Annotated in this window: 51 protein-coding genes, 1 tRNA gene, 1 pseudogene and 1 riboswitch (1 of these 54 cut by a window edge); of the genes and pseudogenes, 30 read left to right on the top strand and 23 right to left on the bottom strand. The window is 66.8% G+C overall.

Annotated elements, in window-relative coordinates; translation table 11 throughout:
- The 6 genes from rho to argS form a co-directional block, all read right to left on the bottom strand.
- Positions 1–182, bottom strand: the beginning of a protein-coding gene (gene rho / locus BLQ10_RS05920; RefSeq protein WP_091559499.1) for a transcription termination factor Rho. The gene continues 1,972 nt to the left of window position 1, outside the view; only the first 182 of its 2,154 coding nucleotides appear in the window; it begins with the start codon at positions 180–182; its stop codon lies beyond the left edge, outside the window.
- Positions 183–501: 319 nt separating this feature from the next.
- Positions 502–1,488, bottom strand: coding sequence for a homoserine kinase (gene thrB / locus BLQ10_RS05915; RefSeq protein WP_091559496.1), 987 nt, complete (start codon positions 1,486–1,488; stop codon positions 502–504).
- Positions 1,489–1,490: 2 nt separating this feature from the next.
- A complete protein-coding gene (thrC, locus tag BLQ10_RS05910) occupies positions 1,491–2,597 on the bottom strand; it encodes a threonine synthase (protein WP_091559494.1) in 1,107 nt (368 codons plus the stop codon).
- Positions 2,598–3,914 (bottom strand): homoserine dehydrogenase, encoded by a 1,317-nt coding sequence (locus BLQ10_RS05905; RefSeq protein ID WP_091559492.1) that lies wholly within the window; start codon positions 3,912–3,914, stop codon positions 2,598–2,600. It abuts the gene before it with no gap.
- Positions 3,915–5,471 (bottom strand): diaminopimelate decarboxylase, encoded by a 1,557-nt coding sequence (lysA, locus tag BLQ10_RS05900; RefSeq protein ID WP_254785408.1) that lies wholly within the window; start codon positions 5,469–5,471, stop codon positions 3,915–3,917.
- Between the two features lie 5 nt (positions 5,472–5,476).
- The gene (argS, locus tag BLQ10_RS05895) at positions 5,477–7,141 is read right to left on the bottom strand and encodes an arginine--tRNA ligase (protein WP_091559487.1); all 1,665 of its coding nucleotides are present in this window, start codon (positions 7,139–7,141) and stop codon (positions 5,477–5,479) included.
- A gap of 233 nt (positions 7,142–7,374) precedes the next feature.
- On the opposite strand from argS, the gene BLQ10_RS05890 reads away from it, so the two are divergent.
- The 6 genes from BLQ10_RS05890 (at position 7,375) to BLQ10_RS05865 (ending at position 12,176) form a co-directional block, all read left to right on the top strand.
- Positions 7,375–7,809: an FMN-binding protein gene (locus BLQ10_RS05890; RefSeq protein WP_091559484.1), complete on the top strand. Its 435-nt coding sequence runs from the start codon at positions 7,375–7,377 to the stop codon at positions 7,807–7,809.
- A gap of 21 nt (positions 7,810–7,830) precedes the next feature.
- Positions 7,831–8,703, top strand: coding sequence for an FAD:protein FMN transferase (locus BLQ10_RS05885; RefSeq protein WP_091559481.1), 873 nt, complete (start codon positions 7,831–7,833; stop codon positions 8,701–8,703).
- Positions 8,700–10,307: an FAD-dependent oxidoreductase gene (locus BLQ10_RS05880; protein ID WP_091559480.1), complete on the top strand. Its 1,608-nt coding sequence runs from the start codon at positions 8,700–8,702 to the stop codon at positions 10,305–10,307. Before BLQ10_RS05885 ends, BLQ10_RS05880 begins: the two co-directional genes overlap by 4 nt.
- Before the next feature lie 161 nt (positions 10,308–10,468).
- Positions 10,469–10,541 (top strand) — tRNA-Arg (locus tag BLQ10_RS05875).
- Positions 10,542–10,763: 222 nt separating this feature from the next.
- Positions 10,764–11,837: a M4 family metallopeptidase gene (locus BLQ10_RS05870; protein ID WP_091559478.1), complete on the top strand. Its 1,074-nt coding sequence runs from the start codon at positions 10,764–10,766 to the stop codon at positions 11,835–11,837.
- A gap of 42 nt (positions 11,838–11,879) precedes the next feature.
- Positions 11,880–12,176 carry a protealysin inhibitor emfourin gene (locus BLQ10_RS05865; RefSeq protein ID WP_091559475.1) on the top strand — a complete coding sequence of 99 codons (297 nt, stop codon included), beginning with the start codon at positions 11,880–11,882 and terminating at the stop codon, positions 12,174–12,176.
- A gap of 91 nt (positions 12,177–12,267) precedes the next feature.
- On the opposite strand, the gene BLQ10_RS05860 is transcribed toward BLQ10_RS05865, so the two are convergent.
- Positions 12,268–13,233 carry a GlxA family transcriptional regulator gene (locus tag BLQ10_RS05860; RefSeq protein WP_091559474.1) on the bottom strand — a complete coding sequence of 322 codons (966 nt, stop codon included), beginning with the start codon at positions 13,231–13,233 and terminating at the stop codon, positions 12,268–12,270.
- Between the two features lie 81 nt (positions 13,234–13,314).
- Here BLQ10_RS05860 and BLQ10_RS22310 point away from each other — a divergent pair, with 81 nt between their 5' ends.
- Positions 13,315–13,482 (top strand): hypothetical protein, encoded by a 168-nt coding sequence (locus BLQ10_RS22310; RefSeq protein WP_175558492.1) that lies wholly within the window; start codon positions 13,315–13,317, stop codon positions 13,480–13,482.
- 143 nt (positions 13,483–13,625) lie between these two features.
- A complete protein-coding gene (hrpA, locus tag BLQ10_RS05855) occupies positions 13,626–17,723 on the top strand; it encodes an ATP-dependent RNA helicase HrpA (RefSeq protein WP_091559471.1) in 4,098 nt (1,365 codons plus the stop codon).
- A gap of 75 nt (positions 17,724–17,798) precedes the next feature.
- Here hrpA and BLQ10_RS05850 read toward each other — a convergent pair whose 3' ends face one another.
- Positions 17,799–18,227, bottom strand: coding sequence for an HIT family protein (locus BLQ10_RS05850; RefSeq protein ID WP_091559468.1), 429 nt, complete (start codon positions 18,225–18,227; stop codon positions 17,799–17,801).
- Positions 18,224–19,402: an NAD(P)-dependent alcohol dehydrogenase gene (locus tag BLQ10_RS05845; protein WP_091559466.1), complete on the bottom strand. Its 1,179-nt coding sequence runs from the start codon at positions 19,400–19,402 to the stop codon at positions 18,224–18,226. The genes BLQ10_RS05850 and BLQ10_RS05845 overlap by 4 nt, the downstream gene beginning before the upstream one ends.
- A gap of 505 nt (positions 19,403–19,907) precedes the next feature.
- Here BLQ10_RS05845 and BLQ10_RS05835 point away from each other — a divergent pair.
- Complete coding sequence (locus BLQ10_RS05835; protein ID WP_091559462.1) at positions 19,908–21,392, top strand: HNH endonuclease; 1,485 nt, start codon at positions 19,908–19,910, stop codon at positions 21,390–21,392.
- A 125-nt stretch (positions 21,393–21,517) separates the two neighbouring features.
- Positions 21,518–21,727, top strand: a pseudogene (locus tag BLQ10_RS05830) (transposase); the annotation flags it as partial.
- 33 nt (positions 21,728–21,760) lie between these two features.
- Here the strand turns inward: BLQ10_RS05830 and BLQ10_RS05825 are convergent.
- Complete coding sequence (locus tag BLQ10_RS05825; protein WP_091559459.1) at positions 21,761–22,633, bottom strand: sulfurtransferase; 873 nt, start codon at positions 22,631–22,633, stop codon at positions 21,761–21,763.
- Between the two features lie 48 nt (positions 22,634–22,681).
- On the opposite strand from BLQ10_RS05825, the gene BLQ10_RS05820 reads away from it, so the two are divergent.
- Complete coding sequence (locus BLQ10_RS05820; protein WP_091559456.1) at positions 22,682–23,839, top strand: PLP-dependent cysteine synthase family protein; 1,158 nt, start codon at positions 22,682–22,684, stop codon at positions 23,837–23,839.
- Position 23,840: 1 nt separating this feature from the next.
- Here the strand turns inward: BLQ10_RS05820 and BLQ10_RS05815 are convergent, their stop codons facing one another.
- Positions 23,841–24,497 carry an MBL fold metallo-hydrolase gene (locus BLQ10_RS05815; RefSeq protein ID WP_091559454.1) on the bottom strand — a complete coding sequence of 219 codons (657 nt, stop codon included), beginning with the start codon at positions 24,495–24,497 and terminating at the stop codon, positions 23,841–23,843.
- A 133-nt stretch (positions 24,498–24,630) separates the two neighbouring features.
- Here BLQ10_RS05815 and BLQ10_RS05810 point away from each other — a divergent pair, with 133 nt between their 5' ends.
- Entirely contained in the window at positions 24,631–25,092 is a 462-nt protein-coding gene (locus tag BLQ10_RS05810; RefSeq protein WP_091559451.1) for a Fur family transcriptional regulator, read from the top strand.
- Between the two features lie 6 nt (positions 25,093–25,098).
- Here the strand turns inward: BLQ10_RS05810 and BLQ10_RS05805 are convergent, their stop codons facing one another.
- The 6 genes from BLQ10_RS05805 to BLQ10_RS05780 form a co-directional block, all read right to left on the bottom strand.
- Positions 25,099–25,986 carry a metal ABC transporter permease gene (locus BLQ10_RS05805; protein WP_091559448.1) on the bottom strand — a complete coding sequence of 296 codons (888 nt, stop codon included), beginning with the start codon at positions 25,984–25,986 and terminating at the stop codon, positions 25,099–25,101.
- On the bottom strand, positions 25,987–26,802 hold the full coding sequence (locus BLQ10_RS05800; RefSeq protein ID WP_091559446.1) for a metal ABC transporter ATP-binding protein: 816 nt from the start codon (positions 26,800–26,802) through the stop codon (positions 25,987–25,989). It lies immediately after the preceding gene.
- Positions 26,803–26,851: 49 nt separating this feature from the next.
- Entirely contained in the window at positions 26,852–27,826 is a 975-nt protein-coding gene (locus BLQ10_RS05795; protein WP_217635786.1) for a metal ABC transporter solute-binding protein, Zn/Mn family, read from the bottom strand.
- Positions 27,827–27,957: 131 nt separating this feature from the next.
- Positions 27,958–29,022, bottom strand: a complete 1,065-nt coding sequence (locus BLQ10_RS05790) for a hemolysin family protein (protein ID WP_091559441.1) — start codon at positions 29,020–29,022, stop codon at positions 27,958–27,960.
- The gene (locus tag BLQ10_RS05785) at positions 29,019–30,356 is read right to left on the bottom strand and encodes a hemolysin family protein (protein ID WP_091559717.1); all 1,338 of its coding nucleotides are present in this window, start codon (positions 30,354–30,356) and stop codon (positions 29,019–29,021) included. The genes BLQ10_RS05790 and BLQ10_RS05785 overlap by 4 nt, the downstream gene beginning before the upstream one ends.
- A gap of 333 nt (positions 30,357–30,689) precedes the next feature.
- Positions 30,690–32,177 carry a GuaB1 family IMP dehydrogenase-related protein gene (locus BLQ10_RS05780; protein ID WP_091559439.1) on the bottom strand — a complete coding sequence of 496 codons (1,488 nt, stop codon included), beginning with the start codon at positions 32,175–32,177 and terminating at the stop codon, positions 30,690–30,692.
- Positions 32,178–32,542: 365 nt separating this feature from the next.
- Between BLQ10_RS05780 and BLQ10_RS05775 the strand changes: the two genes are divergently transcribed.
- The 4 genes from BLQ10_RS05775 (at position 32,543) to BLQ10_RS05760 (ending at position 38,668) form a co-directional block, all read left to right on the top strand.
- Positions 32,543–36,337 (top strand): multifunctional oxoglutarate decarboxylase/oxoglutarate dehydrogenase thiamine pyrophosphate-binding subunit/dihydrolipoyllysine-residue succinyltransferase subunit, encoded by a 3,795-nt coding sequence (locus BLQ10_RS05775; RefSeq protein WP_091559436.1) that lies wholly within the window; start codon positions 32,543–32,545, stop codon positions 36,335–36,337.
- Positions 36,338–36,448: 111 nt separating this feature from the next.
- A complete protein-coding gene (locus tag BLQ10_RS05770) occupies positions 36,449–37,048 on the top strand; it encodes a GDSL-type esterase/lipase family protein (RefSeq protein WP_091559433.1) in 600 nt (199 codons plus the stop codon).
- 151 nt (positions 37,049–37,199) lie between these two features.
- Complete coding sequence (locus BLQ10_RS05765; protein ID WP_091559431.1) at positions 37,200–38,027, top strand: DUF4097 family beta strand repeat-containing protein; 828 nt, start codon at positions 37,200–37,202, stop codon at positions 38,025–38,027.
- On the top strand, positions 38,027–38,668 hold the full coding sequence (locus tag BLQ10_RS05760) for a PadR family transcriptional regulator (RefSeq protein ID WP_091559428.1): 642 nt from the start codon (positions 38,027–38,029) through the stop codon (positions 38,666–38,668). Before BLQ10_RS05765 ends, BLQ10_RS05760 begins: the two co-directional genes overlap by 1 nt.
- A gap of 249 nt (positions 38,669–38,917) precedes the next feature.
- Here the strand turns inward: BLQ10_RS05760 and rsrA are convergent, their stop codons facing one another.
- Positions 38,918–39,178, bottom strand: a complete 261-nt coding sequence (gene rsrA, locus BLQ10_RS05755) for a mycothiol system anti-sigma-R factor (RefSeq protein ID WP_091559427.1) — start codon at positions 39,176–39,178, stop codon at positions 38,918–38,920.
- Positions 39,175–40,011: a sigma-70 family RNA polymerase sigma factor gene (locus BLQ10_RS05750; protein WP_302847295.1), complete on the bottom strand. Its 837-nt coding sequence runs from the start codon at positions 40,009–40,011 to the stop codon at positions 39,175–39,177. Before BLQ10_RS05750 ends, rsrA begins: the two co-directional genes overlap by 4 nt.
- 210 nt (positions 40,012–40,221) lie before the next feature.
- Here BLQ10_RS05750 and BLQ10_RS05745 point away from each other — a divergent pair, with 210 nt between their 5' ends.
- The 14 genes from BLQ10_RS05745 to BLQ10_RS05685 all read left to right on the top strand — a co-directional run bounded on the left by BLQ10_RS05745 (position 40,222) and on the right by BLQ10_RS05685 (position 51,544).
- Complete coding sequence (locus BLQ10_RS05745; protein ID WP_091559424.1) at positions 40,222–40,770, top strand: DoxX family protein; 549 nt, start codon at positions 40,222–40,224, stop codon at positions 40,768–40,770.
- A 7-nt stretch (positions 40,771–40,777) separates the two neighbouring features.
- Positions 40,778–42,181, top strand: a complete 1,404-nt coding sequence (gene aroA / locus BLQ10_RS05740; RefSeq protein ID WP_091559423.1) for a 3-phosphoshikimate 1-carboxyvinyltransferase — start codon at positions 40,778–40,780, stop codon at positions 42,179–42,181.
- Positions 42,165–43,280: a ribosome small subunit-dependent GTPase A gene (locus BLQ10_RS05735; protein WP_091559420.1), complete on the top strand. Its 1,116-nt coding sequence runs from the start codon at positions 42,165–42,167 to the stop codon at positions 43,278–43,280. The genes aroA and BLQ10_RS05735 overlap by 17 nt, the downstream gene beginning before the upstream one ends.
- Positions 43,281–43,357: 77 nt before the next feature.
- Positions 43,358–44,170, top strand: coding sequence for a histidinol-phosphatase (hisN, locus tag BLQ10_RS05730; protein ID WP_091559418.1), 813 nt, complete (start codon positions 43,358–43,360; stop codon positions 44,168–44,170).
- A gap of 85 nt (positions 44,171–44,255) precedes the next feature.
- Positions 44,256–44,369, top strand: a riboswitch (SAM riboswitch).
- 34 nt (positions 44,370–44,403) lie between these two features.
- Entirely contained in the window at positions 44,404–45,858 is a 1,455-nt protein-coding gene (locus BLQ10_RS05725; protein ID WP_175558491.1) for an aminotransferase class V-fold PLP-dependent enzyme, read from the top strand.
- A gap of 153 nt (positions 45,859–46,011) precedes the next feature.
- Positions 46,012–46,788 carry a class I SAM-dependent methyltransferase gene (locus tag BLQ10_RS05720; protein ID WP_254785426.1) on the top strand — a complete coding sequence of 259 codons (777 nt, stop codon included), beginning with the start codon at positions 46,012–46,014 and terminating at the stop codon, positions 46,786–46,788.
- A gap of 136 nt (positions 46,789–46,924) precedes the next feature.
- A complete protein-coding gene (locus tag BLQ10_RS05715; RefSeq protein ID WP_091559707.1) occupies positions 46,925–48,214 on the top strand; it encodes an Nramp family divalent metal transporter in 1,290 nt (429 codons plus the stop codon).
- Between the two features lie 10 nt (positions 48,215–48,224).
- Positions 48,225–48,938 (top strand): metal-dependent transcriptional regulator, encoded by a 714-nt coding sequence (locus tag BLQ10_RS05710; protein ID WP_091559416.1) that lies wholly within the window; start codon positions 48,225–48,227, stop codon positions 48,936–48,938.
- Positions 48,939–49,388 carry a fluoride efflux transporter FluC gene (locus tag BLQ10_RS05705; RefSeq protein WP_091559414.1) on the top strand — a complete coding sequence of 150 codons (450 nt, stop codon included), beginning with the start codon at positions 48,939–48,941 and terminating at the stop codon, positions 49,386–49,388.
- Positions 49,388–49,756: a fluoride efflux transporter CrcB gene (crcB, locus tag BLQ10_RS05700; protein WP_091559704.1), complete on the top strand. Its 369-nt coding sequence runs from the start codon at positions 49,388–49,390 to the stop codon at positions 49,754–49,756. The genes BLQ10_RS05705 and crcB overlap by 1 nt, the downstream gene beginning before the upstream one ends.
- A gap of 87 nt (positions 49,757–49,843) precedes the next feature.
- Positions 49,844–50,215, top strand: coding sequence for a hypothetical protein (locus tag BLQ10_RS05695; RefSeq protein WP_091559413.1), 372 nt, complete (start codon positions 49,844–49,846; stop codon positions 50,213–50,215).
- Between the two features lie 47 nt (positions 50,216–50,262).
- Positions 50,263–50,400, top strand: coding sequence for a hypothetical protein (locus BLQ10_RS22305; RefSeq protein WP_175558490.1), 138 nt, complete (start codon positions 50,263–50,265; stop codon positions 50,398–50,400).
- 295 nt (positions 50,401–50,695) lie between these two features.
- The gene (locus BLQ10_RS05690) at positions 50,696–51,166 is read left to right on the top strand and encodes a DUF6325 family protein (RefSeq protein ID WP_091559410.1); all 471 of its coding nucleotides are present in this window, start codon (positions 50,696–50,698) and stop codon (positions 51,164–51,166) included.
- Between the two features lie 36 nt (positions 51,167–51,202).
- Positions 51,203–51,544: an SHOCT domain-containing protein gene (locus BLQ10_RS05685; protein WP_217635785.1), complete on the top strand. Its 342-nt coding sequence runs from the start codon at positions 51,203–51,205 to the stop codon at positions 51,542–51,544.
- An 84-nt stretch (positions 51,545–51,628) separates the two neighbouring features.
- Here the strand turns inward: BLQ10_RS05685 and BLQ10_RS05680 are convergent, their stop codons facing one another.
- The 4 genes from BLQ10_RS05680 to BLQ10_RS05665 form a co-directional block, all read right to left on the bottom strand.
- The gene (locus tag BLQ10_RS05680) at positions 51,629–53,491 is read right to left on the bottom strand and encodes an alpha-amylase family glycosyl hydrolase (RefSeq protein WP_091559701.1); all 1,863 of its coding nucleotides are present in this window, start codon (positions 53,489–53,491) and stop codon (positions 51,629–51,631) included.
- Between the two features lie 111 nt (positions 53,492–53,602).
- A complete protein-coding gene (locus BLQ10_RS05675) occupies positions 53,603–54,982 on the bottom strand; it encodes a glutamate decarboxylase (protein WP_091559405.1) in 1,380 nt (459 codons plus the stop codon).
- Between the two features lie 32 nt (positions 54,983–55,014).
- Positions 55,015–55,716: a YrhK family protein gene (locus BLQ10_RS05670; RefSeq protein WP_091559403.1), complete on the bottom strand. Its 702-nt coding sequence runs from the start codon at positions 55,714–55,716 to the stop codon at positions 55,015–55,017.
- A complete protein-coding gene (locus BLQ10_RS05665) occupies positions 55,709–57,085 on the bottom strand; it encodes a chloride channel protein (protein WP_091559401.1) in 1,377 nt (458 codons plus the stop codon). The genes BLQ10_RS05670 and BLQ10_RS05665 overlap by 8 nt, the downstream gene beginning before the upstream one ends.
- Positions 57,086–57,671 lie beyond the last annotated feature (586 nt).

Raw genomic sequence — 57,671 nt, 5'->3', positions numbered from 1 at the left:
ATGGCTGTGACCAGATCGCCCTTGCGCATGCGGGAACCGCCGGAGATGCCCAGCTGACTGGCGAGGGCCTGGAGCTGGGCGAGCTTGAGGCCTGCAAGGCCGCTGCTCTTGGCGGGTGCTGCCGTTGATTCGGCAGCAGAAGATGTATCCACAGCCGGAGACAGCTCAGTGGTTTCGGTCACGAAGGATCCTTCCCCCTCGACGGCGTCCAGGCTAAGAGCTGGACGCGGTGATTTGATCTGGGCTGCAGTTCAGATCTGCAGCCGGGATTTCGGCCTTGCCGGTTGGATTTCGGCCAGCAGGGCCGGATACTGCTTCACCATGCACGATCCGAGAATTGAGGAACGGCGGGCTGAGTTTCAGGGGGCAGAACAATTCTGCTGATTCCTGCGTCAGACCGAAAGCAGGTGGCACCGGAAAATATTGCGCAGGGAAAGATGAGAGAGGCTACGTGGCCAACATCGCGGTCCTAGAACGGTTACTGACTGACCGCCTGCGTATTTACCGCCGGTGCACTTCCACTTTAGCACCTTCAACGTCCACGGCCAGCTTCATCACACGCCAGCCTACTTCCGGCGTGTTGCCCGCGGTGTGGGCGCCGATGAAGTCCACCACCTCACGGGCTTCCGCTTCTCCGTTGGCCAGGACCAGCACGGTGGGTCCGGCGCCGGATACGACGGCGGCGTGCCCTGCCCGGCGCAGCGCGCCGATCAGCTCGGCGCTGGGCCGCATGGCCTGGGCGCGGTAGCTCTGGTGCAGGTAGTCCTCGGTGCCGGGCAGCAGGAACTCCGGGCTGTTGGTCAGGGCATGGATCAGCAAGGCGGCGCGGCCGGAGTTCATGGCCGCGGCATGGTGGCCCACCGAGGCCGGCAAGAGTGCCCGGGCGGCCTCGGTGGAGAGCTCGTAGTCCGGCACGGCCACAACCGGGATCACCGAGGCGGCCACGGACGCGCACGTGCTGCTGTACTGGTCACTGTCCTGCCATGACAGCGCCAGTCCGCCGAAAATGGCGGGTGCCACGTTGTCCGGGTGGCCTTCCATTTCGCTCGTGAGCTGCAGGATCCAGTCCCGGCCCCGCCGGGAGGCTTCCGGGACCAAGGCATTCGCGGCGCTGACGGCCGCCACCACGGCCGAGGCCGAGGAACCCAGGCCCCGCCCGTGCGGGTTGACGTTGTCCGCCGTGATCCGCAGGCCTGCGTGCCGGAATCCGAGGCGGTGCAGTGCCTCGGTGAGGGCCTTGACCACCAGGTGGGTCGCATCGCGGGGCAGGGACTCGGCGCCCTCGCCACTGAGCTCGAATTCAAGTTCACCGCTGGCCAGGGTTTCGACGGTGAGCGTGTCGTGCAGCGTGAGCGCCAGGCCGAGGCTGTCGTACCCGGGGCCCAGGTTGGCGCTGGTGGCCGGCACGCGCACGGTGACCAGCTGGCCCGCCGGAACGGCCGGCGAGCCGGCAGCTGATTCGGCCGGGACGGTGAGGGTTGTTTCCAACGTTATTTTTCTTCCAGTCCCAGTGCTGCGGCGACGGTGACGACGTCGTTGGAGACCTTGACCGGCTGCACGTCGCTGCCGTCCTCGGTGCGCAGGGCCCACTGCGGGTCCTTGAGGCCGTGACCGGTCACGGTGATCACGATCGTCTTGCCGGCCGGCACTTCCCCGGCCGCGTGCTTTTTGATCAGTCCGGCGACGCCGGCAGCAGAGCCGGGCTCGACGAAGACGCCTTCCCGGGCGGAGAGCCAGCGGTGTGCGGACAGGATTTCCTCGTCCGTAACGGCCTCGATTACGCCGCCGGATTCATCCCGGGCCGCCACGGCGGTGTCCCAGGAGGCCGGGTTGCCGATCCGGATGGCCGTGGCAATGGTGTCGGGCTCGGTGATCGGGTGGCCGGCCACGAAGGGCGCCGCCCCTGCGGCCTGGAAGCCCCACATGACAGGGGTCTTGGTGGACACGGCAGGCAGCGACCCTGCGGTGGGCGACTCAAACGCCGCGGCGTACTCCTTGTAGCCCTTCCAGTACGCGCTGATGTTGCCGGCGTTGCCCACCGGAAGCACGTGGAAATCCGGGGCGTCGCCGAGCGAATCCACCACTTCGAAGGCACCCGTCTTCTGGCCTTCGATCCGGGCCGGGTTGACGGAGTTGACCAGGAATACCGGGTAGGACTCGCCGAGCTTGCGGGCGATGTCGAGGCAGTCGTCGAAGTTGCCGTCCACCTGCAGCAAAGTGGCTCCGTGCGCGACTGCCTGGCTGAGCTTGCCCATGGAGATCTTGCCCTCGGGAACCAGCACCGCACACTGCAGCCCGGCCGCCGTCGCGTAGGCCGCGGCGGACGCAGAGGTGTTGCCGGTGGAGGCGCAGACCACGGCCTTGGCGCCGGCGTCCACCGCTGCCGTCATGGCCATGGTCATGCCGCGGTCCTTGAAGGAACCGGTCGGGTTCATGCCTTCGACCTTGAGGTAGACGGTGCTGCCGGTCAGCTCGGAGAGGTGGCGGGCGTGCACGAGCGGGGTGCCGCCCTCGCCCAGGCTAATGACCTTAGTGGCTTCCGTGACAGGAAGACGATCAGCGTATTCGCGGATGACACCGCGCCATTGGTGAGCCACTTAGACTCCTTCTACCCGGAGTACGGATGTGACGGAATTGATGACGTCCAGGCGCCTGACGGCCTCGACGGTTGCTGCAAGCGCGGCTTCGCGTGCACGGTGTGTCACGATCCGCAGTTCGGCCGACTCCACGTTGGAGTCGGCATCGCGGTGGATGGTCTGCCGCATGATTTCAATGGACACGCCGTGCTCCGCGAAGAGCTGGGCGATCCGGGCCAGGACGCCGGGCTGGTCCGCCACGTCGAGTCCGATGTAGTAGCTGGTAACGGCTGCATCGATGGGCAGCGCGGGCACGTACCCCGTGGTGGTTTCGGTCCTGCCGGGCCCGCCGAGGACAATGCGCCGGGCCGCGGACACGAGGTCACCCAGCACTGCGGACGCCGTCGGGGTGCCGCCTGCGCCCTGGCCGTAGAACATGAGCTCGCCGGCATTCTCGGCTTCGATGAAGACGGCGTTGAACGCACCACGGACGGCGGCGAGGGGGTGTTCGCGGGGCAGCAGCGTGGGGTGGACCCGGACCGATACGCCGGTCTTGCCGTCCTCGTCATCGAGTTTCTCGGCAATCGCGAGCAGCTTGATGACAAAGCCGGCCTCCTTGGCGGCGGCGATGTCCGCTGCGGTGACCGACGTGATGCCCTCGCACGAGACCTCTTCCAGGGAGAACCGCGTGTGGAAGGACAGTGAAGCAAGGATCGCGGCCTTGGCGGCGGCGTCGTAGCCTTCGATGTCGGCAGTGGGGTCGGCTTCGGCGTAGCCCAGGCGCTGGGCCTCGGCCAGCGCATCGGCGAACTGCGCGCCGGTGGAGTCCATCTGGTCGAGGATGAAGTTGGTGGTGCCGTTGACAATCCCGAGCACCCGGGTGATCCGGTCGCCGGACAGGCTGTCGCGAATGGGCCGCAGGATGGGGATGGCGCCGGCCACCGCTGCCTCGTAAGAGAGCTGCACCCCGGCCTTGTCCGCTTCCTCGTACAGCGTGGGACCGTCCTGGGCCAGGAGCGCCTTGTTGCCGCTGACAACACAGGCACCGTGCCGCATGGCAGTCAGGATCAGCGTCCGGGCCGGCTCAATCCCGCCCATGAGCTCGATGACGACGTCTGCGTCCTTGACGAGGACTTCGGCGTCAGTGGTGAACAGCTCCTGCGGCAGCTCGACGTCGCGCTCGGCATCGAGGTTGCGCACCGCGATGCCCTGCAGTTCCAGGCGGGCGCCTGTGCGCGCGGCGAGGGCTTCGGCGTCGTCAATGAGAATCCGCGCAACCTGGGCCCCAACGTTGCCACAGCCCAGCAGGGCCACTTTCAGGGTTCGCAATTCGGTCATTCAGACTCCCATGTCGCGGTTGAGCAAATCTTCTTCGGTTTCCCCGCGGACAATGAGCCGGGCAGATCCGTCGCTGACAGCGATTACGCCCGGCCGGGCCAGATAGTTGTAGTTGCTTGACAGGGCCCAGCAGTAGGCGCCGGTCCCCGGTACAGCAAGCAGATCACCGGCTGCCACGTCCTCGGGCAGATATACATCTCTAACAACTATGTCGCCGCTCTCGCAATGTTTGCCCACTACTCGGGACAGCTGCGGCGCCGCATCGGAGCTCCGCGAGGCGAGAATCGCCGAATAATCCGCGTCGTACAGCACCGGCCGGGGGTTGTCGCTCATCCCGCCATCCACCGACACATACCGGCGGGGGTACGTAACGTCCTCGCCGGCTTTCTGGCCGGCCGCGGCGCCACCGGTGGCCCCGGAGCCCGGGGAATCCACGCGGACGGTCTTGAGCGTGCCGACCTCATACAGCGTGAAGGTCGTGCTTCCGACGATCGCGCGGCCCGGTTCGATCGAAATCCGGGGGGCGGCAATCCCGAGCGCGGCGCACTTGGAACGGACGACGGCGGCCATCGCCTGCGCGATCTCCGCAGCCGGGCGCGGGGTGTCAACAGGGGTGTAGGCGATCCCGTAGCCGCCGCCGAGGTCAAGTTCGGGCAGCTCGATGGAGTACTTCGACTGCATTGCTGCCAGGAAGTCCAGCAGCCTCTCCGCTGCCAACGCGAAGCCGTCCGGTTCGAAGATCTGGGAGCCGATGTGGCAGTGCAGGCCCAGCAGCTCGATGCTCGCGTGCCGGGTCGCCGCGGCCACGGCTTCCTCTGCGGCGGACAGCCCGGCCTGGTCGGTGGAGTCGCCGGCCATGGAGAGGCCGAATTTCTGGTCCTCGTGGGCGGTGGCGATGAATTCGTGGGTGTGGGCGTGCACTCCGGGGGTCAGCCGCAGCATGACCCGGGCAGTGTCGCCCCGGTTGGCGGCGATCGCCGCGACGCGTTCGAGCTCGTCGAGGCTGTCCACCACGATCCGGCCCAGCTGCATGTCCAGGGCCCGGTGGATTTCGCCGTCGGACTTGTTGTTCCCGTGCAGGGCGACGTCGGCGCCGGGGATGCCGGCGCGGGAGGCGACGGCGAGTTCCCCGCCGGACGCGGTGTCCAGCCGGAGCCCCTCTTCCTCGACCCACCGGACCACGGAGGTGCACAGGAAGGACTTGCCGGCATAGTAGACGTCCACTCCCCCGCAAATATCGGCGAAGGCATCGTTGAAGGCGTCGCTGAACGCCCGGGCCCGGGCCCGGAAGTCGGTCTCGCTCAGCACGAACAGCGGCGTGCCGTACTGGCGCTGCAGCTCGCTGACCGTCAGCCCCTCGATGGTGAGCTCGCCGGCGTCGTTCCGCGCGACACCGTCCGCCCACAGCGGCTCGTGGAGGGCATTGAGGTCGGCAGGGACCTCAAGCCAGCCCGGCGCGAGCGGTGAGCCTGCAGTGCCGGTGTTGCGGGCGTCGGCCGGCAATCCTGAGTTTGCGGGCTGTCCTGGGTTTGCCTGCTGTTTGGGTTTTGACGTCATGGCGGTTACATCCGTTCCGGCGCCGAGACGCCCAGCAGTTCCAGTCCGTTGGCCAGCACCTGGCTGGTGGCGTCGTTGAGCCACAGCCGGGTGCGGTTGGTGTCGGTGATGGGTTCCTCGCCCTGGGGCGCCACGCGGCAGGCGTCGTACCAGCGGTGGTAGGCGCCGGCGATGACCTCGAGGTGGCGGGCCACGCGGTGCGGCTCGCGCAGCTCGGCGGCCTTGGCCACGATCGAGGGGTAGCTGCCCAGATGCGAGAGCAGCTCGTTTTCGGTGGGATGTTCCAGCAGGGCGGCGTTGAAGCTGTCTTTGCCGTCCAAACGGCGCTCGACGCCTGCGGCCACTGCATTGCGGGCGGCGCCGCGGGAGCGGGCGTGGGCGTACTGGACGTAGAACACCGGGTTTTCGTTGCTGTGCTTCTTCAGCAGGTCCGGGTCCAGCGTCAGCGGCGAATCGGCCGGGAACCGGGCGAGTGAGTACCGGACGGCGTCCTTGCCGAGCCAGGAGATGAGGTCCTTGAGCTCGATGATGTTGCCGGCGCGCTTGGACAGCTTGGCGCCGTTGACGGAGACCAACTGGCCGATCAGGACCTCGATGTTGACCTCGGGGTCATCGCCGGCGGCGGCCGCGATGGCCTTGAGCCGATTGATGTAGCCGTGGTGGTCGGCGCCGAGGAGGTAGATCTTCTCGGTGTAGCCGCGGTCCTTCTTGGACAGGTAGTAGGCGGCGTCGGCGGCGAAGTAGGTCGGCTCACCGTTGGCGCGGACCATCACGCGGTCTTTGTCATCGCCGAAGTCTGTGGTGCGCAGCCAGACCGCGCCGTCGTCGTCGAAGACGTGGCCCTGTTCGCGCAGGCGGGCGACGGCGTCTTCGATCGCGCCGGCGTCGTGGAGCTCCTGCTCCGAGAAGTAGACATCGAAGTCGACGCCAAACTCGGCCAGCGTCTGCTTGATGTCGTGCATCTGCGCCTTGTATGCGGCGCCCCGGATCACCGGCAGGGCCGCCACTTCGGTGAGTTCGCGGATGTCCGGGTGCTCGGTGAGCACCTCGTGGCCGAGGTCTGCGATGTACTGGCCCGGGTAGCCGCCCTGGGGCACGTCCCGGCCGTGCAGCCTGGCGAACACGGAGTTCGCGAACACGTTCATCTGGGAACCGGCGTCGTTGATGTAGTACTCGGCCGTGACGTCGGCACCTGAGGCCCGGAGGACACGGGCGATCGCGTCGCCGAGGGCGGCCCAGCGGGTGTGGCCGATGTGCAGCGGGCCGGTGGGGTTGGCCGAGACGAACTCCATGTTGACCACGTGCCCGGCGAGCGCGGTGTTAGTGCCGTAGGCGGCACCCGCCTCGACGATTGCCTTGGCGAGGGTACCGGCGGCGGCAGCGTCCACGGTGATGTTCAGGAAGCCTGGGCCGGCGATGTCCACTGCGGACACGCCGTCGATAGTTTTGAGCCTGGCGCTCAGGACAGACGCGAACTCCCGCGGGTTCGTGCCTGCCTTCTTGGCCAGCTGGAGGGCGACGTTGGTGGCCCAGTCCCCGTGGTCCCTGTTCTTCGGGCGTTCGACACGCACCTCATCCGGGATGTCGGCTGCGGAAAGGGCTATGTCACCGGCTGCGACAGCGGCCTTCAGGCAGGCGGATATGGCGAGGGAGAGTTCTTCTGGGGTCACACTTCCAGCCTACCCGTGGGCCCGTGGTGTGGCGGAATCTGGCGCCCGGCATGACGGTTGGGGTCAGGTTCCGGGGAAGGCTCCGGGAAGGGCCAAGGAAATCCCAGCCCTTCAATGCCTTGCACCAAGGGTGAACCGTTACCCTGAAATCAACGTCTTCAACCGTGTCAGCGCCTCCACATTGTTCGCTGTCCGATCCCCACTGTCCGATCCCCGCAAAGAATCGAGCCCGTATGACTACCGCCTTCCGTAAGAGCGTCCTGGTCGGCCTTGCCGGCCTGTCCGTGGCCGGAACCGCGGCTGGCTGTGCCCCTGCGGTGCAGCCGCAGTCCGCCGCGGCCGCGCCGCCGGCGTCCGGGTCCGCCGGCACCGGTTCCTACAAGGACGGCACGTACAGTGCCGACGGGAACTACACCTCCCCCAACGGCATTGAGACCGTCGGCGTGGAACTGACGCTGGCCGGCGGAACGGTGTCCGATGTGCGGATCACGCAGCACCCGTCGAATCCGAACACCCGCAAGTTCCAGGGCGAGTTCGCCAGCGGCATCCAGGCCCAGATTGTTGGCAAGAAGCTGGACGAGCTCCAGGTTTCCAAAGTTGCGGGATCCTCGCTGACCAGCGGCGGCTTCAACGAGGCCGTGGCGAAGATCAAGTCACAGGCCCAATAGCCCGGCTGGGACAGAGGAATCGTGCCGCATCCTGGCTGGACGCACTTCGGCTTTGACGGGATCGGGACCCGCTGGGAGATTTCCACGCCGTCCCGCCTGTCCGGCGAGCACCGCCGCGGGCTGCTCGCCACGGTGGAGAAGTACGACGCCGCGTGGTCCCGGTTCCGGCCCGACTCGCTGATTGCGAACGCCGCCCGAACGCCTGGCCGCATTGAGCTGCCCGCCGAGGCGGCCGCCCTGGGCGAGCTGTACGGCACGCTGTACAGGCTCACCGGCGGTGCAATGACTCCGCTGATCGGCGGGAGCCTGGAGCGCCTGGGCTACGGTGCCAACTACACCCTGCGCCCGGGCGGTGCGCCTCTTCACGCGCCGCACTGGGAGGATGTGCTGGACTGGCAGGGCACCGCGCTGACAACCACGGCTCCGGTTGTGATCGACGTCGGCGCGGCCGGCAAGGGGCAGCTGGCCGATCTGCTCTCCGCCCAGCTCCGGGACGGCGGCTGCGCCGAGCACTTCATCGATGCCAGCGGGGACCTGCTGAACCCGGGGCCGGATCCGATGGTTGTTGCCCTCGAGCACCCCTACGATCCCACCCGGGCAATCGGCACCGTCCAGCTGGGGGCCGGGGCCCTCTGCGCTTCCGCCGCCAACCGGCGGGCCTGGGGCGACGGGTTCCATCATGTCCTGGACGGCACCACGGGAGCGCCGGTGCGTAGCGTCGTCGCCAGCTGGGCCATGGCCGGGTCCGCGATGGTGGCCGATGCGCTCGCCACCGCATTGTTCTTTGTCGACGGTCCGCGGCTGGAGCAGGAGTTCGATTTCGCCTGGCTCACGGCCTATTCGGACGGGCACGCGGAATATTCAGCCGATTTTGAGGGGGCCCTGTTTTCATGACTGCCATCGCCACCACTGCACTTGGCTCGAGGCTGGACACCGCCTTGGGCCGGCTCACCATGTACCGGCTGGTGCTGGGGGTCCTGGCTGTCCTGGCCGGGTACAGCCTGCTGCTCAATGTGCTGGGCTGGCTGACGTTCGGGCTGCCGGAAATGCTGGCTCACCTGGCCCTGTGCCTTGGCTTGACGTACGCCTCCAACCAGGCGCTGGCCGCACTCTTCCACGTGCGCCCGCACACGGAATCCTCGCTCATCACCGGCCTGCTGCTGTATTTCCTTTTCTGGCCCAGCCAGCTGACACAAGGGCTCCAGCTGGCGGAGCTCGCCGGCGTCGCCCTGGCCTGCGTCGTGGCCTCGGCCTCGAAGTATGCGCTGGCCTGGCGCGGCCGCCACATCTTCAATCCAGCCGCGGCGGGCGCATTTCTCGCCGGGCTGACCGGGCTCAACATTGCCACGTGGTGGGCGGCGACGCCGGCGATGCTCTGGCTTGTGCTGCCGGGGGTGCTGCTGGTGCTCTACCGGACCAGGAAGTTCGCCATGGCTGCCGTGTTCACCGTGGTCACCGTGTCCATCGTGGCCGCGGACCTGCTCCAGGCCGGCATGGAGCTTTCCGAGGCTCTGTGGCAGCCGCTCGCGCAGCGCCCGGTGTTGTTCTTCGTCGGGTTCATGCTCACCGAGCCTCTCACCTTGCCCCCGCGGCGCTGGCAGCAACTGGCGCTGGCCGCCGTCGTCGGGGTGCTGTTCGCTGTCCCCTACAACCTGGGCTTTGTGGCCAACTCCCCCGAGCTGGCGCTGCTGGTGGGCAACGCGCTTGCCTTCGCTGTTGGACAGCGCGGCGGGGTCCGGCTGCGCTTCGTCGCCAGCCGTCCGCTGACGCCCACGACGACTGAATTCAGCTTCCGCCCGGAGCGACCGGTGCGCTTCACTCCCGGACAGTCTCTGGAACTGCACCTGCCTCCAGACACGGCCCGCGGCGATGCCCCCGACAAAGCGCCCGGCAAGGGTGACGGGAAGGGAATCCGGCGCGTGTTCAGCCTGACCAGCCCGCCATCCGCACCCCTGCTGACAATCGGGGTGGGGACGGCGGAGCCGGTTTCATCAGCAAAGCGCTCGCTGCTGGCCCTTGCCCCGGGCGACGGGCTCACCGCCACCACGGTGCACGGCGATTTCCTCCTGCCCCAGGACCCGGCAACCCCCCTGCTGCTCATCGCGGCCGGAATCGGCATCACCCCCTACATGGCCCAGCTAGCCGCGGTGCCAGCCGGGAACTCGGCCGGGGACTCAGCCGGAAGCCCAGCCGGGAACCGCGACGTTGTCCTGCTGTACCTGGCAAAAAATGCCGCCGAACTCGGATACGCCGAGGAACTGCAGCACTCCGGGGCGCGCATCCTGGCCCGGCTTGCCGACGGTTCGGCGCCGCCGGCCTTCATGCACGACGCAGGCGCCAGAAGGATTGACGCGGCGGCCCTCAAAGAGCTGGTCCCCGACATCGGCGGCCGGGAAGTCTTCGTCTCCGGCTCGCCCGCCAGCGTGCGTTCGCTGCGGGCCGCGGCTCGTGGCGCGGGCGCCCGCCGGGTCCATGTGGATTTCTTCGCCGGCTACTGAGCGGTCCGGCCAAATTCGCGGGACTCGACACGCACTTGACCCCGCACTTAAGATGCGCTTGACCCCACCTCGACTCCACAAATGTGTGCCGATTTTCCGTTGGAGGCCACCTTCCTGCTAAGCTCTAGGACGTCCCGCCGGTAACGGCAGGATCCCTGGATGCCCTCGTAGCTCAGGGGATAGAGCGTCTGCCTCCGGAGCAGAAGGTCGTAGGTTCGAATCCTATCGAGGGCACAAAATATTGGCTCTGCCAACAAAACCCCGCTGTTTCACTGAAACGGCGGGGTTTTTGCATGTTCGAGAAATCACCCTCAACCGAAGCATTCCGAAGAACCCCGCCGAAAGAACGCGGAAAACCGGCGGCTTTGCCCCTGCCCATTGTCGGTGCCCCCTCGTAGGCTGTTTCCATCGGTGGCGGACTACCCTGCCCGCTCCGAAGCGTGAAGGGGGTCTCACATGTTCTTTCCAACTCCGTACTGTTCCATCGTTCCGCCCTATTTGCTCCGCCGGTTGGCCGCGCAGCGCGAGCCCGAGCTCTCCAGGGCCGCCCGCGCGGCAAAGGAAGCCTTGCAGCACGTCCCGAGCTTCCAGGCCTCCCGCGCAGTGCCCGGGCCCGGCAGACATCCGGGCATACGGGAACTCAAGCCGTCCCCGCCGGAGCGGACGGTTTACGACGCCAAGTCCGCCGAGCAGCTGCCCGGCAGCGTGGTCCGCAAAGAAGGCGAACCGCCCACCGGCGATCCCGCCGCCGATGAGGCCTATGACGGGCTGGGGCACACCCACCGCCTCTACGCGGAAGCCTTCGGACGGAATTCGATTGACGGCCAGGGTCTCCACCTTGATGCCACGGTCCACTACGGCCGCCTGTACGACAACGCGTTCTGGGACGGCCAGCAAATGGTCTTCGGCGACGGCGACGGCCAGGTCTTCGAGCGGTTCACCAAATCCCTGAGCGTCATCGGGCACGAACTCACCCACGGCGTGACCCAGTACTCCGCCGGGCTGGCCTACCGCAATCAGGCCGGCGCGCTGAACGAATCGATGTCCGATGTCTTCGGTGCTCTCGTTGAGCAGTATGTCCGGAAACAGTCGACGGCAGAGGCAAGCTGGCTGATCGGCGAAGGCCTCTTCACGGATCAAGTGCAGGGGGCCGCTTTACGTTCCATGAAGGCTCCCGGAACGGCGTACGACGACGACGTGCTCGGCAAGGACCCGCAGCCGGACTCGATGGACGGCTACGTGCGCACGGCCGCGGACAACGGCGGCGTGCACATCAACTCCGGAATCCCCAACCGCGCGTTCTGCCTGGTTGCCACGGGCCTCGGCGGCAATGCCTGGGACGCGCCGGGACGGATCTGGTACGAGACGTTGACGGGCGGCACGCTCTCCCCCACCGCCACGTTCGGCGCCTTCGCCAAGGCCACTGCCGCCTCTGCAAAGGAGCTTTTCGGGGAGGATTCCAAGGAGCATGACGCCGTGCGCTCCGCGTGGGAAACTGTGAAAGTAAAGTTCCCGGGAGCCAGACGATAAGCCAAGCCCCTGCAGATCGAGTCCAATTGAGATCCGAGTCCGATGAAGATAACTGTCCAGCGCAGTGGCGGCGTGGCCGGAATGAAAAGGACGTGGACCGTCCGGCCCGAGCCGCCGGAGGACACTGACCGGTGGCAGCCGCTGATCGAGGCCTGCCCCTGGGACGATGTCGTTGGGATCAGCGGGACAACCGGGCAGCCGGACCGGTTCATGTACAGCATCCGGGCCGATCAACGCCGGGCGATCCTGCCGGAGCGTGCCCTGACGGGTCCGTGGCGCGACCTCGTCGAATGCGCCCGGGCCGCGGCCGAGGAGTCGGCACCGCCGGGCCTTGGCTAGCCGCCGCCTATGCCGGGGCCCTATCTGCGGGGGCCGTCATGCCGTAGCCAGCTGCCCCCGGAACGGGCCGGGGCCCTATCTGCGGGGGCCGTCATGCCGTAGCCAGCTGCCCCCGGAACGTGCGCCGGTAGGACTGAGGGCTGGTGTCCAGCGCCTTTGCAAAGTGGTGCCGCAACAGGACCGAATGCCCGAAACCGGACTCCCTCGCGACTTCGTCGATATTGAGCTCCGTGCTCTCCAGCAGTTCCTGGGCGCGCAGCACCCGCTGGGAATTGAGCCAGGCCGCCGGGGTGGCCCCCGTTTCCGCGCGGAAGCGTCGCGCAAACGTCCGCGGCGACATATGGACCCGGGCAGCCAGTTCGTTGACCGCGTGTTCCTCGTCCAGATGCCGGACCATCCACTGCAGCAGCTGCTCCATGGGCTCCGAGCCGCACTGCGGAATGGGCCGGTCGATGTATTGGGCCTGGCCGCCGTCCCGGTGCGGCGGGACCACCATGTCCCGGGCGATGGCGGCGGCCACCTTGGCGCCGAACTCAATGCGGACCAGGTGCAGGCAGGCATCGATCCCCGCGGCCGTGCCGGCACTCGTGATGATCCGGCCATCTTCGACGTAGAGGACGTTTTCATCCACCAGGACAGCAGGGTACCGGCTGGCCAGTTCCTGGGAGTAATGCCAGTGCGTGGTGCAGCGGCGGCCATCGAGCAGGCCCGCCCGAGCCAGGGCGAAGGCGCCGGAACAAATGGACATCACCCAGGCACCGCGGGCATGGGCAGCCTGCAGCGCCTCCAGGACGGATTCAGGAACGTCCTCGTCCCGGCCGTACGGCGCCATCACCACCAGGTCTGCGTCCGCAGCCGCTTCCAGCCCGAGTCCGACGTGCATGGTCAGCCCGGATTTGAGCGGGACGTCGCCCGGCTCCGGGGCGCAGACGCGGAAATCGAAGGCGGGCACGCCGTTTCCGCGGTCCGAGCGGTCTATGCCGAAGACCTCGAAGGCCGTCGCGAACTCGAAGATCGAGAAGTTGGGAACCACGATCATTGCCACTGATTTGATCATGCTTCCAGTGTGGCAGAAATTATAGCTTTTTGGTCATTTCTGCCACTTTTTTTAGTTCGGGGACCGGAGAACCATAGAGGTATGGAACTCCTCGGAATCGCCGTAATCATCCTGATCATTGCCGGCCTCGCAGCCACCATCTCCGCCTTGCGGAAAGACGGCCTCGGCCACACCCCGCCCGTCCGCTCGGAAGAGTATTGGATGGCCCGGGACCTGCCGAGCGTCAATTACACCCTGCGGATCTTCTAAGTCCGCGCACACACCACGGGCCCGGCTCATCCAGCCGGGCCCTCAACATGCGCCGGGACCGGACAACTGACCGGAACAGCCGGACTGGACAGCCGCCGTCGCCACCCCAGTGGACAGTCCGCCCCAGTAGACTGTCTCCAGCCATGACATTGCATATTTCCTACCCCGCCGAGCTGCCGGTTTCCGAGCGCCGCGAAGATCTGATGGCCGCCATCGCGGCCAACCAGGTGACCATCATCGCCGGCGAGACGGGCTCGGGTAAGACCACCCAGATCCCCAAGATGTGCCTCGAGCTCGGCTTGGGTGAGAACGGGCTGATCGGCCACACCCAGCCCCGCCGGCTCGCGGCCCGCACTGTGGCCGAGCGCATCGCGGAGGAACTCGGCGTCGAGATCGGCCAGGAAGTGGGCTTCCAGGTCCGCTTCACCGGCGAGGTCAGCCGGTCCACCAAGGTCAAGCTCATGACCGACGGCATCCTGCTGGCGGAAATCCAGCGCGACAAGCTGCTGCGCAAGTACAACGCCATCATCATCGACGAGGCCCACGAGCGCAGCCTCAACATCGACTTCATCCTCGGCTACCTCAAGCGGATCCTGCCGCAGCGCCCGGACCTGAAGATCGTCATCACCTCGGCCACCATCGATCCGGAGCGCTTCGCCAAGCACTTCGGCAGCGAGGAAGAGCCCTCCCCCATCATTGAGGTGTCGGGCCGGACCTATCCGGTGGAGATCCGCTACCGCCCGCTCTCCCAGCCCGCCGGCGGCGCGGGCGCTGGCGCCGAAGACGGAGAAGGCGCAGCCGCGGACGACGAACTCGAGGAGGACCGCGACCCGCTCGATGCGGTGTGCGACGCCGTCGACGAGCTCGCCCTGGAAGCCCACGGCGACATCCTCATCTTCTTCTCCGGCGAGCGCGAAATCCGGGATGCGGCGGAGGCCCTCAACGCCCGCATCCAGTCCAACCGGCGGCTGGCCGGCACCGAGGTTCTGCCGCTGTTTGCCCGGCTGAGCCTGCAGGAGCAACACAAGGTCTTCCACCCCGGCAGTAAACGCCGGATCGTGTTGGCCACGAACGTCGCCGAAACGTCCTTGACGGTGCCCGGCATCAAGTACGTGATCGACACCGGCACGGCCCGCATCTCGCGTTACTCGCACCGCACCAAGGTCCAGCGCCTGCCGATCGAGCGCGTCTCCCAGGCCTCGGCCAACCAGCGCTCGGGCCGCTGCGGCCGTGTCTCCGACGGAATCGCTATCCGGCTCTACTCCGAGGAGGACTTCGAATCGCGGCCGCTGTTCACGGACCCGGAGATCCTGCGCACCAACCTCGCGGCCGTCATCCTGCAGATGACCGCCATGGGCGTGGCCCGCGGACCGAAGGACGTGGAGAATTTCCCCTTCGTCGAGCCGCCGGATTCGCGCGCCATCAATGACGGCGTCAGCCTCCTGCGCGAACTCGGCGCCCTCAGCCCCGCCCGGGCCCAGGAACCGGCGGACGACGGCGCCGGCCGCCCCGGCCGGCGGCCGGCCAGCGCGGCTGCCGGACGAAACGGCGGCGGGCGAAACGGTGGCGGACGAAACGGCGGCGGGCGAAACGGTGGCGGACTCACCGCCGTCGGGCAGCAGCTTGCCCAGCTTCCGGTGGACCCGCGGCTCGGCCGCATGATCGTGGAGGCCGGCAAACGCGGCTGCGTCCGCGAAGTCATGATCCTCGCTGCTGCGCTGACCATCCAGGACCCGCGCGAGCGCCCAACCGACAAGCAACAGCTCGCTGCCGAGAAGCACGCCCGTTTCCGGGACGAGAACTCGGACTTCACCGGCTACCTGAACCTGTGGAACTACCTGCAGGAGAAACAGCAGGAACTGTCCTCCACAGCGTTCCGCCGGCTCTGCCGCAACGAGTTCATCAACTACCTGCGGGTCAGGGAGTGGCAGGACCTGTTCGCCCAGCTCCGCCAGTTGGCCCGCCCGCTGGGCATCAGCCTGGACAACAAACGTCTTGCCGATCCGGTGGGCAACCACGACGGCATCCACATCAGCCTGCTCTCAGGGCTGCTGAGCCACGTCGGCATCCTCGACGAGCGCAAGCGCGAGTACGCCGGTGCCCGCGGCAGCCGCTTCGCGATCTTCCCGGGTTCGGCACTGTTCAAGAAGTCACCTACCTTCGTCATGGCCGCCGAACTCGTGGAGACGAGCCGGCTTTGGGCCCGCGTGGCGGCGAAGTTCGATCCGTTCTGGGCCGAGCAGGTCGCCCCCGACCTGGTCAAGCGCAGCTACAGCGAACCGCACTGGTCCAAGAAGATGGGCGCGGTGATGGCCCACGAAAAGGTCACCCTGTACGGCGTGCCCATCATCCCGAGCCGGCGCATCAACTACGGCAAGGTGGATCCCGAGCTCTGCCGCGAGCTCTTCATCCGCCATGCCCTGGTTGAAGGCGACTGGCAAACCCACCACAAGTTCTTCCACCGCAACCGCGCACTGCTCCACGAAGTCGAGGAGCTCGAGGCCCGGATGCGCCGCCGGGACATCCTGGTGGACGACGAGACGCTGTTCGAGTTCTATGACGCCCGGATCGGCGCGGAGGTCGTCTCGGAGCGACACTTCGACAAGTGGTGGAAGGACGCGCGGCAGCAGGATCCCACGCTGCTCGACTTCGACCAGTCTCTGCTGATCAGCGAGGACGCCGCAGCTCTGGACGACTCGGCCTACCCCAAGACCCTGCTGCACAAGGGCTTCGAACTGCCGCTGAGCTACGAGTTCCACCCCGTGGCTCCCGGTTCGCCGCCGAATCCCTCCGACGGCGTCACCGCCGAGGTCCCCGTCCTGTTCCTGAACCAGCTCGACGACGCCGCGTTCCGCTGGCTGATCCCCGGCCAGCGCGTGGAACTCGTGACGGCGCTCATCAAATCGCTGCCTAAGCAGATCCGGAAGAACTTCGTTCCTGCCCCGGACGTGGCCCGCCAGGCCGTCGCGGCGCTGGAAGCCGATTTCGATCCCGCCACAGACGAGCTCGAACCGTCGCTGGAACTGGTGCTGCGCCGGATCCGCGGACAGGTCATCCCGCAGGGGTCTTGGAACTGGGACGCCGTGCCTGCGCATTTGCGGGTCAGCTTCCGGGTGGTGGATTCCCGCGGCAAATTGCTGGATGAAGGCAAGGACCTCAACGCGCTGCAGGAGCGGCTGGCCCCGGCCACCCGCCGGGCCATCGCCGAATCCCTCGGTGCCACACCGGGTACCACGGCACCGGCGAAGGGGAAGGCCGGTCTGCAGGGGCAGGACACAGGGAACGGGAAGGACGGCGCCCGGACCGCACGGGCCGGCACTTCCCCGTCGGCCGCCCTGGCGGCTGCCACAGCGGCGGCCCCGGGCGGGTTCGCGGAAATGTCCGGGCTCAAGGACTGGACCTTCGGAACCCTCCAGCGCCAGGTCCAGGGCAGCGTTGGGGGTCACACCGTCACCGGCTACCCGGCCCTGGTGGACGAGGGAACTTCCGTGGCGCTGCGGCTGTTCCAGACGCCGTCGGAACAGCAGGAAGCCATGCGCGGCGGTGTCATCAGGCTCCTGGCCCTGAAGGTGCCGCCGCCGGACCGCTACGTCCTGGAGCACCTGAACAACACCGAGAAGCTGACGTTCAGCCAGAACCCGCACGGTTCCGTGACTGCCCTGATCGCTGACTGTGCCCTCGCCGCCATCGACAAGCTCACGCCGGCCGGGCTGCCGTGGGACGAGGCATCATTCAAGGCGCTGTACGAGAGTGTCCGGGCGGAGCTGATCGACACCGTCTTCACGGTCACCGCCGTCGTCGAACGCATCCTGGCCAGCACCCGCCGGATCGAAAAGCAGCTCAAGGGCACCACGAGCCTGGCCCTCATCAGCGCGCTCAACGACGTCAAGAGCCAGCTCGAACAGCTGGTGTATCCGGGTTTCGTGGCACGCACGGGCTACGCCCAGCTCAGCCAGCTGCCCCGCTACCTCACGGCGATCGAGAAACGCCTCGAGAAGCTGCCGGGCAACGTCCAGCGGGACGCCCAGCACATGTCCGCTGTCCAAGCCCTCGAGGACGACTACGACGACGCCGTCTCAGCGCTGCTGCCCGGGCGGCGGGCCGGGGCGGAGTTAACCCACGTGCGCTGGATGATCGAAGAACTGCGGGTGAGCCTCTTCGCCGTGGAACTCGGGACCGCCTATTCGGTGTCCGAGAAGCGCATCCGGGCAGCGCTTAACAAAGTGCTGGCGCCGGCGTAGACCCCCTGGGGGCGCTGCGCCGGCGCCAGTTCTTTGGCGGCCGGGAGTGGCTTGGATGGCCGGGAGTGGCCGGGTCTAGGCGGCCGGAACGTGCTCCGCGTGGCCGGCCGTGCGGAGGCCTTCGCGGAGCTTCTCCGCATTGGCGTCCAGCCTGGCCGGATCCGGGTGCTGGTCCGCCGAGCCGAAATCAAAGTCCGCCATCGAGTTGGAGGGCCACACGTGGACGTGCATGTGGTGGATTTCGTAGCCGGCCACGATCAGCCCTGCCCGGGCGGCGTCGAACACTTCCACCTGGACTGCGCCGATCTTGCGCGCAACTTCCATGACCCGGCTGACGACCTCCGGCGAGGCGTCCGTCCAGCGGTCCACTTCCTTGGTGGGCACCACGAGGGTGTGGCCGTCGGCCAGCGGGCCCATGGTCAGGAACGCCACGACGTCGTCCTCGCGCCAGATAAAGCGGCCCGGGATCTCGCCATTGATGATCTTGGTGAAGAGAGTGCTCATGCGTCCGCCCTTTCTGCCGGGGACCCCAGGGTACTGACGTCCAGGACAAAACGGTACTTCACGTCGCCCGCCACCATGCGGTCGTAGGCTTCGTTGAGCTGGTCTGCCGCGACCACCTCGACGTCGGACACCACGCCGTGCTCGGCACAGAAGTCCAGCATCTCCTGGGTCTCGGCGATGCCGCCGATCAGCGAACCCGCGTAGGCGATCCGGCGCCGGATCAGCGCCCCGGGGTTGACAGGCGGCATCGGATCCGCGGGCAGGCCCAGCTGGAACAGCGCACCGTCCAGGCGCAGCGTGCGGAAGAAGGGGTTGAGGTCGTGCGGGGCGGCGACAGTGTCGATGATGACTTCGATGCTGCGGTTCGCGGCCTCCATGGCGGCCGGGTCGGTGGAAAGGATGACGTCGTCGGCGCCCAGCTCGCGCGCCGCGGCGAACTTGTTCTCCGACGTCGTAAAGACCTTGACCTTGGCGCCCATGGCTTTGGCGATCTTGACGGCCATATGGCCGAGACCGCCCAGCCCGACGACGCCGACGACGTCGCCTTCCTCGACCTCGAAGTGGTTCAGGGGCGAATACGTGGTGATGCCTGCGCACAGCAGCGGCGCGACGGCGGCGGGGTCCAAGGTTTCCGGAACCCGCAGGACATAGTTGCGGTCCACCACGATCGACGTGGCGTACCCGCCCTGGGTGATGGCGCCGCCGTTGCGGGCATCCTTGGCGCCGTAGGTTCCCACGAGGCCGTTTTCGCAGTACTGCTCGAGGCCGTCCAGGCAGCTGTCGCACTCGCGGCAGGAATCCACCATGCAGCCCACGCCCACGCGCTCCCCCACCGTGAAGTCATCGACGGCGGAACCGAGCCGGGCGACCCGGCCGACAATCTCGTGGCCCGGGATCAACGGGTAGGTGTCGCCGCCCCATTCGCCCCGGGTGGCGTGCACGTCCGAGTGGCACAGTCCGCAGAATTCGATGGCGATCTCGACGTCGTCCGCCTTCGGTGCCCGGCGGGCCACTGTCAAGGGAACAAGTCCGCTGTCCGGTGCGGTGGCACCGTATGCGGCGGCAAGGGTGGGGCCGGCGGTCTGCGCGGCGCTGCCCGCGGTGGTGCTCGCGGTGGTGTCGGGATCCGGCAGCGGCTTGGCAAGGGGCGGGGGTACGGGACGTCCAGGTGTCATACGTTGACGCTACCCCGGTCCCGGGGTGGGTTCCACTTTGGAGCGGCGGGTGTTCGGCACGGGCGATATGCACGACGGCCTTCAACGCCGCCGTGGTGACGGGTGCAGCCGCCCTGCGCGCCGGTTCCGTCGCAACGAGCGGCCGGTCTTTATTGTCAGACCCCCCAAGGACACTTGAATCATGGACGGCAATCAGGGGCCCGAAGTGGCTTCATCAGTGGCGGGGCGCGGTGACGACGATCTCCAGGACTTGCTCGCGTTCTGCGCCCGCACGCTCCGGGACCTGCGTGAGGCCGAGGATCGCGCCGGTCTAATCGAACAGCACCGGCGGCTTGAAGAATTGAACTCTGCATTGGACACATTGCTGACGCGTCTTCAGATAGCGGTTGTCCTGGGCCGCGTGTCGGGAGACATACCCGGACCAAGACCGTCCCCGATGGCTTCCGAAGCGGTTGAACGGGTCCGGCGGTCCATAAATGTCATAGCCCGCAGGGACACTTGAATCATGGACGGCAACCAGGGGCCCGATGTGGTTCCGGCAGACTCGGCACCAGCAAATGCTGTGACGGTCCCGGACCTGGCCCGGATCCTGGCCGGCCTCCCGGCCCCGGACAACGCCGCCGCACTGATCGACGAGATCCGGGAACTGGAGGACCTCAAGTCCGCCATGGCCGCCCGCCAAGCCCGGCACGCCGTCGCACTGGATCTGTCCCAGCGCCGCGAACAGGCCGGTGCCGGCGTGCCCACGGACCAGCTCGGCGCCGGTGTCGCCGCGCAGATCGCCCTCGCCCGGCGCGAATCCCCGGCCAAGGGCGGCCGGCTCCTGGGACTCGCCAAAGCCCTCGTCACCGAAATGCCGCACACCCTCGCCGCACTGGAAACCGGGCAGCTCAACGAATGGCGCGCCACCCTGCTGGTGCGCGAAACCGCCTGCCTGAGCGCCGCCGACCGGGCCGCCGTTGACGACGAACTCGCCCCCGACGCCGGGACGCTGTCCGGGGTGGGTGACCGGGCCCTGGTCGCGGCTGCCCGGGCCGCCGCGTACCGGCGGGACCCCCGCTCCGTCACCGAGCGCGCCGCGCACGCCGCCACCGCCCGGCACGTCAGCTTCCGCCCGGCCCCGGACACCATGTGCTACCTCACCGCACTGCTCCCGGTCGCCCAAGGGGTCGCCGTCCAGGCCGCCCTGGCCCGGTCCGCGGACACCCTCCGTGCCGCCGGGGACCCCCGTTCCCGGGGCCAGCTCATGGCCGACGGGCTTGTTGAACGCACCACCGGCACCCCGGGCGGCATCACCGGCATCGAACTCCAGGTCATCATGACCGACCGCACCCTGTTCCAGGGCGACAGCGAACCCGCCCGCATCCCCGGCTACGGCATCGTCCCCGCCGCCTGGGCGAGAACCCTCATCAACGGCACGGCGCCGGCCCCACCCGGAGACGGCGGCTCCCCGGAACCCGGCAGTCCCCCTAAACCGGGAGACGAGCCCGGCGGGGCGGCCCCGGCCCACGACAACCCCGCGTTCGGCGTCTGGCTCCGCCGGCTCTACACCCACCCCGGCACCGGCGACCTCGTCGCCATGGACTCCCGCGCCCGGATCTTCCCGGCCGGCCTGCGCCGTTTCATCCAGGCCCGCGACGACACCTGCCGCACCCCCTACTGCGACGCCCCCATCCGCCACCTGGACCACATCGTGCCGCGGCACGGCGGCGGGAGCACCAGCCAGAGCAACGGCGCAGGACTCTGCGAAGCCTGCAACTACACCAAAGAAACCCCCGGCTGGACCGCCATCCCACGCCCAGGACCACGGCACACCATCGAACTCACCACCCCCACCGGCCACACCTACCACTCCACCGCACCACCTCTGCCGGGAACTCCGCTTCGTCCATCAGCCGCAGACCAACCGGGTCCCCGTCGCCGGCGCCAGCTCCGGCATCAGGCCAAAACGCTCCGATACGGCAAATTCAGAGAGATGCCGGCAGCCTAGGTGCCAAGCAACTGGATGCCGTCCGGGTCGAGGGGCCGCTCACCGGCAGATTGCTGCACGAGCGAGGGCTGACACGTTGGCTGTGCCTGGCGGGAAGGACCGATCATGAGCGAAACACTGGATCCATGGCGACTGATGTGGATCAGCAAGAGTTGGCGCAGCAGCTCCTGGCCCAGGCCAGAGAGCAGGGCATCGACCTCGTGGGCCCGGGCGGGTTGTTGAACCGGCTCACGAAAAATGTCCTGGAGAACGCCCTGGAAGCGGAGATGGACGAACACCTCGGATACGAAAAGCACGAAGTGACCGGACGCGGAAGCGGGAACTCCCGTCACGGCGTGGCACCCCGACCGGGCGCGCCTTCGGGGGCATCAGCGGGTAGCCGCGTCCTCACCGTACGGGTCGGCCCCGGTGACAACCTCGTTCGAGGCACTGTGGCACCACTCCGAAAACGAGCCCGGGTACAAAGCAGCGGAAAAACCCGCGGTCTCGAGGGCGGCGATTTCATGGGCCGCCGTCACCCCGGACCCGCAGTACACCGCCGTGGGAACGCCGGGCCGGTAGCCGAGCCGCTCGAACCGCTCCCGCAGCTCCGCCGGGGCCAGAAAGCGCCCGTCAGCCTGCAAGTTCCCGGTGGTGGGGGCACTCACGGCGCCCGGAATATGGCCGGCGCGAGGATCCACGGGTTCGATTTCCCCGCGGTATCGCTCGGCCGCCCGGGCGTCCAAGAGCAGCCCCTTCCGGCCCCAGGTGGCGGCTTGTTCGGCGTCGATCACGGGCATGGCGCCGTCGGAAAGCGTGACGTTCCCAGGTGCCGGCTGTTCAGGTCCCGCCGCAAGTGCGAACCCGGCGGCACGCCAGGCGGCCAGGCCGCCGTCGAGCAGGTGAACCTGCCGGAAGCCGGCGTTGCGCAGCATCCACCACAGCCGGGCGGCGGCCATGTTGCCGCTGTCGTCGTACGCTACGACGGCGTCGCCGTCGTTGATGCCCCAGCGGCGCGCGGACTCTTGGAACTGCTCCAGCGGCGGCAGCGGATGCCTTCCGCGTCGCGGTTCCGCGGGTCCGGCGAGTTCGGTGGCGAGATCCACGAAAATGGCTCCAGGGATGTGTTCGCGCAGGTAGTGGTCCTGACCGTGGGGGTCGCCCAGCGCCCAGCGAACGTCGAGGAGAACTGTGCGCTGGCCGGTGTCGCCGCCGCCGTCCAGCCGGTCCTTGAGGGCAGCAGGATTGAGAAGGGTGTCCATTTCCCCACTCTATCTTCGGCGCCCCGCCGCCCCCGGTAGGCTGTAGCGGTGAACACCGCGCACCAGCAGGACCGGGCCTGGGCCGACGAAGCCGTCCGCCGAATCAACGCCGAAAACAACCGCTCTGCCGATACCCACCTGTATTCGGTGCCACTCCCCGAGCACTGGGGCGTGCAGCTGTACCTGAAGGACGAATCCACCCACCGCACGGGCAGCCTCAAGCACCGGCTGGCACGTTCGCTGTTCCTGTTCGGCCTCGTCAACGGCTGGATCCGGGAAGGCACCACGATCGTTGAGGCCTCCAGCGGCAGCACCGCCGTCTCCGAAGCCTATTTCGCCCGGCTGCTGGGGCTGCCGTTCATCGCGGTGATGACCCGGACCACCAGCCCGGAGAAGATCGCCCTGATCGAACAGTTCGGCGGCTCGTGCCACCTGGTGGACCATGCCTCCGAGGTCTACGAGGCGGCGGCGGATCTGGCCAGCAGCACCGGCGGGCACTACATGGACCAATTCACATACGCCGAGCGGGCCACGGACTGGCGCGGGAACAACAACATCGCCGAGTCGATCTTCGGCCAGCTGGCGATGGAGGAGCACCCGGTCCCCCGCTGGGTGGTGGTCGGGGCCGGCACGGGCGGGACCAGCGCCACGATCGGCCGGTACCTGCGGTATCACCGCCACGAGACGAGGCTCGCCGTCGTCGACCCGGAAAATTCCGCGTTCTATCCGGGTTGGCGGGACAGCCGGCCCGACGGCGGGATCCCCGCCGCTGCCGGGACTGCCACTGCCGGGACAGCTCCTGCCGGAACCGCGGCGGCATCGCCCTCACGCATCGAGGGCATCGGCCGGCCGCGGATGGAGCCGAGTTTTGTGCCTGCCGTGATCGACCACATGATCCAGGTTCCCGACGCCGCGTCGGTGGCGGCCATGCGACACCTGAGGGAACATGCCGGACTGCACGCGGGCCCGTCCACCGGCACCAACCTCTGGGGCGTGTGGCAGCTCATCGCCGGGATGATCGAGGAGGGCCGCAAAGGCAGTGTTGTGACCCTCATGTGCGACGCCGGGGACCGCTACGCCGGGAACTACTACAACCCGGAGTGGCTGGACGCCCACGGTCTGGAACCCGAGCCCCACGAGGCCGTGCTGCGCGAGTTCTTCCAAACCGGCGTCTGGCCGGCCTCATCCGCCGGTACGCCCGCCTAGGCTAGACCTCCACGGAATCGCCGCTGGAGAGATGCCTGTACTCGCTGCCGTACCTCGCTCCGATCCGGGTTACATGCCCTTCAATCAGGCCCCGTCCCATGTCGTTCAGGAGCGCGTCGTGGATCGGGAAGGCTAAGGGTGCGCGGACGCCGATCACAAAGTCCACCACTTCACCCACTTTGTTCCACGGGGCGTGGATGGGTACAAGCAGCGTCTTGACTTCGACGCCGTCGGGGATCGCGAAGGAATCCCCCGGGTGGTAGACGTTGCCATCGACGAGGTAGCCGACGTTGGCAACGACGGGGATCTGCGGATGGATGAGGGCGTGCTGGCCACCATATGTCCTGACCGCGAAGCCCGAGGTTTCAAATTCCTCGCCCGCGGCCGCCGCATGGATGCGGCTCCCGGCGTCGGGTACCTTGCCGCGAAGCGTCGCGGCCACCGCCTCCGGGGCGAAAAGCTCAAGGGCAGTGTTCGACTGCAACGCCGCGGCGACGGCGTCGACGTCTACGTGGTCCGCGTGCTCGTGGGTGATGAGCACGGCATGTGCTCCGGCCAGGGCCTGGTCCGTCTCGGAAAAAGTGCCCGGGTCAAACACCAGCACCCGGCCGTCCTGCTCGAGGCGGACACAGGCGTGCGTGAATTTGGTCAGCTTCATCCGGCCAGCCTAGGCATCAGCCGTCACGGTGTCCACGGAGCGGTGCTGCCAATCTTGCACGCTGGTAATCTTGGACTTTGCCACCACACCACAGCGAGTCCCACCCGCGAATCCTTTCGAAGCGAGTTCCACGATGTCCCAAGGCACTACCGCCGGCAGCAGCCGGACTCCTGCCTCGGCACCCGCGCAGGGTAAGGAACAGCGCGTCACCAAGCAGCGCGTCGCCGTCAGTGCCGCCTTGGACGACCTGGCGGACTTCGTCAGCACCCAGGAACTTCACCGCATCCTCCAAGAGCGTGGCACGGCGGTGTCCCTCGCCACGTCCTACCGGATCCTGCAGTCCCTCGCCGACGACGGGCTGGTGGATGTCCTGCGTAACGCCGACGGCGAAGCGGTCTACCGGCGCTGCGCCGTCACCGGCCACCACCATCACCTGCTGTGCCGCAACTGCGGCAAGGCCGTGGAAGTGGAAGCCCCTGCGGTAGAGGCCTGGGCCGCGCGGATCGCGAAGGAGCACGGCTTCACCGCCGTGGAGCACACGGTGGAAATCTTCGGGCTGTGCCCCGAATGCACGGCGCTGCAAACCGGCGCGTAGCCCGGTTCAGGCCGCCGCAGCCGCGTTCCGCACGACCCGCCCGTTGAGCCCCCGTCTGGCCCGGGCACTGCCGATCATCCGGCAGGCCACGTAGATCAGGAAGGACAGCGTGGTCACATAGGGGCTGATCGGCAGCCGGCCGCCGAGCGCCAGCAGGATGCCTCCGACCGTCGCCGTCATCGCGAAGGCGATGCTCAGCGTTACCACCAGCCGAGGGGAGGACGTGACGCGCAGGGCGGCCGCCGCTGGCGTGATCAGCAGGGCCAGCACCAGCAGCGCGCCCACAATCTGGATGGACAGGGCCACGCTGATTCCCAGCAGCACCATGAAACCGAGGGCCAGGGCCCGCACCGGCACGCCGCGGGCGGTGGCGACGTCGGGGTCAACACTGGCAAAGGTCAGCGGCCGCCAGATGGCGACCAGCACCAGCATCACCACAACGGCGACGACCGCAAGAACCTGCAGCTGGACCGTTCCGACCGAGACGATCTGACCGGTCAGCAGGCCGAACTTGTTGGCCGCCCGGCCTTCGTACAGGGACAGGAAGAGGATGCCCAGGCCCAGCCCGAAGGGCATGATGACGCCAATGATCGAGTTCTTGTCCCGTGCACGGACACCCATCACCCCCAGCACCAGGGCTGCGATGACCGAGCCTGCCAGCGAGCCGAGGACAATATTCGCGCCGATCAGCAGCGCGAACGCCGCCCCGGCAAAGGAGAGCTCCGAGATTCCGTGGACCGCGAACGCCAGGTCGCGTTTCATCACAAAGGTGCCCATCAGCCCGCCCAGCAGCCCGAGGACGGCGCCGGCCCAAATGGAGTTCTGCACCAGGACCAGCAGCTCGCCATAGTTTTCGAAATTGAAGATTGAATGCAGCAGGTTGCCCAGATCCACTCAGCCCACCTCCCCCGCGACTGAATGCGCGTCCTCGTGGTGGTGCGACGCGGCATCCGGCAGCCCCACGACGATCAGCCGGCCGTTGGCCTGGATCACTTCAACATGGCTGCCGTACAAGTCGGAAAGCACCTCGGTGGTCATGACCTCGGCGGGCGTGCCCACCCGGAACCGGCCGCCGGCCAGGTACAGGACCCGGTCCACGTAGTCCATGATCGGGTTGATCTCGTGGGTCACGAACACCACGGCACTGTCCGCCTCACGGCATTGCTTGTTGATCAGCGTGCTGACACCCTGCTGGTGCTGAAGGTCAAGTGAGAGCAACGGCTCGTCGCACAGCAGCACTTTGGGATCCGTGGCCAGGGCCTGGGCCACGCGCAGGCGCTGCTGCTCACCGCCGGAGAGCTGCCCCACCGGGACCTTGGCGTAGTCGCTGGCGCCCACGAGCTCCAGGAGCTCATCGACCTTCCGGTTCACTTTTGCGCCGCCCAGGCGGATGCCCCAGCGGTGGCCGTCGACGCCGAGGGCCACGAGGTCCCGGGCGCGCAGGGGCGTATCCGGGTCGAATGATTTCTGCTGGGGCACGTAGCCGATCCGGCGGCTTCCCCGCTCAACGGGATGGCCGTCGAGCACGGCAGTTCCCGTGCTCAGTTCCTGCAGCCCCAGCAGGACCTTCAGGAAGGTGGTCTTGCCGCTGCCGTTGGGACCAAGCACGGCAAAGAATTCACCCGGGTTGATGTCCAGGTCCAGGCCCTCCCACAGAGTCCGTTGGCCGAACGCCAGGGAGGCGCCGTGGAGGCTCACTACCGGTGTCAAATGGGGTTTCCTCGATTTTCCGCGGAGACTGCTGCTCCCGCTGTTGCGATCATGCTAGGGCCTTGCCGATGCTCTCAACGTTCCCGGTCATCCACTGCAGGTAGGACTGGCCGTCCGGGAGGGTTTCGCTGAAGTTCACTACCGGGATGCCGGCGGTCTCGGCGGCCTTTTTCAGCGCCACCGTCTGCGGTCCCTCGGTCTGGGTATTGTAGGCCAGCAGCCGGACGCCCCGGGATGCCACGAGATCGACGGCGGCCTTGAGCACGGCGGGCGGGACATCTGAGTCTTCCTCAATCGCCGCGGTGTACTCGGCCGGGGTCTCGTTCTCCAGTCCGGCGTCCTCGAGCAGGTACAGCGGGACGGGCTCGGTGACGGCCACGGGCACGTGGCCTGCCTTTGACTTGATGGCGGCGAGCTTGGTTTCCAAGCCGCCGAGTGAGTCCTTGAAGGCCGCAGCGTTGGTCCGGAACGTCTGCGCCGAGGCCGGTTCCAGCGAGCCCAGCTTGTCGGCGACGGCGTCCGCGAGGCGGGACATGGCCGGCAGGCTGTACCAGACGTGTTCGTTCAGTCCGGTGTGCTCGTGGGTGTGGCCGGCGGAGTCGGGGCTCGGGGAGTCGGTACTGTCTTGTGCCGGGCTTTCGGTGGCCAGGCCGGAGACGTCCACAGCGTTGATGATGTTGCCCTTCTCCAGCCCGGTGTCGGTTGCCAGCGTGTCAATGAAGGCGTCGTATCCCCCGCCGTTCTCCACCACGAGCTCGGCCTTGGAGACGGCCAGCTTGTCCTGCGTGGTGGCCTCGTAGGAGTGCGGGTCCTGGCTGGTGCGGTTGATGATCGAGCTGACCCGGACCTTGTCGCCGCCGATGCTGGAGATAATGTCGCCGTAAACGCTGGTGGAAGCGACGACGTCGACCACGCCGTCGCCGGCGGTCCCCCGCGAGCTGCCCGCCGTCGGACTGCACGCGGTGAGCAGGAGGCCTAAGCCGGCAAACCCAGCCAGCATGGCTCGGGCAGCGGGACGACGCACGGGAACCTCGGATCTGTTATTGAGAATCAGGAGCAATAGCAACAGCCCGAGTGTATCCCTAAATAGGAATCATTCCTATTTAGGGATACACGGCGTGCCGTGCTGCCGTCCGTCCGCTACTGGTCTGTCCGTTACTGGTCTTGGCCCAGCCTGCGGTAGCCGGTGGCCTGCGTCGCGTCCCGGATTTCGCCGACGAGCTGCTCGATCACGTCTTCCAGGAACAGCACCCCCTGGGTCAGCCCGTCGGGGCCGATCACTCGGGCCAGATGCGAGCCCGTGCGCTGCATGACGGACATGGCCTTTTCAATTTCGTCGTCCATGGCGAGGTTCGCCAGCGAGCGGATGCGGCTTTCCGCGATCGGCTGGTGGTACCCGGCGTCCGGAATGGACAGCACGTCCTTGATGTGGAGGTAGCCGGCCAGCATGCCGTCGTCATCGAGCATCGGGAAGCGCGAGAACCCGGTCCGGCTCACCGCCTTTTCGAATTCCACCGGCGTGGTCGCCGCCTTGAGCATGACGAGCTTTCCCAACGGAACCATCACGTGGGACGCCGTGTGTTCGGAGAACTCCAGCGCTCCGGTAATAAGTCCGGCGTCGTCGTCCACGAGTCCGTGCCGGGTGGATTCCTGCACGATCGACTGCACTTCTTCAAGGGTGAAGGAAGACGTGACCTCATTCTGCGGCTCGATCCGCAGCAGCTTCAGGATGTGGTTTGCGGACCAGTTAAGCGACGTAATGACGGGTTTGACCAGTCGCCCGATGAACATCAGCGGCGGCGCCAGCAACAGCGCCGCCTTGTCCGCGACCGACACGGAAATGTTCTTCGGCACCATTTCGCCGAATGTGACGTGCAGGAACGTCACCGCTAGCAGGGCGACGGCGAAGGCCACAATGCCAGCTGCCCCCACCGGGACCCCCGCCGCTTCCAGCGGCACGGCCAGGAGGTGGTGGATCGCGGGCTCAGCCACCAGCAGGATCAGCAGCGAGCAGACGGTGATGCCGAGCTGGGCGCACGCAAGCATGAGGGAAACATTTTCCATGGCCCGCAGCGTGGTCTGTGCGCGCTTGGAACCGGCCTCGGCCAGCGGCTCGATCTGGCTTCGGCGGGCGGACATGACGGCGAATTCTGCTGCCACGAAGAAGGCATTGCCCACCAGCAGGAAGGCAAGCCACAGGATTCCTGCCCAGTCGCTCATGCGGCACCTGCCTGGCTGGCGGGCTGGTCGTCGCCGGGTACCCGGGTGGGCCGGAAGCAGATCCGGTCGATCCGGCGGCCGTCCATGCGGGTCACGCTCAGTGTCCCGCCGACGACGTCGACTGTGTCGCCGACTGCCGCGATGCGGCCGAGCTGGCTCATGAGGTAGCCTCCCACCGTTTCGTAGGCAGCCTCGTCGGGCACGGTCAGGCCCGGGATCTGTTCGGAAAGTTCATCGGGCCGGAGCAGGCCCGGGAAGTACCAGTCCCCCGAGGCGCTCTGGAGCAGGCCGGGGCGGACCTTGTCATGTTCATCGGCCACTTCCCCGACGATTTCCTCCACGAGGTCTTCCAGGGTGGTGATGCCGGCCGTTCCGCCGTACTCGTCGAGGACGACGGCCAGTTGCAGGTTCCCCTCGCGCAGTTCGGCGAGGAGGGCGTCCAGGTGGATGGTCTCGGGGACCTGGAGCACATCGGTCATGATGGCTCCGGCCTGCAGCTTGGCGCGGCGGTCCGCGGGCACGGCGATGGCCTTCTTGATATGGACCACGCCGCGGATGTCATCGGAGGACTCGCCGATCACCGGGAAACGGGAGTATCCCGTGCGCTTGGCGGCCTCGACGATGTCCGAGACCGGCTGGTCGGCGTCGATGGTCTCCACGCGGATGCGGGGGGTCATGACGTCCGCGGCGGTGCGCCCGGAGAACTTAAGGGTTCGGGCGACGAAGTTGGCCGTTCCGGCGTCGAGGGTGCCCATGGCCGCGGAGCGGCGCACGAGCGAGGCCAGTTCGGCCGGCGTGCGGGCGCCGGAGATTTCCTCCTTGGCCTCCAGGCCGAAGACGTTGAGGACCTTGTTGGAGAATCCGTTGAGCACCACGATTGCGGGCTTGAAGATGGCGGTGAACACCAGCTGGGGCCGGGCAACGGCCTTGCCGATCGGGAAGGACCGCGCGATGGCCATGTTCTTGGGCACCAGCTCACCGATCAGCATGGAGAGCAGGGTGGCCACCGCCATCGCGAGGACCAGGGACAGCGAGGCGGCCGCCGCTGGCGGGACTCCGAGCGCGGTGAGGGGACCCTCGAGCAACTTGCCGACGGACGGTTCCATGACGTAACCGGTCAGCAGCGTGGTCATGGTGATGCCCAGCTGGCAGCTCGAGAGCTGGGTGGAGAGCGACTTGAGGCATTTGAGCAACGGCTCGGCGGCGGTGTCGCCGGTGTCAACGGCGCGCTGCACGGTGGCCTGGTCCAAGGCGACCAGGGAAAATTCCACGGCGACAAAGAACCCGGTGCCGAGGATGAGCAGGAGGCCTGCTGCGAGGAGTAGCCATTCCATCTCAGCGGCCTGCTTCCGCAGCAGCGGCAGCGGCAAAGGCGCACGGCGAGGGCCGCTGCAGGGACCGTAAAGGCTGGAAGGGTCTGCCCGGCGGAGGATGGTCGGCGGCGGCCGACCCGGTTTCCTGGAAGGCTCCGGTGTTGCGTGTGGCCGGAGAATGATGGGCGCGTGAACGGGGTTTGCCGGCTCTTCGGGTGGACTGCGCGGGAACGGTTTCGGTTCTCCGCTGACAGCCCCCAGGCCGGCACCTAGATTTACTGTCCATAAGAATTTCAGTCTACAGGAGCGGCCGCCGCCAGCCCCCGACCGCCGGCTTCACCGGCCGCGCCGAACTCACCAGCTCTGCGGGACGGGCCGGCCTTCCTCGTACCCGGCCGCGGACTGGATGCCGGCCACGGCACGTTCGCGGAAAGCCGCGAGATCGGCAGCGCCGGCGTAGCTCATGGAACTGCGCAGGCCGGCGGTGATCATGTCCAGCAGGTCCTCAACGCCGGGCCGGGCCGCGTCCACGTACATGCGGGACGTGGAGATGCCTTCCTCGAACAGGGCCTTGCGGTCCTTTTCAAAGGCGCCCTCGCGCTGGTTGCGGTTCTGCACCGCGCGGGCGGACGCCATCCCGAAGCTCTCCTTGTACTGCCGGCCCGTCGCGTCGAGCTGCAGGTCCCCCGGGCTTTCGTGCGTGCCGGCAAACCAGGAGCCGATCATGACCTGGCTGGCCCCGGCGGCCAGGGCCAGGGCGACGTCGCGCGGGTAGCGGACCCCGCCGTCGGCCCACACCCGGCCGCCGGCTTCCCGCGCCGCGGCCGAGCACTCCAGGACGGCGCTGAACTGCGGGCGCCCTACGGCCGTCATCATGCGCGTGGTGCACATGGCGCCTGGACCCACGCCAACCTTGACGATGTCCGCCCCGGCCTCGATAAGCTCACGCGTTGCCTCGCCGGTGACGACGTTACCGGCGACCACCGGCACGCCGGGGTTGAGTCCCTTCACGGCGGCCAGGGCGTCGAACATTTTCTGCTGGTGCCCGTGTGCGGTGTCGAGGACCAGCACGTTCACGCCGGCAGCCAGCAACTCGGCGGCCCGCCCGGCCACGTCACCGTTGATTCCGACGGCGGCAGCCACCTTGAGCTTGCCGTCGTCGTCCAGGGACGGGCGGTAGAGCGTGGAGCGCAGGGCGCCCCTTCGGGTGAGCACACCGGCCAGGACGCCGTCCTGCTGCACCGGTGCGTAGTCCGTCCCGGCGGCGTCCATCGCTTCAAAGGCGCGGCGAAGGCCCTGCACAGCATCCGCAGCGTCCCCGGCCCGTGCGCCGACCAGCAATCCGGCATCGAGCAATTCGGCGTCCAGCACCAGCGGCTGGTGGCGGATGACGGAGGCCAGCGACGCGAATCGGTCCTGACCCTCACAGTCGGCGGCCCGGACGACACCGGCGACGGCGCCGGCCTCATCCACCACTACAACGGCCCCGTGTGGCCGCTTGCCCATCAAGTGGAGGGCATCGATCACGGTGTCCGTGGGCGCGAGCGTGACGGGGGTTTCGAGGACCGGGTGGCGTCCCTTGATCCAGGCCGTGACGTCCCGGATGACATCGAGCGGGACGTCCTGCGGCAGGACTCCAAGGCCGCCGCGGCGGGCCATGGTCTCGGCCATCCGCTTCCCCGTCACCGCCGTCATATTCGCCGCCACCAGCGGAATCGCCGAGCCGGTCCCGTCACCGGCCGCGAGATCGACGTCCAGGCGCGAGATGACATCCGACCGCGACGGCACCAGGAAGAGGTCGGAGTAAGTCAGATCGGTGGTGGGCTCATTCAGGAAACGCACGACTGCTCCTTTGCTGGCACCCTCAGCTGGCGCCGTCGGCGCCAAACGGGTTCTTCTTTGATTCTAGGGCGGTTCCCGGCGGGGCCGGCACTGCGTCCGGCACCGCGGCCGGCACTGTGTAAGTCACTGTGTGAAGCACCGCGTAAGGCACCGCATCCGTGCCGATTCTGCAGCACTTCTTCACTCCAATTCAGTGGCCGCGGAGACGGATCATGATTTGGGTCACGCTTATTGGCGGTTTGGCAAGAATCCTCACTAGACTGGCATGGGTCTGGGTTCACTGGACGCAGAGACTGGCTCAATCGTTGTGCCGAGGCACCGTGGAAGCCAGAGGGAATCAAACTCATGGAAGAGGCGTATTTCAAGTGCCAGAGCAGCCTAGCCACCGTCTACCAGAGGAATTTGGCGGAAACGAGTGGCTCGTTGACGAACTGTACGAGCGTTACCAGCAGGACAAGAACACGGTCGACGCCAAGTGGTGGCCGCTGTTCGAATCCTTTGCGGCTAGCGACGCCTCTTCCGCCAACGGAACGTCCGGCACCGCGACAGCTGTGCATCCTGCCACCCGTGAACTTCCCGTTGTAGCGCCTGCCGCTTCGTCGGCAGCACCTGCGCCGGCCGCGCCTGCTGCCCCGCCCGCAGCTCCCGCCCCTGCGCCCGCAGCCAAGAGAACCCCGGCCACCGCAGCCCGGGACGGCGCCAGGACCTCCGACGCCGGCCCCGGCACCGCACCGATCCCGGCACAGCTGCCGAAGAACCTCAAGGCCCCGACGGCGCCGGAAGAGGACGTCGTCTCTGTCCTGCGCGGCCCGGCGAAGGCCATCGCGTCCAACATGGTCACCAGCCTGGAAGTGCCGACCGCCACAAGCGTCCGGGCCATCCCGGCCAAGCTGCTGATTGACAACCGCGTGGTCATCAACTCCAACCTGGCCCGCGCCCGCGGCGGCAAGGTTTCCTTCACGCACCTGATCGGCTACGCGGTCATCCGGGCCCTGTCCCAGTTCCCGTCGATGAACGTCTACTACGACGAGGTCGACGGCAAGCCGGTGGCTGTGCAGCCGGCGCACGTGAACTTCGGCATCGCGATTGACATGCCCAAGCCTGACGGCACCCGCCTGCTCATGGTCCCGAACATCAAGAAGGCGGAGACCCTCAACTTCTCCGAGTTCTGGCACACCTACGAGGACCTGATCAAGCGCGCCCGCAACGGTAAGCTGACCGCGGACGACCACTCCGGCACCACCGTGTCCCTGACCAACCCCGGCGGCATCGGCACCGTCCACTCGGTGCCGCGCCTGTCCAAGGGCCAGGCCGCCATCATCGGCGTCGGCGCACTGGACTACCCGGCCGAGTTCCAGGGTGCCAGCGAGAAGATCATCGCGCAGAACGCGATCAGCAAGGTCCTCACGCTGACCTCCACCTATGACCACCGCGTCATCCAGGGCGCCGGCAGCGGCGAGTTCCTCAAGCTCGTGCACCAGCTCCTTCTCGGTGCGCAGAATTTCTACGACGAGATCTTCGAGTCCCTGCGCATCCCCTACGAGCCTGTGCGCTGGAGCCCGGACCTGCAGGTGGACCCGGCCGACGAGATCAACAAGGTCGCCCGGATCCAGCAGCTGATCCACGCCTACCGCGTGCGCGGCCACCTTATGGCGGACACCGATCCGCTCGAATACGTCCAGCGCAAGCACCCGGACCTCGACGTTCTGACCTACGGCCTGACCCTGTGGGACCTGGACCGCGAGTGGCCCACCGGCGGCTTCGGCGGCAAGCCGATGCTCAAGTTCCGCGACATCCTCGGCGTCCTCCGCGACGCCTACTGCCGCACCGCCGGCATCGAATACATGCACATCCAGGACCCCGCCGAGCGCAAGTGGTTCCAGGACCAGCTGGAGCACGCGTACTCGAAGCCGAGCCGCGACGAGCAGCTGCGCATCGTTTCCAAGCTCAACGCCGCCGAGGCCTTTGAGACGTTCCTGCAGACGAAGTTCGTCGGCCAGAAGCGCTTCTCGCTCGAAGGCGGCGAGTCCCTGATTCCGCTGCTGGACGCGATCATCTCCGACGCCGCCGACGACGAACTCGACGAAGTCGCGATCGGCATGGCCCACCGCGGCCGGCTCAACGTGCTGACCAACATCGCGGGCAAGACCTATGCCCAGGTCTTCCGCGAATTCGAAGGCACCCAGGACCCGCGCTCCGTGCAGGGCTCCGGCGACGTCAAGTACCACCTCGGCACCGAGGGCACCTTCACCTCGGACAACGGCAAGGAGACCAAGGTCTACCTCGCCGCGAACCCGTCCCACCTCGAGGCCGTGGACTCCGTCCTCGAAGGCATCGTCCGCGCCAAGCAGGACCGGCTTGACCAGGGCGAGGCGTTCCCCGTGCTGCCGATCATGGTGCACGGCGACGCCGCTTTCGCAGGCCAGGGTGTTGTAGCGGAAACGCTCAACCTCTCCCAGCTGCGCGGCTACCGCACCGGCGGCACCATCCACATCGTGGTCAACAACCAGGTCGGCTTCACCACCGCCCCGTCGTCCTCGCGTTCCTCCACGTACTCCACGGATGTCGCAAAGATGATCCAGGCGCCGGTGTTCCACGTGAACGGCGACGACCCGGAGGCCGTGGTCCGCATCGGGCAGCTCGCCTACGAGTTCCGCCAGCGTTTCCACAAGGACGTTGTCATCGACATGGTGTGCTACCGCCGCCGCGGCCACAACGAGGGCGACGACCCCTCGATGACCCAGCCGCTGATGTACAACCTGATCGAAGCCAAGCGCTCCGTCCGCAAGCTGTACACCGAATCGCTGATCGGCCGCGGTGACATCACCGAGGAAGAAGCAGAGCAGCTGCTGCGCGACTACCAGGAACGCCTGGAACGCGTCTTCGCCGAAACCCACGCCGCCCAGACGTCCCCGATCCCGATCATCAAGGCCGATTCCGCCGCGGTGTCCGATCTCGAACGCCCCATGGCCCAGCAGTCCGATTCCGGCGTCAATGCCCCGGCCTCCACGGCGATCTCCGCGGAAATGCTGGCCCGCATCGGCAAGGCCCACACCGACATCCCTGAGGGCTTCACCGTCCACGCCAAACTCAAGCAGCTGCTGGAGAAGCGTGAAGCGATGTCCCGTGAAGGCGGCATCGACTGGGGCTTCGGTGAACTTGCCGCGTTCGGCTCGCTCGTCATGGAAGGCGTCCCCGTCCGGCTCGCCGGCCAGGACTCGCGCCGCGGCACCTTCGTGCAGCGCCACGCCGTCTTCCACGACCGCGCCAACGGCGACGAATGGCTGCCCCTGTCCCACCTGTCGGATAACCAGGCGAAGCTGTGGATCTACGACTCCCTGCTCTCCGAATACGCCGCCATGGGCTTCGAATACGGGTACTCGGTGGAGCGCCCGGATGCCTTGGTGCTCTGGGAGGCGCAGTTCGGTGACTTCGTCAACGGTGCGCAGACCATCATCGACGAGTTCATCTCCTCCGCCGAGCAGAAATGGGGCCAGCGGTCCTCGCTGGTTCTCCTGCTGCCGCACGGCTACGAGGGCCAGGGACCGGACCACTCCTCCGCCCGCATCGAGCGTTTCCTCCAGATGTGCGCTGAAGAGAACATGATCGTGGCCAACCCCACGACGTCGGCCTCGCACTTCCACCTGCTGCGCCGCCAGGCCTACAGCAAGCCGCGCAAGCCGTTGATCATCTTCACGCCGAAGCAGCTGCTCCGGCTGAAGGCCGCGGCGTCCTCCGTGGAGGACTTCACCACCGGCTCGTTCCGCCCGGTCATCCCGGAGCACGCCCACCTGCAGGCCGACGCCGTCGAACGCGTGCTGCTGGTCTCCGGACGCCTGTACTACGATCTGCTGTCCACCCGGCAGAAGACCGAGAACCAGACCACGGCGATCGTGCGCGTCGAGCAGCTCTACCCGCTGCCGGCCGCCGAGATCGCCGCGGAGCTGGCCAAGTACCCGAACGCCGAAGTGGTCTGGGCGCAGGACGAGCCGGCCAACCAGGGTCCGTGGCCGTTCATCGGCCTGAACCTGCCCGACGCCCTGGACCGCCGGGTCCGCCTCATCTCCCGCCCCGCCTCGGCCTCCACCGCGGCAGGGTCGATGAAGCGCCACGCGGCAGAACAGGACAGCTTGCTCAAGCAGGCATTTGCACGTAAGTAGCGTCATTGCTGCCCGGCCGGAGACTGAAACACAACACTCCGGCCGGGCAGTTCTGTTTAATGGACTGTTAGTGGTCAGCTTGATGGACAGCGTTGAAGTGAAGAGGTAGTCGTGGAAGATCGGAAGCTGCGGATCGCAGCCGTTGGGGACGAGCTGTTGGCCGGGCTCGGTGATCCGCGGGCCTTGGGCTGGTGGGGACGGGTCTTGGCCCGCACACCGCAGGACAGCGTCGCACTGGAGTGCTACTCCCTGCCATGCCCCGAAGAGGGCACGGAGGGAATAGCCGCGCGCTGGCTCGAGGAGGCAGGCCGCCGCTTCGGCAACCACCACGAAAACCGCCTGGTGATCGGCCTGTCCGGACGCGACATTGAGTTCGGCCTGTCCACGGCCCGCAGCCGCCTGAACCTCGCCAACATCCTGGACTCCGCCTCGCAGAACAAGATCGAGGTCTTCGTCGTGGGCCCGCCGCCCACGCTTGACCCCGCACAGAACCGCAGGCTCGGCGAACTCAACACCGCCTTCGCCGACGTCACGACGCGCCGCAAGCACCTCTACGTCGACACCTTCTCGCCGCTGCTGAACCACGAGCAGTGGCGCCAAGACCTCGCGGCCAACGGCGGCACGCCCGGCCAGGCAGGGTATGGCCTCATGGCGTGGCTCGTGCTGCACCGCGGCTGGTTCCAGTGGCTCGGACTGGACGCGCCGGAATAGGCGGGACACCCGGCAACCCGCAGCACCGAGCCACGCCCTTCCCGGAACTTCGCGATATATCTTGACCTGGCCTGCGCGCGCGATATATCGTGATTTCATAGTCGCGATATATCTTTAGTTGTCCAGCCACTTTCGCCTTTCCGGAGGAACCATGCCAGAGAACACGTGGACCGTGACCGGCCCGCAGACCATCGACGTCGACGGCGTCCGCTCGCTCAAGCTCGGCATCGTCCGGGGCCGCTTCGACATCGTCACCCATGACGAGGACGTGGCCAGGATCGAAGTCTCCGAAATCGACGGTGATCCGCTGTCGGTTTCGGTCGTCAACGGCCGCCTGGAAGTCCGCCACCAGCTGCACGGGCCGCAGGGCTGGTTCAAGAACCTGATGAGTACCGTCAACAACGGCAGCAGCAACTCCGTGGTCATCAGCATCGCCCTGCCCGCCGGCGTCGAGGTCGAAGCCGGGACGGTGAGCGGCGACGGCATGGTCTCCGGGATCAGCGGTCATTCCCGGCTCAACACCGTCTCGGGCTCCGTGCTGGCCGATGGTACCTCCGGGGACCTGTCCGTCAATACGGTCAGCGGCGAGGTGATTGCCCGCAACCACCGCGGCGTCCTGACCGCCAAGAGCGTCTCCGGCGAAGTGACGGCCTCGGGCGAATTCAGCCACATCCGCGCGAACACCGTCAGCGGCGACCTGAACTTTGACCTGCACGGCTTCACTCAGGATTTGGGCGCCAATTCAGTCTCCGGCGACGTCACCATCCGGCTTCCGCACGACATCGGCGTGGACATCGTCGCCAAATCCGCCAGCGGGGCGGTGGTCATCGATGACCAGAGGTACGCACAGCCCAGCGGCACGGTGCAGACCATCGCGGGACCGGACGCCAAGCTGATGCTCGTCCGGACCAACTCGGTTTCGGGAAAAACGTCGATCTTCCACGGCCAGCCCACCGCGGACACTGAAACGGCCCTCTGATGCCTCCCGTCTTCGCCCACGGCGCGCTCCGGCTGTACCTGCTCGCCCTGCTCGAATCGGGCCCCAAGCACGGCTACGAGCTCATCAAGGCGCTCAGCGAGCGTTTCGGCGGCACCTACTCCCCCAGCGCCGGAACCATCTACCCGCGCCTGGGCAAGCTGGAGGAAGAAGGGCTCGTTGCCACCCACACGGAGGGCCGCCGCACCAACTACAGCATCACCCCGGCCGGACTCACGGAGCTGAACAGCCGGCGGGATGAACTCGCCGACGTCGAAAACGACATTTCGGCCTCGGTTCGCCGGCTGGCCGACAACCTGCGCCAGGACATCCGCGTCAACATGCGCGGCCTCCGGGCCGATCTCGCGGCAACGGCAGAGGCGGCTCGGAGCTCGGCCCGCGCCTCAGGTTCTGCCGGCGGCGCGGGGAGCCCGTGGTACTCCCCGGAGGGCGAACGGCGGCTGAAGGAGGCAGAAATGCTGGTGCAGGCCTTCCGCGACGACATGCGGGTGGAACTGCGGCGCCATGCCGGGAGCCGTCCCGTCACCGCCGTCACGCTCGAAACGGTCAAGACCGTGCTGGATCAGGCCCGGATTTCAATCCGCAATTCGCTGGAGGACTGGCCCCCACGCGCAACCTCGTAGCGCGGGCCCCCGGTTCGCGGCGGGTGCCGCGATGTGGGAGACTTGAGGGCAGCTCTTTTGAGTACCAAGATTAAGGAGGCCAGCTATGAGCAAACGTGCACGTAAACGTCGTGACCGTAAGCGTGGCGGCGCGAACCACGGTAAGCGCCCCAACACCTAAGCAAAGCTTGGAATGACAGCTTTAGACGAATGACCCCGGATTCCTTACGGCTTCCGGGGTCATTCGTTTATCTAGGTATGGAGCCGGGCTCAGGCTTCCACAGTCCGGATCGAGTGAATCCGGTCCAGGATGGAGTTCTTGAGGTTTTCCGGAGCTGCTTCGGTGCACGAACGCTTGACCATCACGCGGATGACACATTCGAGGTCGTACTGCTCCAGGCACTCCGGGCAGCTGTCCAGGTGGTCCTTGATCTCTGCGATGTCGTCATGCGTGAGCGCACCATCCAGATACTCATAGATACGTTGCATCCGGGCGTCGTCGCAATCGCCCAGTCCCTGGCAGTCGCTCATTTCCTGTTCTCCTGTTTGTTGCTGTCGGCCGCGGCGCTTGACTCGATTGCGGCCCCGAATCCCCGTTCGGCGGCATAATCCGCAAGCATGTCCCGCAGCATCTTCCGGCCGCGGTGCAGCCGGGACATGACGGTCCCGATGGGGGTGTTCATGATGTCTGAAATTTCCTTGTACGCGAAGCCCTCGACGTCGGCGAAGTACACGGCCAGCCGGAACTCCTCCGGAATCGCCTGGAGCGCGCGCTTCACATCGGAATCGGGCAGGTGGTCGAGGGCCTCGGCCTCCGCCGAGCGCAGTCCCGACGACGTATGCGACTCGGCGCGGGCGAGCTGCCAGTCCTCGATGGTGTCCGAATTCGACTGCAGCGGCTCACGCTGACGCTTCCGGTACAGGTTGATATACGTGTTGGTGAGGATGCGGTACAGCCAGGCCTTCAGATTGGTTCCGGGCTTGTACTGGTGGAACGCGGAAAACGCCTTCGTGTACGCCTCCTGGACCAGGTCCTCGGCGTCGGAGGGATTCCGGGCCATCCTCATGGCCGCCGAATACAACTGGTCCACGTACTGCATGGCGTCGCGTTCAAAGCGCACCCGGCGCTCCTCCGCGGACTCGGTGGAAACGTCCAGCGGCCTTCCGTCCACCTCGGTTTCCAAGGCGGCGGGTCCATCGGCGGGCATATGCACAGCGGGCCGTTCTGGTGCGCCGGACGTGCCGGCATCAGGTGTCTTGGTGGGCGTGGCGTCGTTTCCGGCAACCTCGTGCATGGCCGCAACGGCCGGGTCCATGGTGCTCATTGCGTTCAAGTCTACTGTCACCTTCCGCCGGGCACCCAGAACTGCCGGAAGCGCGAGGGTCCACGATTGCCCGGAATCGGCCTCCGGTTCGGTCCTGTCCAACACCTGCGTCAAATCTCCGCCTTCCTAAGCTGTGCTGGGATCTGCCTTTCACAACCACGTCCTGCGGGCAAATATTCCGCAAAAGTGCAAGACTAGAACCGGTTCCCCCGCAGTGAAGCCGCGGTTCGTCCATCCAGGAGGAAATTCATGTCGTTTGTCCGCTTTCTCGCCCGGCCCATGCTCGCCTCCAGTTTCGTCCTCGCCGGCATGGACAAGCTCAGGAACGCGGATGACACTGCGGCACAGCTGTCGCCCTTGTTGCGCCGCACGGCCGACGCACTGCCGTTCCAGCCCGACGAAAAAGTCCTGGCACGCGTGATCGGCGGCACCCAGATCGGTGCCGGCGTCTGCTTCGCCCTCGGCAAGTCCGCCCGGCTGGCAGCCACCCTGCTCGCCGTCATTTCGGTCCTGAACAGCTACGTGGAATGGCGCAGCGCGGACATCTCCTCAAAGGAAGCCCGTGACGCCCGCCGCAAACAGCTCCTGAAAAACGTCACCCTCACCGGCGGCGTGCTCCTCGCCGCGGTCGATACCGCTGGCAAGCCCAGCCTGGCCTGGCGCGCCGGCCACCTGGCCGCGGATGCCAAGAAGAGCGCCGGACACCTCGCCGCCGATGCCCGGAAGACCACCAACAAGCAGCTGAAAAAGGCCGACAAAGTCGTCCGCAAGGCCGTAGAACACTCAGCCGGAGCCTAAGACGGTAATGACTGGCACCACCCCCTCAGCAACTGCCCCTTCCCACCCGGCCGGCCCCAATCCTGCCGACGTCGGTCCGCACTGGCCCGCACCCTTGGCCACACGGCCGGTCGATGCCACTGTCACCGTTCCGGGATCCAAGTCCCTGACCAACCGGTACCTCGTGCTCGCCGCCCTCGCGGACGGACCGTCCCGGCTGCGGGCCCCCCTGCACTCCCGGGACTCCGCATTGATGGTTGAGGCCCTGCGGCAGCTGGGGGCCACCGTCACGGAGGTTCCCGGCGACGGTTCCTTCGGCCCCGACCTGGAAATCATCCCGATCAGCTTGGACGCCGTTGCGGCGGACACCGCGATCGACTGCGGCCTGGCCGGCACGGTCATGCGCTTTGTGCCTCCGGTGGCGGCGCTGCGGCGCGGTGAGTCCCGCTTCGACGGCGACCCGCACGCCCGCAAACGCCCGATGGGCACCATCATCGAGGCCCTGGCTGGTTTGGGTGTGGCAGTGAACGCATCCGACGGCGGTCCGGCGTCATCGTTGCCCTTCACCGTCCACGGCACGGGCGAAGTACGCGGCGGCCACCTCATCATCGACGCCAGCGCATCGTCCCAGTTCGTCTCCGCCCTGCTGCTGGCCGGCGCCCGCTTCACCGAGGGGCTCCACCTGGAACACGTCGGCAAACCCGTACCGAGCCTGGACCACATCAACATGACCGTGGCCGTGCTGCGCGGCGTGGGCGTGGCGGTCGATGACTCGGTGCCGAACCACTGGATTGTCTCCCCCGGCCCGATCCGCGCCTTCGACCAGCGGATCGAGCAGGACCTCTCGAACGCCGGGCCGTTCCTCGCGGCGGCCCTGGCCACCCGCGGAACCGTGCGAATCCCGAACTGGCCCGCGGAGACCACCCAGGTCGGTGACCTCTGGCGCGGCATCCTGAGCGCCATGGGCGCGACCGTGACAATGGATGGCGGCACCCTGACCGTCAGTGGCGGCCCGGAGGTCAAGGGCGGCGACTTCGACGAGACCAGCGAGCTCGCCCCCACCGTGGCGGCGCTTTGCGCCCTCGCCGCCGGCCCCTCACGGCTGAGCGGCATCGCCCACCTCCGGGGCCACGAAACGGACCGGCTCGCGGCCCTCGTCGCCGAAATCAACCGCCTCGGCGGCGACGCCGAAGAGACCGCCGACGGTCTCATCATCCGTCCGGCCACGCTGCACGGCGGTGTGGTGCACAGCTACGCGGACCACCGCATGGCCACTGCCGGCGCCATCCTCGGCCTTGCCGTGCCGGGCGTGGAGGTTGAGGACATCGCGACCACGGCTAAGACCATGCCCGATTTCCCGCAACTCTGGGAAGCGATGCTGGCACAGGGACCCGCCGCAGATGAGGACACCGCCGGTGGCACGCAGCACTGATTCCTGGGACGAGTCCGACGTCCGGATCCGTCCGAACAAGAAGGGCACCCGCCCCCGCACCAAGGACCGGCCCAGCCACGACGACGCCGTGACCGGACGCATCATCACCGTGGACCGCGGCCGCTACACCGCCGTCGTCGGCGAAGGGACCCCCGACGAACGCAAGATCATTGCCGCGCGCGCCCGTGAGCTGCGCCGCAATCCCGTGGTTGCCGGCGACTTCGTCTCCCTGGTCGGGGACGTCACCGGCGAGCCCGACACCCTCGCGCGGCTGGTCAAGATCCAGGACCGCAAGACGCTGCTGCGCCGCAGCGCCGATGACACGGACCCGATCGAACGCGCCGTGGTGGCCAACGCCGACCAGCTGGTTGTGGTGGTCGCCGCCGCCAATCCCGAGCCCCGGACCGGTTTCATCGACCGCGCGCTGGTAGCCGCGTACGACGCCGGCATTGAGCCGCTGCTGCTCGTCACCAAAGCCGACGTCAAGGATCCCGCCGAGCTGTTGTCCAATTACCAGCACCTCGATTTCCCCGTCATCATCTCCAAGACCGCGGACTCCGCCGCTTCCGGCATCGACGCCCGCTCCGACGACGGGCTCTCCGCCCGGCTCGACAAGGACGCGGTGTCCCAGCTGCGCGACTACCTCGACGGCAAGGTCACCGTGATGCTGGGCCATTCCGGCGTCGGCAAGTCCACCATGGTCAACGCCCTGACCGGGGCCGAGCGGGCCACGGGAGGCGTCAACGCGGTAACCGGCCGCGGCCGCCACACGTCCTCCTCCGCGCTGGCGCTCAAAGTCAACGATGCCCCGGCCGGCAGTTGGATCATCGACACCCCCGGCATCCGGTCCTTCGGGCTGGCCCATGTGGACCCGGACCGGATCCTCCGCTCCTTCCCGGACCTGGAACCGGGCACCGACGATTGCGAACGCGGCTGCAAACACGACGCCGCCGCGGTCAACTGCGGCGTCGACGCGTGGGTTGCGGCCGGGCACGCGGGCCCCTCCGGGCCCGCGAGGCTCGCGTCCCTGCGCCGGCTGCTGGGCACGGACCCGCGGCTGGAAGCGCAGGATACCAAGGAACTGGGCACCGTCTCCTAGCCCGCCCAGGCATCTGGGCTGCGGCGCCGTGCCGCGGCCTCCCGCCCGGCAGCCCGGTTAGACGGTAGTTTGGATCCATGAGTCAACCCGCTTCGAGCTACAACGATGACCTGCGCCTTGCCCATGTACTGGCAGATTCGGTCGATTCCCAGACTATGAGCCGCTTTAAGGCGCTCGACCTTCGGATCGAGACGAAGCCGGACCTGACGCCCGTCACCGATGCCGACAAGTCCGCCGAAGAGGCCATCCGCGGCCAGCTCTCCCGGTCCCGTCCGCGCGACGCGGTCCTCGGCGAAGAGTTCGGCAGTTCGGGCCACGGCTCCCGCCGCTGGATCATCGACCCGATCGATGGCACGAAGAACTTTGTCCGCGGCGTCCCGGTCTGGGCCACCCTGATCGCCCTCGTCGATGAAGGCGAGCCCGTGGTCGGCGTCGTCAGCGCGCCGGCACTGGGCAAGCGCTGGTGGGCCGCCAAGGGCGCAGGCGCCTACACGGGCCGCTCCCTCGCCGCCGCCACACGGCTGAAGGTATCCAACGTCTCCAAGCTCGAGGACGCCTCGCTGTCCTACTCCAGCCTTGGCGGCTGGAAGGAACGCGGGAACCTGGATGAGTTCCTGGGCCTAACCGAGGAAGTCTGGCGCACCCGCGCCTACGGCGACTTCTGGTCGTACTGCCTCGTGGCCGAAGGCGCTGTGGACATCGCCTGCGAGCCCGAGCTGAACCTCTACGACATGGCCGCCCTGGTGCCGATCGTCACCGAGGCGGGCGGCCGCTTCACCTCGCTCGAAGGCGAGGACGGTCCCTTCGGCGGCAACGCCCTCGCCACCAATTCAATCCTCCACTCAGAAGTCCTCAAGCGGCTCAACCCGGACCTCGACGACCTCCTCTAGGCTCAACCCTGCTGCACGTAACAATCCGCTTCACAATCGGTGACCGCCTTTTCCCCGGCTGCGCGGATGTCCTACGCTCGATGCAGGTCACGAGTGCCAGCGCTAAACCCCGGTTTGCTGGCCGGCAACCCTCCAGTCGCGGTGGGGTGCCCCGGGTGACGACCTGGCCGGTCCGGAACGGACCCGGCAAGCGCGGATTCCCACGATGTGGGGTCCTGGTCGAGTGAGGTCCCATGACAACTGCTATTTTTCCCGCTGCCCCCGAATTTCACGCCGCTTCCGATGCCGGGCGACCTGATGGACGGCGTGCCCTCGCAGGCCGCCCGCTGGCCGCGGTCACCGGGGCCGAAATCCAGGCCCCGCTGATCACCGGCGGCCACGCCCGCTACGCCAACCTCGACTACGGCGCCTCTGCCCCGGCCCTGTCCGTGGTCTCGGCCTACTTGAACGAAATCCTGCCGTACTACGCGAGCGTGCACCGCGGCGCCGGCTACGCATCGCAGATCAGCACGTCCGTCTACGAAAACGCCAGGGACATCGTGCGGGACTTCGTGGGCGGTCGGCCGGACGATTCCGTGATCTTCACCCGCAACACCACCGATTCCCTGAACCTGTTGGCCGGCTGCCTGCCGCTCCGTGACGGCCGGCCCACGGGCGAGGTCCTGTATCTCGACATTGAGCACCACGCCAACCTCCTGCCCTGGCAGAATGTCCCGCACCGCAGCGTCGTGGCCGCCGCCACCCTCGCGGCCACCGTGGACCGCCTGCGGGACGAACTCGCGCGCGGCGGCGTGAGCCTGCTGGCCGTCACCGGCGCTTCCAATGTCACCGGGGAGATCCTGCCGATCCGCACCCTGGCCACACTGGCGCACGAGTACGGCGCCAGGATCGTTGTCGACGCCGCACAGCTGGCCCCGCACCGCCGGATCGACATCACCGCGGACGACGTCGACTACCTCGCCTTCTCGGGGCACAAGCTTTATGCCCCGTTCGGCGCCGGCGTGCTTGTGGGGCGGACGGACTGGCTCGACGCCGGCACCCCGCATCTGGCCGGCGGCGGCGCCGTCAGCGACGCCCGGCTCGACTCTGTCAGCTGGACCACCGGACCCGCCCGGCACGAGGGCGGTTCGCCGAATGTCCTCGGTGCGGCCGCCCTGGCCCGCGCCACGCAGGTGATCGCAGCCCTGGACCCGGAGCAGTGGCAGGCCCACGAGGACGCCATCCGGTCCTTCCTCGTCGAGGGTCTCCAGGGCATCGACGGCGTGAGCGTGCACCGGATTTTTGCGGATTCGTCCCCCGTTTCTTCCTCCGGAGGCGATCTGCCGGGCACCGGCACCATCGGCGTCGTGAACTTTTCCGTGGAAGGCTATGACGCCGGGCTGGTGGCCGCCTACCTGTCGGCCGAACACGGCATTGGCTTGCGCGACGGCCGCTTCTGCGCCCACCCGCTGCTCAAACGGCTCGGCCTGCCCGCGGGCTCCCTGCGGGCCAGCTTCGGCCTCGGCTCGCGGCTGGAGGATGCCGAGCGCCTGTTGGCCGGCCTGCAGCAGTTGCGGGAAACGGGACTCGGCTGGGACTACGTGGTGGACGCCGGCCGCTGGGTGCCGGCCAACGATACCCGCAGCTACCCCCACTGGGCCCCGAACACCCCGGGCACCGCCGGTGCCGCGCCGTGCACGGTTGACTAGCCACGGTGGACTAGCCACGGTGGACTAACACGAGGCGGGACCAGGACCCCGCGCCGGTGCGGTAAATTCGAAAGGTATCTGAAACCAACAGGACCTTCCCGAAGGAGATCGAACGTGGCAAGCGGCGGGCCCAGGCTCCACAGCGGACCTAAACTGCACAGCGGACCTAAACTGCACAGTGGCCCCAAGCTGCACAGTGAGCGGCGCCAGGAACTCGGACAAAGCTTCCAAGACGGCGGGGAGCACTATGAACGCGTCCGCCCGGGCTATCCGCAGGAGTCGGCCGACTGGCTGATCCCGGCGGGTGCCAGGGACGCCGCGGACATCGGCGCCGGCACCGGCAAGTTCACTGCGCTTCTGGCGTCACGTGGACTGCATACGGTGGCCGTGGACCCCTCTGCCGACATGCTCGAGCAGTTGCGCCGCACCCTGCCGGATGTCACTGCCATCGAGGGCAGTGCCGAGGACACGGGTCTGCCGCCGGCGTCGTTCGACCTCGTCACGGTCGCCCAGGCGTGGCACTGGTGCGATCCACGCCTGGCCAGCACCGAGATTGCCCGGATCCTTCGGCCGCACGGCGTCCTGGGTCTGATCTGGAACCAGCTGGACACCGCTGTGCCCTGGGTGCACCGGCTTTCGCGCATCATGCACGCCGGGGATGTCCACAAACCACACTTCCGCCCGCCGGTGGGCCCCGAGTTCACCGGATTGGAGAGCCACCTGACCCGGTGGGAGGATTCCGTCACCACGGAGGACATCCAGGAACTGACCAAGTCCCGCAGCTACTACCTCGCGGCATCGGATTCCGCCCGGGCCAAAGTCTCGGCGAACCTCGACTGGTACCTGCACGAGCACCTGGGCCATGCCCCAGGCGAGGTGCTCCGGTTGCCTTACCTGACCCAGACGTGGCGGGCCTTCCGGATTGCGTGAGGCCACCGCCGGGGCTTATTGTTTCGGTATGCCTAATAATTTGATGTAGGCTCATGAAACTTTGACGCCGGGGGTTTTCCCGCCGGTGCCGATCATCGCGTCAACGCGGACGCGCCAATCACGGGAGCTGGCAGTGCTGGACGTAAAGGGACACGAACAATCACCGCATGGCGCCCCCAGCTACAAACACCCGGGGGCCCGCAGGGCACTGATCGGCCTGCTGGGGCCGGCATTCGTGGCGTCGATCGCGTACGTGGACCCCGGAAACGTGGCCGCCAACCTGACCGCCGGAGCACAGTACGGCTACCTGCTCGTCTGGGTGCTCGTGGTCGCCAACATTATGGCCGTGCTCGTGCAGTACCAATCCGCCAAGCTCGGGATCGTCACCGGCAAGAGCCTGCCGGAAATCCTCGGCGAACGGCTCAAGCCGTTCTGGCGCCGGGCCTTCTGGCTGCAGGCCGAGATCGTGGCCGCCGCTACCGACCTCGCCGAGGTAGTGGGCGGCGCAATCGCTCTCAACCTGCTGTTCGGCCTTCCGCTCCCCCTCGGCGCGGTGATTGTCGGCGCGGTGTCAATGCTCCTGCTCGCGGTGCAGGCCCGGGAGAAACAGCGGCCCTTCGAATTCATCATCATGTTCCTGCTCGGCATCATCACCATCGGTTTCCTGGCCGGGCTGATCATCAGCCCACCGGATCCGCGGGCAGCCCTGGCCGGGCTCATTCCCCGTTTCCAGGGGCCCGACACCGTCCTGCTCGCCGCCAGCATGCTTGGCGCCACCGTCATGCCGCACGCCATCTATGTCCACTCGGCCTTGTCCCGGGACCGGCACCGGCCAGACGAAAACGAGCATGTCCCCCCGTCCGCCGTCGCACGCCTGGTCCGGGCCACCCGCATTGATGTCGTGGCCGCACTGGCCATCGCCGGAGTCGTCAACATCGGCATGCTGCTCCTTGCTGCCTCCACGCTCGGCGGCGAAGAGGGAACGGACACGATCGAGGGCGCGCACGCGGCCATCTCCGCCAACCTCGGCCCCGTCGTTGGGGTGGTCTTCGCGGTCGGGCTCCTCGCGTCCGGGCTGGCCTCGACCTCGGTGGGCTGTTATGCCGGCGGAACCATCATGCAGGGCCTGCTCAAGATCAGGATCCCTGTCATGGCCCGCCGCGTGGTCACCCTGATTCCGGCCGTGGTGCTCCTGGCGGTCGGTTTCGACCCCACGTGGGCACTGATCCTGAGCCAGGTGGTCTTGAGTTTCGGCATCCCCTTTGTCCTCGTCCCGCTGGTGGTGCTGACCAGCAAGAAGTCTCTGATGGGCCGTTTTGCCGATGGCCTGTCCCTGCGAATCGCAGCCATCATCAGCGTGGTGCTCGTCGTGGCACTTAATCTGGTCCTGCTGTGGCTCACTTTCTCCGGAGGCAGCGGACGGTAGGCTTAGGTCTGTGAAGACCAGTACGCCCTCCTCCTCGATCGAGGACTACGTGAAGGTCATCTATTCCTTCACCGAGTGGCAGCGGAAGCCCATCACCTCCACGCAGCTGGCGCAGCGCCTGGGCGTCGCCAACTCCTCGGTTTCGGAAATGGTCCGCAAGCTCAAAGACCAAGGCCTCGTAGACCACAAGCCTTATAGCGCCGTCACTCTCACCAGCGACGGCGTCCGGCTCGCCCTGTCCATGGTCCGGCGGCACCGGCTGATCGAGACTTTCCTGGTCCGGGAGCTCGGGTACCGCTGGGACGAGGTCCACGACGAAGCAGAGCTCCTTGAGCACGCCGTCTCCGACACCTTCATTGAACGGATGGCGGCCAAGCTGGGAAACCCTGCACGGGACCCGCACGGCGATCCCATCCCGGCCGCGGACGGCTCCGTCCTGATGCCGGCCGCCCACCGCCTGAGCGAACTTGACGACGGCCATACCGGCCGGATCACGCGGATCAGCGATGAGAACCCGGAGTTGCTGCGCTACCTCGCCGCCGAGGACATCGACCTCGACGCCGAAGTGGAGGTGGTGGGCCGGAGGCCGTTCGGCGGTCCGATCGTGGTGCGGATCGGTTCCGCCGCGGCACCGCGGGAGTTCGATTTTGCCGAGGAAGTCGCGTCGGCCCTCTGGGTCCACAGCGATGCCGCGCACGCGGGCTGCAGCGTTTCGGAGACCTGAGTGAAAAGTGCGCTGGACGAGCGCCGGGCCGTGCCTCGCCCCGGCGTACCGGGCTGGAAGGCCTGGTCCGCCGTCGCCGTCGGCGGGTTGATCGGAACTGAGCTGCGGTTCGGCGCCGGCCTGATTTTTCCCGAAAGCGCCGGTGCGGTGCCGTGGACCACACTGGCGATCAACGTGGGAGGGAGTTTCGTCCTGGCCACCCTGACCACCATCTGGATCGCGCGGCCGCAGACGGCCTTCTGGTTGCGGGCCGGTATCGGCCCTGGCCTGTTGGGGTCCTTCACTACCTTTTCGGCGGTGGTGATTGCCATCGATCAGCAGATCCGCGGCGGCTTCCACGCCACGTGGCTGGCCTACCTTGGGCTCTCGCTCGTCCTGGGCCTCGGGGCCGCGGCCGCCGGCTGGAAAACCGGCAAGGCAATTGCCGACCTCGGCGGAGGTGCCCAATGATGACCGCGCTTGTGGTCGGAGTATGCGGGGTGGCGGGAGCACTGCTGCGGTTCGCCGTCGACTCCTGGTTTGCGCACCACCATGGTTCCCGTCCGCACTGGCCGTGGGCAACGTTTGCGGTCAACGTCGCCGGATCGTTCATCATCGGTTTATCCGTGGGCCTGACCGGCCACCTGGAGTTGGGAGCCGACTGGCATGCCGCCATCGCGACCGGACTGGCCGGGGGCCTGACAACGTTCAGCTCTTGGACCACGGCAACGGTCCGTCTGGTCAGCGAAACGCGTTACCAGGCGGCGGCGCTCAATATTGGCTCGAATCTCCTCGCCGGTCTCGCGGCCGCGGCCCTCGGACTCTTCCTCGCCGGCTGAGGACCCTCGGCACTCCGCTGGCGGCGTATCCGCCTGCTGTCCGCCACCGGTGGCTCCGGGCCGCCGTCGTTCCCGTATCGTTGAAGGATGGTTACCCGACGTGAAGCAGCCCAGATCCTCGATATACCCCTGGAAATGGCGCACCGTCACGGCATCCCCTCACGGCTGTCCGAGGCCGAGCTCGGCGAGCTGCTGGACAATCCCCCGGCGTGGCTGGTTCAGTCCAAGGCAAACCGGACCGGCAAGCGACCCGTCTGGGTCCAGCTCACCTGCGCCGTCTGTGGATTCTCCGAAGCCGCACGGCCCAAGAAATGGTGGCCGGACTTCACCTATGTCTGCTGCGCCCACCACGAGGCCCGCGACATCCCCGTGCTCGGCCCCGGGCTCGTGCGCAGTATTTATGATGGTGTCGGCAGCCGCTTCGCAGGGATCGTGGACGCCGCGGTTCCCGAGGCGTAGCTTAAAAGACGGGGCTATTCCGGGCCCCTGCCGTGAGGGAGAGCACCATGCCTGACAAGACGCCGCACCAGAGCGTGTCGAAGAAGTCGGTTAAGACGATCAAGGAAAAACGGGCCGAGAAAAAGGCGAAGCACATCGTTGATGCCCACACCGATCCCGTGGCACACATCAAGAAGCGCGGATAACCACCGAAGGCCGGAAGCTGTTGCTTCCGGCCTTCCGTGGTTTCTCTTTTAGTGCGCTTCGGCGCGCATTAGGCTCACCCGAAACGGATGATGCGGCGGGACTCCCGTTGGCGCTTTAGTGTTCTTGAGATCCTCGTCGGGAGAGCCAGCGTCCTGACCGATAACTCGGCCCCATGGCGTTGCCGGGGCTCGACAACGGAATCATTCGACGCGGGTGGTGACGCCCCGGGAGGGGACGTCCACACTAAGGACAGCGCGCTGGACGGTGCGCTCGAAACAGACCGGAGGAATGCCAGTGACTACCACACCGGAGACCGAGGCCCACGGGCCGGTCGACTTCGTACTCCTCGAGTTCCCCGTGGCGGGACTGACGGGACGGCCGAGCGAGGAAATGGTCAAGCTCGTCGAACAGGGTGTGATCCGCCTCTTCGATCTCCTCGTCGTCATGAAGACCGAGGACGGCACCGTCGAAGTGCTCGAACTTACCGACCCAGGCGGTCCGGCGGCCTCGTTCTCCTACTTCGAAGGTGCGCGGACCGGGCTTCTGGGCGATGACGATATCGCCGAGGCGACGGCCGAGTTGCTCCCCGGGACGGTCGCTGCGCTCATCGTCTACGAGAACACATGGGCAGCACCCTTTGTAGCGGCCGTTCGCGAAAGCGGGGGCGAGCTTGTCGCGAGCACACGGATTCCTGCGCCGGACGTGATGGAAGCACTCGACGCCCTCGAGGCCCTCGACGCCGTTCCGCCGGAGACCGGCGCATAAGAGCTGACGCAGAACAAATGTGAGAGGGGAAGAATTATGGGACTTCTTAGGGGTGTGGCCCGGACGGCGGTAGTTGCCGGAACGGCATCGGCGGTCAGCGGCCGCGTCCAGCGCCGGCAGGCTTCGAAGTTTGCCGAGAAGGACGCCGCGACCGCGGCCAAGCAGCAAGAGGCCTACGACCAGCAGATGGGTCAGCAGCAACAACCTGAATACCAGCAGCCCGTCTACCAGCAGCAGCCGCCTCCACCTCCGCCCGCGGCAGGCGGCATCAGCGACGACGCCATCCAGCAGCTCAAGGAGCTCGGTGCGCTGAAGGAGCAAGGGATTCTGACCGAAGAGGAGTTCGTGGCGCAGAAGGCGAAAGTCCTCGGCACGTGACTTTCGGGTGTCGGGTGAGGGAAGGGAAGTGTCGGAAGACACTTCCCTTCCCTTTGTCAACGAAATTGATTAGGGCCCTGTGATCTACGGCCCTAGGACGACGAAACCCGCCGGGGGGACCTCAATCCTTATCGCCATGCCGTTCCGTGGCTCGGCGGCGGCCAGCGATCCCACCTTGTTCTGGTCCGTTGAATAGAGGCACTCGAACTTGTCGCCGGCTGAATGCAGGCCGACATCAATGGTCACCCATGCTGTTCTCTGGGCGGCCCAATCAGTGTTGATGGCGCAGACAACCTCTCGGTCCGACAGAATCCGGCTCCAGGCCACGATTGAAGTCATCCTTCCGGCACCGATGCGTTCCGGGTACCAGAAGGTGACGCCGTCGTCGGAGATGGGGCGCAGGTACTGCCGGCCGCGCCGGAGCGCGAGTTCCTTCTTCCGTACGGCCAGGATTTTCCCAAGTTCCTGATAGCTGTCCCGTGACTCGTCGAAGAAGTGCCTGCCGCGGCTGCGGAACGATCCGAAGGGGCCGCCGAACATCGCTTCCCTGATGTACCGGTCTGCCTTGAAGTCGTCCGTGGGCTGCGGATTGACCTTCGGCGGGAATTTCCCGTCGAATTGCTGCTCGCTGCCGTAGTAGATGCACGGGATACCGAGGGTGGTGGCGTTCAGGGCAAGGATGGCAAGCTCCAGGGCCTGGCCGTCCTGGTCGGCGGCGAACCGTGCCTTGTAGCTTTTCCCTTGGCGGACCAGGTCGTGGTCGTCAAAGGCTGTGACGACGTGGTTGCGGAACCAAGTGTGGGTCGCTTTATCGACCTGGATTGAGTTGCGGAAGAGATCGAAGTAGCCGGCGGGGTCGCCCCAGCCCTTGACTGCATCGACCATTCGTCCTTGCACATCAGCCAAGCCCAAAGCAGCATCGAGCCCGGTTTCGTCCCGGAGCCTGATGGCCTCTTCGCGGCTCCCGGTGATTTCTCCGACGAGGAAAAATGAATCCTTGCCGATCGTCTGGGCGAATTCATGAATGGCGGAGGCGAAGTATCGTGTGGCGCCCGGGTCCATGTGCTTGACCGTGTCCACGCGGAAGCCGTCGATGTCTGCGTCGGCAATCCAGTGTTTATACGCCTCGACGAGGGTTTGGAAGGCTGCGGACGGCTGGTACTCGTCCACCGGCCCGGTTCCCTGGTGGATGTCCTTTAGCCCAAAGAAGTCCCCCTCGGTCGTCTCCTGGGGATCGTCCCAGTGGACGATCTGACCCTTGCGGGTAAAGGCGCCGTCGGCCTGGAGTTCACGCGGCCATACCGCGCTGTCCATATCAGGCGGATCAACCGGCGCGGGGAACGGCAGGCTTGGAAGGCCGTCGGGGTCGCGCCAACCGGTGACCGGATACGTGGCGCCGGTCCACACTGGAACGTAGGGCTGTCCCGTGGTGGGATCGACAGTGTTGTACTGGAACACGTCCGCGGAGTGGTTGAGGATGACGTCGAGGATGACGTAGAGCCCGGCGTCGTGGGCAGCGGTCACCAGCTCTTTGAAAGCCTGGGCTGTGCCGAAGTGGGGGTCAACTTCGAGGAAGTTCTGCGTGCCGTAGCCGTGGTAGTCATCCGCGCCGGGACGTTGACGCAGTATGGGGCTGATCCAGAGCGCGGTGACCCCGAGCCTTTTCAGGTAGCCAAGTTTGGACTGTATCCCCTTCAGGGTCCCGCCGAGCCATTGGGATCCCGCATTCTCCCAATTCTGTATGTCGGTCGCGGCCTGTACGGCGTTGTTCGTGTCCCCCGGCGAAAACAGCGGCGTGCTGCCCTGCACGATCTGCCCGGCGGCGTCCTTGTAGCCATCCTCCAGTTGGTTGGAGAAACGGTCTATCAGCAGGAAGTAGATGACTTGGTCCGACCAGTCGCGCGGCGACGGGTGATAGTGGTTTTGTTTCTGTATGTCCATCTGCATGATTGCCAAGTATGGAGAATCCGTCCGCGACGCGGAAGGGCCTTCGGGTTCTTCCGGCCTGATGTGTCGGGCCCGGCGTCACCGTTGCACTGGGTCAATGGTTGCACTGGGTCAATGGCCGGGTCCGGTGACGATCTTGTTTCGTTCGGATTCGTGCGCGCCGCCCTTCTTCGCCAGCGTGGAGCACGCCTCTTCGATGTCTCGGGCGAGCGTGTCGACGTGCTCGCGGCTCATCGTTTCCTTGACGAGGGCCCGCATGATCGTCACGTCTTGGGCGTTCGGCGGCAGGGTGTATGCCGGCACCATCCAGCCGCGCTCGGCAGAGAGCTGCCAGGCAATGTCGAACTCGTCGTACCCGGTGTCGGCGGCGAGCCGGAACGCGACCAGGGGAAGTTGCTCCTCGTCGGGGCCGATGATCTCGAACCGGCCCATGGCTTCCAACTTTTCGGCGAGGACGCGGGCGTTGGTCTGCATGTTCTCCATGATGTAGGTGTAACCGGCGCGGCCGTAGCGCACGAAGTTGTAGTACTGGGCGAGAACCATCGACGAGCCGGTGGAGAAGTTCAGGGTGAAGGTCGAGTCGGTCTTGCCGAGGTAGTTCTCCTCGAAGACGAGGTCCTTGGCCAGGTCGGACTTCTCCCGGAAGATCAGCCAGCCGATGCCGGGATAGACCAGCCCGAACTTGTGTCCGGAGACATTGATCGAGCGGACCTGCTCGAGCCGGAAGTCCCACTCGGAGTCCGGGTAGAGGAAGGGCCAGACGAATCCCCCACTGGCCCCGTCCACGTGCAACGGCACATCAAGGCCCCGCTCACGCTTGATCCGTAGCAGCAGGTCGTTGATGCCGACGATGTCGTCCTTGTGCCCGGTGAACGTCGTACCCAGCACGGCTGCGACACCGATGGTGTTCTCATCGACATGGGCCTGCACGTCGTCGGGGCCGATTGTGTACTTCCCCGGCTGCAGCGGCACGATCCGCGGCTCGACGTCGAAGTAGCGGCAGAACTTCTCCCACACGACATGCACGTCGCCGCCGAACACCAGGTTCGGGCTCGACGTCGGCGCACCGGCGGCCTCGCGACGCTTGCGCCAGTTCCACTTCAGGGACAGGCCGCCGAGCATGATCGCCTCGGACGATCCCTGGGTTCGGGCACCGGTCGTCTCGCCGGGCGCGTGGAAGAGGTCGGCGAGCATCCGAATGCAGCGCTGCTCGATCTCGGCCGTGCGGGGATATTCGGCGTGGTCGATGAAATTGCGGTGCAGGTTCGCGGCGATGATCTGCTGGGCCTGAGGCTCCATCCACGTGGTCACGAAGGTCGCCAGGTTCCGGGCCGGATCACCCTCCAGCGCCAGGTCCTCCGACACCAGCCGCAAAGCGTCCTGAGCAGGAATGCCGGTCTCCGGGAACTCCCGGCTCGGAACTTCCTGGGTGATAAATCGGTTGCCGAACAGCGTCACGTCGGCATCCGCCGGTTGGAAATTTTCTGACATCACTTCTCCTTTGGAGACTGTTGAAAAGGGGGTTACGGATGAGTTCCCCGGTCCGTAGCAACCGAGGCATGGGTGGAATCGGGGCTCAGCATCAGAATCGCGCCGGTGAGGAAGCACAGGGCTCCCACGAGTGTGCCGAGATTGGACAGCTCGGCGTTCCAGACATCGCCGCTCGACGGTATGACAAAGGCCGCGACAGCCGAGATGCCGAACGCAACAGAGCCGGCGACGTTCACCACGCCGATCTTCCACGTCCGAGGCCTGGGTCGGCCGGCAATGGCGCCGCGACCGGCATCCCGCAACGCCACGCAGCTTGAAACGAGGAAGGCGACTGAACCCAGAGCATCGGGTCGCCACACCCGTTGCTCGGTCAACGCCGCACTGAGGTTGTCCCGCAGTGCGTTTCCCGTACTCCAGTTGAACCACAGCGTGCCGGCGAGTTGAATCGCGCCAGCGAGCCAGCCGAGATTCCGCGGCGCCCATATCCAAAACGAATGGCGCCGCGTGGCACCCACGGCCGGGAGCGCGTCAACGGCTTCGCGGTACTGCAGGAACGCCGCACAGGTGAAGAACAGCGAGCCGACGAAGAATGTGGCTGCACACAAGCGCAATCCCACGGCCTCGGCGTATAACGGCACTGCCCCCAAAGCGAACAGACTCGAGCCAATGATGAACAACCAGGCGATCCACCGCTCCCGTCCGGTCGAACGACCGGCGCTCGAGTTCTCAGTCATGGTCCGCCTCCGAGGGAGCCCGATGTTGGACGCTGCCGGCATCGTCAGGCGCCACGGACGCCCTCGGGCCCGGGACCGGGAGCACATTGGTGATCACGAAGGCCACCGCCACAGCCACCACCACCTGTGGTGTTACGGCCACACCGTCCACTCCCAGCAGCAGCGTGGCCAGCAGCGTCGACGTCAACGGCAGCCGCAGCATAGCTGCGCACATGGCTCCCATTCCCATGCCGATCCCTGCCGCGAGATTCATTCCGGGCAACCCACTAGCAGCAATACCGAGCGCCGCACCGATGAACATTGACGGGAACACCGGCCCACCACGGAATGCGCTCAGCGAGAGCCCGTAGGCCAAGGCCTTGCAAGCGATCAGCAGGACCAGCACAGCAAGCGGATAGTCCGCGGCGTGTTCGACCAGCTCCGGAAGTCCGTCCTGCCCCGAGAACAGCACCTGCGTGAAGCTGTGCCCGGAGATCAATTGGTATGCCATCGCGGTAAGACCGATCAGCAAGCCGAGCGCAGACGTCACCAACACCCGGTTCAGATGCACGACCGGACGAAGCGACAGCGCGACCCAGCGGATCAACCATCCCAACAGCGCGCCGACCGCGCCCATGATTACCGCCCAGCCCAACGACGCCAGCGTCGGCGCCACCGCAGGCGGCACCACGGGCAGCGCCAGGGAGAAGGTGCCCAACCCGGTCCAGCCATCCAAGCCGACGAACACCAGCGCCCCGACGCCAGAAGCGAGCAGTCCGGGCAGGGCCACCAGACTCAGCGTCATTCCGCCGATCCCCGCGGCCTCCATGATCAGGAATGCACCGAGCACGGGAGACCCGAGCAGGGTACTGATCGCTGCGAAGCTGCCAGCCGACGCCATGATCGTCAGGGCCATCGGCGGAGCGTCCTTCTTCACCAGGTGCACCGCCAACGCCCCGAGGCCGCCACCGATCGCGATCAGCGGCCCCTCGGGCCCGAGCACCGCGCCCAGGCTGAGCGTGGTCAGCGCCGCGAGAACGATCCCCACGAGCTCCCGGCCGCTGGGCGGACTGCCGCCCGTCTTGAATCCGAAAGCGGGTGAGTGGCCCCCGGTTCCGGGCAGATACCGGATGGTCAACGCCGTCAACAGCCCACAGAGCACCAACCAGGGAACCGGCCACCACGCAGGAGCAGGACCCCCGAGGACTTGATCCGGCAGCCCGGTGAAGACGAACCGCTGGACCGCCGCGACCAAAGCGAGAAAACCGTACGCAATGATCGAGATGGGGACGCCCAAGACCGCTGCCAGCACCAGCGCAGCGAGGTACGCTCTGGAACGAATCACGGCCACCGGATCGATACTGGGCGCCGAAGCGGCAGGCTGGCTCATTCCCGGCAACCCGGCGCGCCTGTGACGATTCGGGCCTCCCCGAATGTCCTTCTTCTGGATCGGGTCGACTTGTCCAGCCGGCCACACCGCGAGTCACCGATGATCAGCGAGCAGCACATCACGCGGTAACAGTTGCGCATCCCTTCTCCTTCCGCGGGCCGTCCGCTAGACGGCGGGAGCCTTTGGTGAGGTCTCACACAGCGATAGAGGTGGTCAATCACATATGCGCCAAGCTACCGCTTCCAGTGGGGGCAGTCGTCACCCAATGCGGGTGAAAGAGGACCAAAGAACACCGACGGAGCCAGCAACATCCCCGCGAACCCCAGCCCGAGCGCCGCCGCCCAGGACCACTCCCGGAAACGATGACGATGTGGCGATTCCATCGCTATCAGGATGGAAACCACTCCGAACGCACAAAACTCCCCGCCGACCGAAGTCAGCGGGGAGTTCTGTGAACCCAATACGGGGTGGAGCACCGTTGCCGGGGCTCCTATGTGGAGATGGGGGGAATTGAAAACCCGTTTAGCCACTTTTCGGCACACTAGTTTGATCTGTATTCCGCGGATTCTCGCGGTTCTTCCCTGTC

It is taken from the genome of Arthrobacter sp. ok362 (assembly GCF_900102785.1).
In the GTDB taxonomy this organism is placed as follows: domain Bacteria; phylum Actinomycetota; class Actinomycetes; order Actinomycetales; family Micrococcaceae; genus Arthrobacter.
The sequence above is the reverse complement of the archived record's forward strand: the minus strand, read 5'-3'. Positions and strand labels throughout refer to the sequence as shown.

Excerpts from the sequence above, each read along its gene's own strand:
- BLQ10_RS05905 (WP_091559492.1), bottom strand. The coding sequence starts at position 3,914 with ATGACCGAATTGCGAACCCTGAAAGTGGCCCTGCTGGGCTGTGGCAAC.
- lysA (WP_254785408.1), bottom strand. The coding sequence starts at position 5,471 with ATGACGTCAAAACCCAAACAGCAGGCAAACCCAGGACAGCCCGCAAAC.
- BLQ10_RS05890 (WP_091559484.1), top strand. The coding sequence starts at position 7,375 with ATGACTACCGCCTTCCGTAAGAGCGTCCTGGTCGGCCTTGCCGGCCTG.
- BLQ10_RS05880 (WP_091559480.1), top strand. The coding sequence starts at position 8,700 with ATGACTGCCATCGCCACCACTGCACTTGGCTCGAGGCTGGACACCGCC.
- BLQ10_RS05870 (WP_091559478.1), top strand. The coding sequence starts at position 10,764 with ATGTTCTTTCCAACTCCGTACTGTTCCATCGTTCCGCCCTATTTGCTC.
- BLQ10_RS05865 (WP_091559475.1), top strand. The coding sequence starts at position 11,880 with ATGAAGATAACTGTCCAGCGCAGTGGCGGCGTGGCCGGAATGAAAAGG.
- BLQ10_RS05860 (WP_091559474.1), bottom strand. The coding sequence starts at position 13,233 with ATGATCAAATCAGTGGCAATGATCGTGGTTCCCAACTTCTCGATCTTC.
- BLQ10_RS22310 (WP_175558492.1), top strand. The coding sequence starts at position 13,315 with ATGGAACTCCTCGGAATCGCCGTAATCATCCTGATCATTGCCGGCCTC.
- hrpA (WP_091559471.1), top strand. The coding sequence starts at position 13,626 with ATGACATTGCATATTTCCTACCCCGCCGAGCTGCCGGTTTCCGAGCGC.
- BLQ10_RS05850 (WP_091559468.1), bottom strand. The coding sequence starts at position 18,227 with ATGAGCACTCTCTTCACCAAGATCATCAATGGCGAGATCCCGGGCCGC.
- BLQ10_RS05845 (WP_091559466.1), bottom strand. The coding sequence starts at position 19,402 with ATGACACCTGGACGTCCCGTACCCCCGCCCCTTGCCAAGCCGCTGCCG.
- BLQ10_RS05835 (WP_091559462.1), top strand. The coding sequence starts at position 19,908 with ATGGACGGCAACCAGGGGCCCGATGTGGTTCCGGCAGACTCGGCACCA.
- BLQ10_RS05825 (WP_091559459.1), bottom strand. The coding sequence starts at position 22,633 with ATGGACACCCTTCTCAATCCTGCTGCCCTCAAGGACCGGCTGGACGGC.
- BLQ10_RS05815 (WP_091559454.1), bottom strand. The coding sequence starts at position 24,497 with ATGAAGCTGACCAAATTCACGCACGCCTGTGTCCGCCTCGAGCAGGAC.
- BLQ10_RS05810 (WP_091559451.1), top strand. The coding sequence starts at position 24,631 with ATGTCCCAAGGCACTACCGCCGGCAGCAGCCGGACTCCTGCCTCGGCA.
- BLQ10_RS05790 (WP_091559441.1), bottom strand. The coding sequence starts at position 29,022 with ATGAGCGACTGGGCAGGAATCCTGTGGCTTGCCTTCCTGCTGGTGGGC.
- BLQ10_RS05785 (WP_091559717.1), bottom strand. The coding sequence starts at position 30,356 with ATGGAATGGCTACTCCTCGCAGCAGGCCTCCTGCTCATCCTCGGCACC.
- BLQ10_RS05765 (WP_091559431.1), top strand. The coding sequence starts at position 37,200 with ATGCCAGAGAACACGTGGACCGTGACCGGCCCGCAGACCATCGACGTC.
- BLQ10_RS05760 (WP_091559428.1), top strand. The coding sequence starts at position 38,027 with ATGCCTCCCGTCTTCGCCCACGGCGCGCTCCGGCTGTACCTGCTCGCC.
- rsrA (WP_091559427.1), bottom strand. The coding sequence starts at position 39,178 with ATGAGCGACTGCCAGGGACTGGGCGATTGCGACGACGCCCGGATGCAA.
- BLQ10_RS05745 (WP_091559424.1), top strand. The coding sequence starts at position 40,222 with ATGTCGTTTGTCCGCTTTCTCGCCCGGCCCATGCTCGCCTCCAGTTTC.
- aroA (WP_091559423.1), top strand. The coding sequence starts at position 40,778 with ATGACTGGCACCACCCCCTCAGCAACTGCCCCTTCCCACCCGGCCGGC.
- hisN (WP_091559418.1), top strand. The coding sequence starts at position 43,358 with ATGAGTCAACCCGCTTCGAGCTACAACGATGACCTGCGCCTTGCCCAT.
- BLQ10_RS05725 (WP_175558491.1), top strand. The coding sequence starts at position 44,404 with ATGACAACTGCTATTTTTCCCGCTGCCCCCGAATTTCACGCCGCTTCC.
- crcB (WP_091559704.1), top strand. The coding sequence starts at position 49,388 with ATGACCGCGCTTGTGGTCGGAGTATGCGGGGTGGCGGGAGCACTGCTG.
- BLQ10_RS05695 (WP_091559413.1), top strand. The coding sequence starts at position 49,844 with ATGGTTACCCGACGTGAAGCAGCCCAGATCCTCGATATACCCCTGGAA.
- BLQ10_RS22305 (WP_175558490.1), top strand. The coding sequence starts at position 50,263 with ATGCCTGACAAGACGCCGCACCAGAGCGTGTCGAAGAAGTCGGTTAAG.
- BLQ10_RS05685 (WP_217635785.1), top strand. The coding sequence starts at position 51,203 with ATGGGACTTCTTAGGGGTGTGGCCCGGACGGCGGTAGTTGCCGGAACG.
- BLQ10_RS05680 (WP_091559701.1), bottom strand. The coding sequence starts at position 53,491 with ATGCAGATGGACATACAGAAACAAAACCACTATCACCCGTCGCCGCGC.
- BLQ10_RS05675 (WP_091559405.1), bottom strand. The coding sequence starts at position 54,982 with ATGTCAGAAAATTTCCAACCGGCGGATGCCGACGTGACGCTGTTCGGC.
- BLQ10_RS05670 (WP_091559403.1), bottom strand. The coding sequence starts at position 55,716 with ATGACTGAGAACTCGAGCGCCGGTCGTTCGACCGGACGGGAGCGGTGG.
- BLQ10_RS05665 (WP_091559401.1), bottom strand. The coding sequence starts at position 57,085 with ATGAGCCAGCCTGCCGCTTCGGCGCCCAGTATCGATCCGGTGGCCGTG.